The following is a 57,671-nucleotide window of genomic DNA, read 5'->3' as shown; positions in this document are numbered from 1 at the left end:
CGCCCCGCCCCCACTCCGCGCTGGCAGCACAGGCACTCCAACGCACGCGCACAGGTTGATGATGCACATGATCGATCACGTGCCAAAGCTGGCAGACACCGCATACGGTGTTGCACTAGATGCCCTCACCCGCCTCTGACACCTCGGTGGCCATCTGCCACGCAGCAAACTCCTGCGCGAAGTCATCCAGCGTCAGCAGCCCCATGCAGGGATGCGCGCCGATCGGCAGCGGCTGGCCAGCGGCAAGTTTGCGAACCAGCAACACCGCCGCGAAGCACGGAATTTCCGGCCCATGCAGCATGGGCGCGGTGAGGTCCCATTGCAGCTGCAGTGGCCGCGCAGCACCCTGCGCGGCCGTGGCCTGTCCGGTACCGCGCAGCTCCACGCGCATGCCGCCCAGGTCGGTGCCGAAGCGGTCGAACCAGCGCGCGGCGTGCGCGAACACCTCGGCCAGGCGCTGCATCGGCAACGGCAGGCCGCAGCGGCGTAACCATGCGACAACAGCCAGGCAGCGCTGCAGGAACGCCACTTCCAGCGCCGCACGGAATTGCACGGTCTGCACGCCGGGATAACGCTGCGGCAACAGCTCGTGATCGGGCACGTCGCAAGGCGAGGCCAGGCGTGGGGCGAGCTGGGCGAACCGCACCCGCGTGGGCCGTGCCCACCCCACCACCTGCTGCCAGCGACCAGCCTGCCACCAGTGGAAAGGCGTGCCGCAGTACGACAGCACCGCACGCACCGTGGCCAGGCCCAACGGCGTGCCCTGTGCGGGCGCGATGACCATGCGGATCTCCTGCAGCGCCGAAAAGCGCGGCAGCAGTGCGTCGATCACGGCGCTGGACAGTGCCGGCAAGGTGCTGGCCCCGCTGATCGCCACGCGCTGCGCCTGGCGTGCAGTGGCGTCCATCGCGCCGGCGAAGTCACGCACGAACGCACGGCCGTCGGCCAGATCGATGTAATGCATGCCGGCCTGCAGGCAGCTGTGCGCCACCGCGTAGTCCTGGCCCTGGAACGGGCCGGCGGTGTGCACCACCGCATCGGCGCCGGTGGCGGCCAGTTGCGTGGCGAACTCACGTGCATGCGTGTCCAGCCTGCAGGCGGAAATCTGCCCGGGCGCAGCATCGGGCCAGGTCGCATGCACATCGCCCGGATGCCGGCCCGCTGCAATGACGTGAATCTGCGCCGTGGCTGCCAGCGCGCGCACGATGCGCGCACCGAAGTGCCCGAACCCACCCAGCACCACTACCCGATACGTCATTGCCTGCTCGCCGTCTGTGCCTGCGCACAGTATCGGCGAGCGCCGCGTGCGCGCGATACATCCGCACGCAGCCGCGCGGCCTGTGCGGTGCGGCTAACCGGCAATGCGCGTCGCGCGGCCGCTTCGCAAGGCCTCACGCAACACCTTCAAGGCTTGCCGCGTTGCCAGCCTGGATGCGCCGGCCTGCTGGCGTGCCAGCACGGCCTGCTGTTGTGCCAGGGCATGTTGCTGCTGCGCCAGCGCCTGCAGTGCATCGGGCGTTGCCACCTGCTGCTGCGCCGAGGTGGATGCGGCGGCCGATGCGGTGCCCGCCGAAGCCTGCAGCAGGCGCGGTTCCGCGTTGGCAGACAACTGCGCGGCGAGTGCGGCTTGCCGCTCGCTCAAGGCCTGCTGACGTGCGGCCACTCTGGCCTGTGCGTCGGCCAATTGCTGGCTGCGCAGATGCGCCACGCCCAGCTGATGCAGCAGGGTTGGATCGCGGACCAGGTATTGCTTCCCATCGGCACGAAACCACAGCACGCGCGCGCCGTTGCCTGCGTAGCGACGCGCCGTCTGCAGATCATCAAGCGTGCCGTGCATCACTTGGCGATCGCCGTGCACCAGCACGTAGGCGTCGCCTTCGGACGGGATGCTTGCGGTCGCGTTACCGCAAGATCTGTTCACGCTTGCAGGCAGGCGTGCGGGTGCTGCTGGTGCAACCGGTGCCGGGGGTGCAATCGGCGTTGTCGGCGCAGGTGCAGCTGGCAACGCGCGTACTGCACTAACCGCAGGCCGTGCTGATGCAGCTGCACGTGCAGGCAACACGGATGCGACCGGCGCGACCGGAGACATCGCCGGCGCGCGCAATGCAGAAACACCAGGCGAGGCCTGCGCGAAGGTCATATCAGGTGCTGCCGGTACAGTCGTTGCGCTGCCCACAGGCGAAACACGCGCGATGGAGGCAACCGGCATCATCGAAGCACTGGCGGGAGCCGCCAGCAACGGCGCAGTAAGGGAGGTGTGCACCAGGGCAAGCGCAGGCGCCGCAGAGGCGGTTGCGATCGCGGCGGGGCCGGTAACTGCAGCAAGCGCCAGCAGCAACGCCGAACGCAGGCACAGCACTGGAACAGTGGTCTGAATCATGTGAGATCTCCACGAAAGGCACAGGTCGATTGGTGCCGCCTGCGCAAGACACGCCGGCGGATGGAAACAGCGATCACGCGGCCACGGCGTAGCCGACGCTGCAGGCGTCGTCGCGCGGGAGTGCGGGCTGTGGCGGGCCCATGGTGGTGCGGTTGCTGCCTTGCCCGACGCGATGTCGGCGCATTGCACCGGCCGGTGCTGGCGTCAGGACGTGCTGACTGCGGCCGCCTGTCTACCGGCCGTGCACGGCCGGAACTGGAGCGAGGCTGCACGCCACGCGTTACCGCTGTGTAGCTACCAGAGACCAGTGCTGAGGTGACGCGCCATCTGCAGCGACCTCACAACAGTTGGCTCTCTAAGTTCGGCCGCTGCATCCCTTCGCTACCTGCAGCGGCCGGCAAGACGCTGCGAGCGGCCGTCAGCCGATGCGGATGGTTCGCTCAGCAGAGCGCTACGCCCGGAGCCGGAGCGGGCACGTGATCCATGCCGACGCCAGGCACCGGCCACACCTGCCTGACGGTGAGCGCGGTGGCCTGGTTCATGACTCCTGGTTGTCCTGCGCCTGTTCTGCCTCTGCTTGCGCTTGTTCGGCGTCTGCCTGCGCTTGCGCCATCTCGCGTTGCGCTTGCGCGGCTTCCCGTTGCCCGCGCGCAGCCTCGGCGCGGGCCTGACGTGCGGCCTGTTTGCCCATCTCGGCCTGCTGCCGGGACACCTCAGCCGCCTGTCGCACCGCAGCGGCGTACGCGTATTGCGCCTGGCGATGCTGTTGCGCCATGTCGCGGATCTGCTGCTCGGCTTCGCGCGCCTGCTGTTGCGCGTCCTGTTTGGCCTGCGCCAGTTCCGGGCCCAACGCCGCCAGTTGCTCGCGCGCTTCCTGCAGGGCGTCCTGTGCTTCCTGCATCCGGTCCTGCTGCAGTTCAAGGTCGTGGTCGTTGGCAGCGAGCGCATCGTGCACGGCGGCTTGCGCGTCACGGGTGGCATCGCGGCGGATCCGGTCCAGATCGAGATTCCAGCCGCTCTGGGTTGGGTCTGCGTCCTCGTCGTGGAGCGGCTCGGCGCCCAGCACATCGGCAATCACACCATGCGCAGCGGGGGCGGCGGCTTCCGCAGGCAGTGCCAACGCGGGCAATGTATCCATGGGCGCGGCTGCGCCTGCGGCACTGCTGGCAGGGGCGCTTGCCGCGGTGGGCGCTACCGGGGCAGTCACCACCACCGGCCGCATGCGTGGGGACGTCGCCGGCACCGGCATGGCCACCAGACGCAATGGCAGCACTCCGCAGACGGCCACTGCGGCCAGGATCATCGCAGCAGCCAGCCGCGGAAACGCGCGGGTGTCCTGCAACATCGACAACCTGCGTTTCAAACTGAGGAACGATGGCGAAGCGCTCGCAACGCCACCGCGTGGACGCGCCGCAACGCCCAGTTGCAGCAACAGGCGACCGTAGTCATGGCGGCAATGGCGGTGCCCGGCGACCACGGCCGCATCGCAGGCGGCTTCGCGGGCAATGGCATATTCGCGCGCGGCCAGATGCACCAGCGGGTGGAAGAAGAACAGGTGCTGTGCCAACGCCGGCAGCAGGCCCCACCACAGGTCGCGGCGGCGCAGATGGATCAACTCGTGTGTCAACGCCATGTCCAGATCGTCGTCGGCCATGTGCGGCAGGCGTGCCGCAGGCAACAGCAACACCGGTCGCCACGGGCCGATCAACTGCGGCGAATCGATCTGCGACGACAGCCGCAGGGCCGGCGGGTGCGACAAGCCATGCGCCTCAGAAGCCATCTGCAACGCCTGCACCAAGGCGCGGTCGGTGCACGGTTGCGCCGCACGCACCAAGGCACGGCTGCGCAGATACGCGCGCGCCGTGCCGGCGGCCAGCACCAGCACCCCCGCCGCCCACAGCGCCAGCACCACCACAGCGAATGGCGACCAGGCGCCAACCTGCATTGCCTGCGCGGTGGCGCCGGCATGCGCGGCCGTGGATGCCGCGGCGGCGGCGTTTGCCATCGGCGCCAGGCTGCCGGACGAGCCCAGCGCAGTGGTCACGCCATGCGCCGGCAGCACCGGCAGCTGCACCGGGTTGCTCCACACCAGGCCGACCACCGCCTGCACGCCCACCAACCACCACAGCCAGGTTTGCGTGGCCGCCGGCAACCGGCGCACGCCGCGGCACAACGCCCATACCACCAGCACCAGCACCGCGGTCTGCACGCTGGTGGCGCCAAGCTTCCATAACACCGCTTCGATCAGGGGCGACATGACTCAATCCTCCTTGCGCTGCGATTGCAGCTTGGCGACCAATGCTTCGAGTTCGGCCAGCTCGCTATCGCTGACTTCGGCGCGCTGCGACATCCACGCCACGAACGGCGACACCGAGCCCTGCAGGGTCTTTTCCACAAACTGACCCACCGCCGAGCGCACCACCGCGTCCTGCCCGCTGGTGGCGCTGTAGCGATACATGCCGTCCACCTGCTCGCGGCGCAGAAAGCCCTTGGCGCGCAAGCGCTCCATCATGGTCAGCACGGTCGAGCGCGCCAGCCCACGCGGCTCACCGAACGCGGCCGCCACTTCACCGACACTGGCCTGCCGTTGTTCTTCGATGTGTTGCAGCAGGGCCAGCTCCTGGTCCCCGATGGTCTTGCCACGCATGCCGCTCTCCATGACTACATTTGTCGCTACCGTAAGCGTGACGACAACTGTAGTCAATAGGTCGGATGGCAGGGGGCGGTACAGATGAAGAATCAGACGGAAGCCATTGAAGGAAAGGTTCGCCAAGATTGGCGCCTCCGACAGACAGTTCCCCGCTGCAAGATTTACCAACTTGACGGAGCCAACCGAGGCATCAGGGCCGCGTCAGTTATCGACCCTCAGCGGAAAGCCGACTCGAACTTGCTGCTGCGCATGCATGTATCTGAAGGTTGGCGATGGAGTCAAAGGTTGCTACCTGCTTCAGGCATCGTTTTCTGGGCTTCGTCGCGCACCAGCTCGTTTCGTTAGATTGCGTGCCCTATCTTGCGCCTGCTCAATTATCTTGCGCCGGGATCTGCAAGCACATTGCAGATAGGGCTCAGATCAATACCTACAAGGAGTGCGGACACATGAAACGCTGGCTGTTTGTTGTTTTTCTCACCTTTTCATTCGCGGCGAAAGGCGTTGTCATTCGTGCCGATGTTGACGACTCAAATTATCGAGTCGATCAATCAGCGTTTCCAGCTCTGGTGGACATGCCTGGCGAAGGGCATGGCGTCCTTATCGCACGGAAGTGGGTCCTCACCGCCGCACACGCGGCTCCCATGGACGGCATGGATGCGGAGGTGGTCATCAACGGGAGTGCCTACAAAGTTGCTCGGGTATTGGTCCATCCTGGCTACAAGCGCATGCCCGACGCACTGGGCCAAGAAGCGTTGAAGTCCGGCAATCCGTCCAGAATTCATGCCTTTCTGGCAGGTTCGGATGACATTGCTTTGATCGAGTTGGGTGCGCCTGTTGAGCAGGTTGCACCAGTCGCTCTTTATCGAGGCAGCGATGAAGTCACAAAAGTCGCCATGTTTGTAGGAAAGGGGGCAACCGGCAATGGCATCGAGGGGCAGATTCCCGGCTCTCCACATCGCGGCGCGTTGAGGCGGGCCTACAACGCCATTACGGGAGCGAACGACCGCTATCTCTGGTATCGCTTCGATCCCCCTGCACAGGGGCTGCCCCTCGAAGGTGTATTGGGAAGCGGTGACAGCGGCGGCCCGCTCGTGGTGCAAGGTCAGGGCGCCTGGCAACTCATTGGACTGGGATCTTGGATCACGGCAATTCCAGAACACGCCCTAGAAGCTGGGTTCTATGGGCAAATGGTCTACAACGTCCGTATCTCACGCTATGTCACCTGGATCGATGGCGTCATCTGCGCGGCAGAGGGAGCTTCCTGTGCAGGGACTGGCGAGCACCCCAGCCACTAGCGCGTGCTGGGGAAAGAACATGGCGATGACTGCTTCTGGCCGAAAGTAGATCGATGCGTGCGCGGTTGCTGCATCAACGCAGCGCTATCTCGCACTGTTTGCATGTGCTGATTCCATGAAACGGGCGTGTGCTGCGCTTTATCAGATCCACGCAGCACATTCGATGCATCCCGACGACAAGGCGGCAGCACATCTGCATCGCCTACGATGCCTACACGCGCCTTCCAGCAACGCGCTATTTTGCGTGTGTCGGCACCAGATCCACGATCTGCTCGGTCGCCGCGTCGACCGCAGCGCGCGTGGACAGCGGGAAATACGTGCTCTGCAGCCACATTGGTGCGAGGTCGCGGTAATGCGGGCCGGCCGGGTCGCCGGATTGCCCTGGGTCGTCCATCGCGCACGCGTTATCCCGGTTGCCGAGGTCGATGATCAGCCGTGCGGACAGGCCGGATGAGCGGAAATGCCCGCATTTACCTGAAGACCGGGATCGTTCCGGAAGCCGTGGTTCTGTCGCCTGCATCCTTTATTTTCTTTCCGAGCGTCCGGATGCGCTCTTCACCGATGGCCAATGCCCGTGCGTTGGTGTGCACCGAGTAATAGCCAAGGTGCAAGGCGTGCGGATGCGGAATCGCCGAGCCAAGCACGAAGACGGCACTAGCCGTGCCACGTGCTTCAAGCACGATGGGTGCGCCGTCGTCGGCAAACACCACCAGGTCGCCGCGCTGCAGCGGTGTGCCGGCATCGAGCGTGCCGCTGGCAACGGCCAACCACCCCACCAGGTGACCGGCGGGCGGTTTATAGGTCCAGCGCTCGCCGGGCTTCAGTGTCACCAATAAGTAATTGATGCCGTCGGGAGCATCGACCGGACTTTGTGCGCCCTCGTAGTGACCGATCACCACATGCGCTGGCCCAACCTTGGCCATGTGCTGCGCTTGGATGTAGTGGCTCTGCGGCTCCGCCAGTTCCAATGCTGCCGGCAGTGCTAGCCATAGTTGGAAGCCCTGGATGCAGGAAGCATCGGCTGGTAGGGCCATCTCTTTGCCATGCCACACGCCACGGCCGGCGCGCATCCATTCCACGCCGCCATAGCCGATGGTGCCGCGACCACGTGCGGGGTCGTGGTAATGCATGCGACCTTCGGTAAACACCGTGACGGTAGCGATCCCCGAATGCGGGTGCAGCGGCATGTCGGACATCGTATGGATGATGGGCCCTTGCGCATCGAAGATATCGAGGAAGACGAACGGTTTCAGGGCTTGCCCAAGGTCGGAGGGGCTCATGAGTCGCGTGATGGGCCCACCGGCGCCATTGCCGCGCGTCCGGTGGGTGATTGCACGGAGCGGCGGCGACACAAGAGAAACCAGCGGGGAAGAGATCGGCAGCGAAAGCGTCTTCATGGCGCGCTCCTGATCAAGCCGAGCGCGCTGTGCGCAGCGCGGCCGTGATGCGTGCGCGATTCAACCAGGCGATCGTCGCGGTCACCACCATCAGAAAGATGGCCGGCACCGGGCTACCGCCGATGACGAACAGGTGCACGCCGGTCGCGACGAACATCATGGCCGCAAGCACTCCAGCGCTGAAAGCGAATGTCGTCGGCAACAGCAACGCGATGGCGCCGATGATTTCGATCGCACCGGTGACGATGCGAAACCACTGGCCCAGACCGATGTGGTCGAACACTTCGACCATCATCGGAACACCTGCCAGCTTGGCAGCACCGGCAGCGAAGAACGCCACGGCGGCGAAGAGGCGCAAGGTCCAGGACAGACCGTGAATGACACGCCCGGATATGGCTTGCTTGGATAAGGAGGATGTAGGCATGAGATGTTGCTCCAGAAAAGATGGGCTGCGCTTGGTGATTGGCCGGCGTGTGCCGGACGAAGTGAGATCAGAGCGTTCCGCTCGGTGAAACGCTGGCCGTGCGTTCGCCCCTGAGCAAACTGTGGCGTCCCCATTGCCGCTAAGCTAGCCGCGTCACGCGACATGCCGTGTCGCATAAATCGGGACGCAAAATGGAATTCGAGGACCTGCGAACGTTCGTCGAGGTAGCCGACGCAGGCGGAGTGTCGCCAGCGGCCAGGCGCCTGGGCCTTGCCAAATCCATTGTCAGCCGTCGTCTGATCCGGCTCGAGCGAGAACTGGGGATACAGCTGCTCGCACGCACCACCCGCGGCGCTGCCGTCACCGAGGCAGGCGCGACATTTCGAGAGCACGCCGCGCGCATGTGCGCCGAGATGGATGCCGCACGCGAGACCATCCTGCCTGCCGGCGATCTGCGTGGCCGCCTGCGGATTGCGGCGCCGCTGACGTTCGGCCCCACGCATTTGGCCCCCGTGCTCGCCGAACTGGCCAGTCGGCATCCAGCGCTGCAGGTGCATGCCTGCTACAGCGATCGCTTTATCGACATCGTCGCCGAAGGCTTCGATTGCGCAATCCGGCTCGGATATCTCGCCGATTCAAACCTGGTTGCACGTCGCGTGGCGCCAATGCGTGGCAGCCTGGTGGCCACACCCGACTACCTGCGCAGACACGGGGAACCCGACACACCCGCGGCACTGCTGACGCATGAGGCACTGTTGCAGGGTACGGAAAGCTGGCGGTTGATGGACGGCGACAAGATGGTGACGCTGCATCCGCGCGGTCGCTTCAAGGCCGGCAACGGCACCGCGATTGCCTCCGCTGCGCTTGCCGGCCTCGGTATTGCGGCACTGCCGGACTTTCTCATCGCCGATCACCTTGCCTCCGGTGCACTTGTCCGTGTCATGACCAGATATCCACCTCCGGAGGCCGGCCTGTATGTCGTTCGAGCGCCAGCCGCTCACCCTGCGCGCAAGATCCGTGTCTTGACCTATCTGTTGATGGAGCGCTTTGGCGGCGCTGTCTGAAGTTCAGTGGCGGCAACGCTTCAGCAATTTTCGTCCAGCGCCGCCACTGCAGAGGTGCGCGTTCCTGCGAGCGATGGCGCCATCGCTACCCCTTCAACACAAGCGATACGTCCGGATATCTGTCGCACATGAAATCCACGAAGGCGCGAACCTTGGGTGCAGCAAGACGCCTGGAGGTGTGCAACACCCACAGCGCCGGTTCCACGCCGGAGATCGTGCCCCATTGCACCAGTTCGCCGCGCGCAAGTTGGTTCCATGCAATCGACTGCGGAATCAACGCCACACCACCAGCTGCAATTGCCGCGTCGCGGATCATCAGGAATGAGGAAAACCGCAGCCTTGGAATGGGCTCCAGGACCAGGCGCCCGTCATCGAGGGCCCATGTAGTCGGCTGGAAGCTCGACATCACGACAGCGGCAACGGGTGTGATCGTGCTGCTGGTAGGCATGGCGATGCCGGGCGCGGCCACGACCACCAGGCGATCCTTGGCAAAGCAGCGGCCAACCAGGCTGCTGTCCGGGCTTGGGTTGATCCGGATGGCCACATCGTACTGTTCTTCCACCAGATCGACGGTTCGATCTTCCGCCACTACCTCAAGCACGATCTCCGGATAGGCCGCGCAGAACTCCGCGCCGATACGGCCCATCGCCAGCTGCGAGAACAGCGCCGGTGCTGCCACGCGCAGACGCCCGCGCGGCACAGAAAGGCCCTCGCGCGCGGCGGCCATGGCCTCGGCCACCTCGCTCAGCGGCACTTCGGTACGGTCCATCAGCAGTTGCCCCGCTTCGGTGAGCTTGAGGCCGCGTGGGCTGCGCTCCACCAGCCGCACGCCCAGGTGCTCTTCCAGCTCGGCAATGCGTCGCGACAACGTCGCCTTGGAGCGGCCACTGGCGCGACTGGCCTTGCCCAGGCCCTGGTTGGCAGCGACCAGCGCGAAATCGATCAGGGCATTGAGATCCATGGTGTTCCACATTTGAGACGGGTCGTCTACATCTTGGCGTCTTCGTACTGTCGGTGCAACGGCATATGGTTTCCCTACCGCGACGCACCGGCCACACCGCAACGCGCACCACTCCTCCCGCCGGCTAGTCGCGCTGACCCCGTCATTCCTCACATCACACCAGGAGATTCACCATGAGCATTCTCGTCACCGGTGCCACCGGCACTGTCGGTTCCCTCGTCACCCAAGGCCTGGCCGATGCCGGCGCACAGGTCACAGCGCTGGTTCGCCAACGGGGCAAGCGCCCCTTCCCGGCAGGTGTCACCGAAGTGGTGGCAGACCTCACCGACGTCGCGTCGATGCGCGCGGCACTGGCATCGGCGCGCACCCTGTTCCTGTTGAATGCGGTCACCCCCGACGAAGTGACGCAGGCACTGATCGCCTTGAACCTGGCCAAGGAAGCCGGCATCGAACGCATCGTCTATCTGTCGGTGATCCATGCCGATACCTACACCAACGTGCCGCACTTCACCGGCAAGCACAGCGTTGAACGCATGATCGAACGCCTGGACATCCCCGCAACCATCCTGCGTCCGGCGTACTTCATGCAAAACGAAGGCATGGTGCAGCAGACGATCACCGACTACGGCGTTTACCCGATGCCGATCGGCGCGAAGGGCATCGCCATGATCGATGCACGCGACATCGCCGAGATCGCCGTGATCGAACTGCTGCGCCGCGACCGCGCAGACGGCCCGCTGCCGCGTGTGACGCTCGAACTGGTTGGCCCGCAGGCGCTGACCGGCGCGGATGCTGCCAGGGTGTGGAGCGCAGCGCTCGGCCGTGAGATCGCCTACGCCGGCGATGACGTAGCGGCCTTCGAAGCGCAATTGGCTAGCTACGGTCCGTCCTGGCTGGCCTATGACATGCGCCTGATGATGGCCGGCATCCAGCGCTTTGGCATGCACGCGGCCGAGGGCACGGTTGAAACATTGCAGGCCATGTTGGGACGCCCGCTGCGCAGCTATGCAGACTTCGTGCGCGAAGCGACGGCGCGGGCGTGATCGCTAATGCACAGCACGCGCGCACGTTGCGCGCTTGCTGTGCACCGTGCGCAAGAGGCCGCGCTGCATGCCATGACGCTGCAGTACGGCAGCGTTGCTTCACAGCGCAGTCCGGTTTTCACCACGCGTGTTGCGAAACATCCGCCGATCGATACCGTCAACGCGCCTGCGCCGGCACCAGATCGAAGACCTGTTCGGTTGCCGCATCCACCGCAGCGCGCGTGTACAGCAGCGGAAAGTAGCGGCCCTGAAGCCACAGCGGTGCGAGGTCGCGGTAATGCGGGCTGGCCGGGTCGCCGGACTGGCCGGGGTAGTTCATGGCTCTTGAGTTGTCCCAGTTGCCCAGGTCGATGATCAGGCGTGCAGAAGGGCCGATGGTCTGGCGGAAATCGGCCGGGTCGTAGCTGGATTGATTGGGCGTATACGGGCTGCCGCCCTTGGCGAACGGGCCGACATCGAGCAGCGTACGGTCGGCGCCGGCCACCGCGCTCATCGCATGTGAAACCTTGTTGGTGTGCAATGTTCCCCATTGCCATTGGCTGGGATCGGGGCCCTGCAGTGCGACCAATGCCTGGTACGCGCTGCGCAACGACTCCAGCAGCAGCTGGTCGCGGCGCGCTGCAGGCGTGGCACCGAACGCGGCGCCGGGATGCTCCAGCGCATCCAGCATGGCCGCGGCATCGGGCGCGCCGAAGCTGGCGGCCTCTGACGGGCGTAGTCGCAGCGCCTTGTAGGCATCGCCGAGGTAGCGGCTGAACCAGACCTCTTCCAGCGCTGCGGCAGCAGACGCTGCGCCGACCTCGCCATTCCATGGGCGCAGCAACGCGAGTGCGGCGCTTGTTGCAGGGTCCTGCGACTGCAGCGGCTTCAGCAGCGCGACCAGGCGCTGCGCCGGCAACGAGACCTGGTCGTTCTGCAATTTTTCCGAATCCTCCAAGGTCACCTTGGGCAGCTGCGAGAGCACCTGGGTGATGCGCGCATGACGTGCGTCGTTGGCCCACTCGAAGCCGAGTTTGCGCTGCGCAATAGGGTAGTCCTTAGGCAGGTTCATCTCGTTGGAGGTGGTGATGAAGCCGGTTTTGGGATTTTGTGACGAGGGCAGCGCGTCGTTGTTCCAGAAACCGTTCCACTCATACCGCCCATCGCCGGGCACCGGCAGCAAGCCATCGCCGTGATCGCGGCGCGGCGTCATGCCCGCAGTGGCCCAACCGATGTTTCCTTCGACATCTGCGTAGACCTGATTGACCGACGGCGCGCCCCAGTGCGCGAGCGCGGCCTTGAATTGCGCAAACGAGGCGCTGCGCAGATAACGCAGCGAACCCAGGTACGGCGCGGCGCCGGGCTGGCTCCATACCGACCGCAGCGCGTACGCCAGATGTCTTTCGGCATCGGTATAGATCACCGGCCCATGCCGGGTGAATTGCAGCGCCACCGTCACCGGGGCTGCGCCACGCACGGCAATCCGTTCGTGCTCGGTACGCAGCGGCTCCCACTGGCCCTGGTACCAGTACGCCGCGTTGTCGTCGCGCAACCGATAGACGTACAGATCCTCCTGGTCGATGTTGAAGATGGTCAGGCCGAACGCGCTGGTGCGGTTATGCCCGATCGCAATGCCGGGCGCGGTGGGCTCGCCGGCACCGATGATGTCCAGGCCGGGGCTGGATAGATGCACGAAGTAGCGCAGGCTGGGCACGCTGTAGGCCCGATGCGGGTCGTCCGCCAGCACCGCATGGCCGGTGGCGGATTTTTGCGGCGCGATGACCCAGTTGTTGCTGCCTTCGGCGGAAGCTTCTTCACCAATGGTCGAAGGCCTTGCGGCAATTGCCGCAAGCGGCGTGTCGGCGCTCAGCTTCGGGCTTTGCGTTGCGAGCTCGTAGACCTTCAGCACGTCTTTCGGCAGGCAGGGGTGCAGGCCATCCGGCAACGCGGTGGTCCAGGCCGGCTGCAATGTCAGGCGCACCGCATCGACCGCCAGTGAGGCCTTGCAGGCCACATTGGCGCGCGCAACTTCGCTCTTGACGTTACGGCTCAGGCCGGTGGTGCGGATGCGCAGCACATCCTCCGGCGCCCAGCGTTGCGGGCGGTACCCCAGCTTGCCGAATTCGTAGGGCAGCGCCTGCGGGTGGCCGTCCAGCCACGCGATATAGGCGTTGATGCCGGCCACGAAGCGGCCGACATCGCGCCGGGCGTCGGGCCCGTAGCTGTCCCATTCGCGCGCCATGTCGCCGCGGTAGAAGAACAGCCGCGCGGCGCGATCCTGTTCGACGTACGCCGGCCCGAAGGCATCGGACAGCCGACCCAGGCCCTTGCGACGCAGCAGATCCAGCTGGAACAGCCGGTCGCGCGCCACGTTGAAGCCCTGTACGAAGAACGCGTCGTTGTCGGTCTTCGCATACAGATGCGCCACGCCCCAGCGATCAACGCGAATCTGCGCCGGCTGTTCGAGACCGGCAACTGTCATGGTGGTCTGGCGGGGCAAGGGCGCTGCGCGCGCGACGACCGGCGCCAGCGCGCTGCAGGCCAGGCACAGTGCACACAGCAACGCGTTGATGGTCATGCTACCGATCCCCTTTGGTGACGCATCGCAGCCTGCACCTGTCGCAGCATGGTGCGGCGCGTTACACCGGAAGCGCTAGCGTCGCAAGCGAATCGCCGTGGGCGATCATTGGCCCACCTATCTCAATGCACTGATGACAGCTGGCAAGCCTGGGCAGCCTATCTGAAAGGAAGGTGGCGCAGCGTCTTCATGCCACACCAACAACGGGTTCTTCACGCTTGCGCCATTCTTCCGCTGGAGACGCCCGATGATTCGCACCCTCGCCCCGCTTGCCGCCGTGCTGCTGCTCTCGGCCTGTGCCTCCAACCAGGTCGCGCAGGTGCAGCCCATCGATGGCGTCATCTCCGGCCAATGCCATATCGAAAAGGTCCGCGGCATCGTGGGCCTGGCCGCAGCCGCGCAGACCATCGAGCGCGCGCGCGTGGACAGCGACAGCCTGCAGGTGAGCGTGCGCCGCGGCGAACGCACCACCGGCGGCACCACCGCCAGCGGCCTGGCCGACCCGGCGCAGGGTGCCAGCGAAAGCGGCGGCGACCACCTGAGCATCGAAACCGGCCCCACCAACAACATCACCGCGGTGTATTGCGGCTAAGGAATCGGGAATCGGGAATCGGGAATCGGGAATCGAAAATCGAAAATCGAAAATCGAAAATCGAAAATCGAAAATCGAAAATCGAAAATCGAAAAGCATCGCCGCTTTTCGGTCCCGGGTCGCTCCCGCTCACTTGCGCTTGGAAGCGCCCTTTGTCGCCGTCTTGAGCTTGGCGCGTGAGGCGGTGAGGAACTTCAGCGTGGCCGCCTCCCATTGCCGCTCGCCACGCACGCCATTGGCCATGGCCTGCAGCTCGCCGGCGCGCCAGCCTTCGAACACGCAGGGGTCGATGTAGGCCTTGCGGCACACCGACGGCGTATTGCCCAGCGCGTCGGCCACCTCGCGGATGACATCGTTCTGCACCTGCTTGAGCGCGCGCTCGCTGCTGCGCTCGGGCAACGGCAGCCGCGCCAGGCGCTGCAGCGCCGCCAGCGTGCCGCCCCAGGTGCGGAAATCCTTGGCGGTGAAGTCCTCGCCCATCGCCTCGCGCAGGTAGTCGTTGACCTCGCCCGAGTCCACCGGCTGCAGCTGGCCATCGTCGTCGCGGTACTGGAAGAGCGACTGCCCCGGCAGCTGCTGGCACTCGCGGATCAATTTGACCAGGTGCTTGTCGTCCACCTCGATCTCGTGATCCTGCCCGCTCTTGCCGCGGAACTTGAGCCGCGCACGCCCGCCCTTGAGAAACTCCATGTGCCGGTTGCGCAGCGTGGTGAGCCCGTAGGAGCGGTTGCTGCGCGCATATTCGGCATTGCCCACGCGCACCAGGGTGTCGGCCAGCAAGGCCACCACGATCGCCAGCACCTTCTCGCGCGGGAAGCCCGGCAGCGCCAGATCGCGTCGCAGGCGCCGCCGCAGTTTGGGCAATGCAGTGCCAAAAGCGATCACGCGCTCGAACTTGCCTTCGCCACGCACCTGCGCCCAATCGGCGTGATAGCGGTATTGCTTGCGCCGCCGCGCATCGCGGCCGGTGGCCTGCAGATGCCCGTTGGGCTTGGCGCAGATCCACACCTCGGTGTACGCCGGCGGGATGGCCAGCGAGCGGATGCGCTGCAAGGTGTCCGCATCGGCGATGCGATCGCCGTCGGCGCTGCGGTAGCTGAAACTCTTGCCTGCCTTGCGCCGGCTGATGCCGGGCTGCTGGTCGTTGACATAGATCAGCCCGGCCGCGCGTGCGGTGGCCTTGGCCTGCGCGACGGCGGCCACGGTGGCGACGGCAGCGCTGGCCACCGCCGCACCGGTGGCGACGCTGGCGAGCTTGCCGACGGTGCTGGCCGTGGTGGCGGCATTGCGAAGAACACGTTTGGCTTTCATTGCGCACACGTCGAGGGACTGGCGCCGATTGTTGGGCCGGGCAGGACTAGGCCGCGTCAACGCAACGACAACGCCGTGTGGGCATGCGATGCCCGTCGCGCGACTTTGTGCTTATGCTTGGGGCATCCCCCTTTGCTGGAGTCATCGATGCGCGCTGTCCTGCCTATTGCCCGCCTGGCCTGCACCCTGGTCGTGCTGACTGCATTGACCGCCTGCAACAAGCCGCAACCCGATGAGCAGGAAGCGGTCACCGCCACTGCCCAGCACGCGGCCGAACAAGCCTCTGCGCCTGCGCCGGATGCCGCGCCGGACGCCCCGCCGATCGGCAGTTGCGATGCCACCCAGGTGCAATCGCTGGTGGGTCAGGCGTTGACCGATGCGGTGAGCGAACAGGCGCGCAGCGATGCGGGCGCCAAATCGGTGCGCGTGCTCAAGCCCGGTCAGATGACCACCATGGAATTCAACGGCGAGCGGCTCAATCTGGAAGTGGACGCCAAGAACGCCATCGCTTCGGTGCGCTGCGGCTGAGCACGCCCTGGCGCCTGTCGCCGGACAGGCGCCAAGCCAGCTGGCACAAGGGCTTTCAGCCGGCCTCGTTGCAGCTGTAACGGTGTATTGCGGCACCGCATCAACTGTGGTCTAGTCGATCATCCGGTGACCTCTTCGAAACGCTCCACGGATCGAGCGCTGCAACGTCGTCGCCGCTCTCCTAGATCGCAACGAGGCACACATGGCCCCCCGCACTCGCCAAGGGCTCCACGACGACGGTCTCTACAACAGCGTGCGCGATGAGCGCGACGCCTGTGGTTTTGGCATGGTCGCCCAGCTGGACGACCAACCTTCCCGCTCGCTGGTGGACACCGCGATTGCGGCGCTCTCGCGCATGACGCACCGCGGCGGTGTGGCCGCCGACGGGCTCACCGGCGACGGCTGCGGCTTGCTGATCCGCAAACCCGATGCGTTCTTGCGCGGGCTGGCACGCGATGCCGGTATCACCCTGGGCACGCGCTATGCGGCCGGTGTGGTGTTCCTGCCGCTGGACGAGGCCGAGGCCGCGCGATGTCGCGCCGAACTGGAAACGCAGTTGCACAGCGCCGGCGTGCAGTTCCGTGGCTGGCGCGTGGTGCCCACCGACGACAGCGTGTGCGGCCAGCTGGCGCGCGACACCTTGCCGCGCATCGAACAGGTGTTTGTCGATGCCGGCGCCGAGCAGACCGAAGACGGCTTCACCCTGGCGCTGTTTCTGGCGCGCCGTCGCGCCGAGCAGGCGCTGCATGCGGTCGACAACTTCTACGTCACCACCCTCTCGCCCAATGGCATCAGCTACAAGGGCATGGTGCTGCCGGACAAGCTGAGCACGTTCTACCCCGACCTGCAGCGCAGCGACCTGTCCTCCAGCGCGATCGTGTTTCACCAACGCTTTTCCACCAACACGCTGCCGCGCTGGCCGCTGGCGCATCCATTCCGCCTGCTCGCGCACAACGGCGAAATCAACACCATCGAAGGCAACCGGCGCTGGGCGCAGGCGCGCAGCAAGGTGTGGCAGACCCCGCGCTTCGATATCGCCGAATTCGACCCGGTGATCTCCATGCACGGCTCCGATTCGCAGAGCCTGGACAACATGCTGGAGCTGCTGATCGCCGGTGGCATGGACCTGCTGCAGGCGCTGCGCATCCTGGTGCCGCCGGCGACCCAGTCGCTGGAGTTCAAGGACGCCGATCTGGCCGCGTTCTATGAGTTCTATGGCCTCAACACCGAGCCGTGGGATGGCCCGGCCGGCATCGTGGCCTGCGACAGCCGCTATGCGGCCTGCATGCTGGACCGCAACGGCCTGCGCCCGGCCCGCTGGATGCTGACCTCCGACCGCCACTTCCTGGTGGCCTCCGAAGCCGGCGTGTGGGAGCTGCCCGCCGAGCGCATCACCCGCAAGGGCAAGCTGGGCCCGGGCGAGATGATGGCGATCGATCTCAAGCGCGGCGACCTGCTCGATTCGGACGCCATCGACCGCATCAACCGTGCGCGCGCGCCGTACAAGCAATGGCTGCAGCAGGGCGTGACCTACCTGCAGACCGAATTGATCGACCCCTCGCTGGTGGAAGAACCCTTCAGCGAGCAGACCCTGCGCAGCTACCACAAGCTGTTCCAGCTCAGCACCGAGGAAGTGGAGCAGGTGCTGCGCCCACTGGCCGAAACCGAGCAGGAAGCCACCGGCTCGATGGGCGACGACACCCCGATGGCGGTGCTCAGCCGCCAGACCCGGCCGTTGTACGACTACTTCCGCCAGGCCTTCGCGCAGGTCACCAACCCGCCGATCGACCCGCTGCGCGAAGGCATCGCCATGTCGCTCACCACCCAGCTCGGCAAGGAGACCAACATCTTCCATGCCGGCGCGGAGACGGTGAACCACGTCATCCTCAACTCGCCGGTGCTCAGCCAGCGCAAGCTGCGCCAGCTGCTGAAGATGGAGCAGTACGTCGAGCGCAACCGCCTGATCGACCTGTCCTACAGCGTGGAGGAAGGCCTCAAGGCCGGCTTGGAACGCATCTGCCAGGAAGTGGAAGCCGCAGCGCGCGCCGGTGCGGTGATGCTGCTGCTCTCGGACCGTTACCCGGTGCCGGACCGGCCGATGGCGCATGCGCTACTGGCCACCGGTGCGGTGCATCACCACCTGTGCAAGGTGGGCCTGCGCTGCGACGTCAACCTGATCATCGAAACCGGCACCGCGCGCGATGCGCATCACATGGCCTGCCTGCTCGGCTTCGGCGCCACCGCGGTGTACCCGTACCTGGCCTACCAGACCCTGTTCGACCTGGGCCGGCGCGGCATCCTGCAGCTGAGCAAGGGCGGCGAGCAATCGCAGATCGGCCGCCGCTACCGCAAGGGCATCTACAAGGGCCTGTCCAAGATCATCTCCAAGATGGGCATCTGCACCATCGCCAGTTATCGCGGCGCGCAGTTGTTCGAGATCGTCGGGCTGGACCCGGACGTGGTGGAGCTGTGCTTTGCCGAAACCCCCGCACGCATCGGCGGTGTGGGCCTGGCGCGGCTGGACACCGAGGCGCGCGAGCTCACCGCACGCGCCTGGAACGACCAGCTCAAGCCGGAAGTGGGCGGCCTGCTCAAGTACGTGCACGGCGGCGAGTACCACATGTACAACCCGGACGTGGTCATGACGCTGCAGCGCGCCACCCGCACCGGCGACGCCGGCGACTGGCAAAAGTACGTGGACGCGGTGCATTCGCGCCCGGCCTCCACGCTGCGTGACCTGGTCCAGCTCAAGCGCGCCGACACCCCGACCCCGCTGGACGAGGTGGCCCCGGCCGAAGACGTCCTGCGCCGTTTCGACACCGCCGCGATCAGCCTGGGCGCCTTGTCGCCCGAGGCACATGAAGCGCTGGCCATTGCGATGAACCGCCTGGGCGGGCGCAGTAACTCGGGCGAAGGCGGCGAAGACCCGGCCCGCTACGGCACCGAGAAGCGCTCCAAGATCAAGCAGGTGGCCTCCGGCCGCTTCGGCGTGACGCCGGAATACCTGGTCAACGCCGAAGTGCTGCAGATCAAGGTCGCCCAGGGCGCCAAGCCCGGCGAAGGCGGCCAGCTGCCCGGCCACAAGGTCAACGAATTGATCGCCCGGCTGCGTTACGCCAAGCCCGGCATCGGCCTGATCTCGCCGCCGCCGCACCACGATATCTATTCCATCGAAGACCTGGCCCAGCTGATCTACGACCTCAAGCAGGTCAACCCCACCGCGCTGGTGTCGGTGAAGCTGGTGGCGCATGCCGGCGTCGGCACCATCGCCGCCGGTGTGGTGAAGGCCGGCGCCGACCTGATCACCGTGTCCGGCCATGACGGCGGCACCGGCGCCAGCCCAGTCAGCTCGATCCGCTATGCCGGCGTGCCGTGGGAACTGGGCGTGGCCGAGTCGCACCAGGCGCTGGTGGCCAACGACCTGCGCGACCGCACCATCCTGCAGACCGACGGCGGCCTGAAGACCGGCCTGGACGTGGTCAAGGCCGCGTTGCTGGGCGCCGACAGCTTCGGCTTCGGCACCGCGCCGATGATCGTGCTGGGCTGCAAGTACCTGCGCATCTGCCACCTCAACAACTGCGCCACCGGCGTGGCCACCCAGGACGAGCGCCTGCGTGCCGGCTACTTCACCGGCCTGCCGGAGCGGGTGGAGCACTTCTTCCGCCTGCTGGCCGAGGAAGTGCGGCAGTGGCTGTCGTACCTGGGTGTGCGCTCGCTGGACGACATCGTCGGCCGCACCGACCTGCTCGAACAGCTGGAGGTCTCGCCACGTGCCGGGGTCAAGGTCGATCTGTCGCGCCTGCTCACCCATGCGCGCTACGACGGCAGCCACTGCGCCGCCCAGCGCCTGTACGAATCGCCGGACAGCCTGGCCACGCAGATGGACGGCCTGCTGGCCGATGCGATCGCCAACAAGCGCGGCGGCGACCATCGCTTCCTGATCCACAACACTGACCGTTCGATCGGTGCGCGCCTGTCCGGCGCCATCGCACGCGTGCACGGCAACCACGGCATGAGCGATGCGCCGTTGAACCTGCGCTTCCGCGGCACTGCCGGGCAGAGCTTCGGCGCGTTCAATGCCGGTGGCCTGCAGCTGGAGCTGGAAGGCGAAGCCAACGACTACGTCGGCAAGGGCATGGCCGGCGGCCGGCTGGTGGTGCGTCCGCCGCGCGGGGCGCGCTTCGAGGCGCGCAGCACGCCGATCGTGGGCAACACCTGCCTGTACGGCGCCACCGGCGGCGAGCTGTTCGCGGCCGGGCGCGCGGGCGAGCGCTTTGCGGTGCGCAACTCCGGCGCGCTGGCGGTGGTGGAAGGCGCAGGCGACCACTGCTGCGAATACATGACCGACGGCGTGGTGCTGGTGCTGGGCAAGGTGGGCCTGAACTTCGGCGCCGGCTTCACCGGCGGCCTGGCCTATGTGCTGGATATCGAGCGCGACTTCGTGGACCGCTACAACCACGAGCTGATCGACATCCACCGTGTCTCCGCCGAAGGCTTCGAGAACCATCGCCAGCACCTGCATACCCTGATCAGCCGCCACCGCGAGCTCACCGGCAGCATATGGGCGCAACAGATTCTGGACGAGTTCCGCGACTACATCGGCAAGTTCTGGCTGGTCAAACCCAAGGCCGCCAGCATCGAGTCGCTGACGGAGTCACTGCGGCGCGCCGCCTGAGTTGTGCTCTCCTCTCCCGCCTGCGGGAGAGGGGTCGGGGGTGAGGGCGTGTGCCCGCCCACCCTTATCCGCCCCCTTCGGGGCACCTTCTCCCGCAGGCGGGAGAAGGACCGCAGTCGCAATGCTGGCAGCAGATCGTCAGAGTCGTCGCAGTGCTCCCCTCTCCTGCCTGCGGGAGAGGGGTTGGGAGTGAGGGCGCAGGCCCGCCACCCCTCATCCGCCCCTTCGGGGCACTTTCTCCCGCGTGCGGGAGAAGGACCGCAGTCGCAATGCTGGCAGCACATCGTCAGAGTCGTCGCAGTGCTCCCCTCTCCCGCCTGCGGGAGAGGGGTTGGGGGTGAGGGCGCAGGCCCGCCACCCCTCATCCGCCCCTTCGGGGCACCTTCTCCCGCACGCGGGAGAAGGACTGCAGTCGCAATGCTGGCAGCACATCGTCAGAGTCGTCGCAGTGCTCCCCTCTCCCGCTGGCGGGAGAGGGGTTGGGGGTGAGGGCGCAGGCCCCGCCGCCCCTTTTTCCGCCCCTTCGGGGCACCTTCTCCCGCACGCGGGAGAAGGGAATCAGCCACGGATTTTCTTATGAGCCGCAAGCAAGCCTTCCAATTCCTCGACCTGCCCCGGACCATGCCCACGCGCATCCCGGTGGAGCTGCGTACCTCCGGCGACTGGGGCGAGTTGTACGGCAAGTTCGACAAGGCCGACGCGCAGTACCAGTCCGGCCGCTGCCTGGACTGCGGCAACCCGTATTGCAGCTGGAAATGCCCGGTGCACAACGCCATTCCGCAGTGGCTGCAGCTGGTGCAGGAGAACCGCATCGAAGAAGCCGCCGCGCTATGCCATTCCACCAACCCGCTGCCGGAAGTGTGCGGACGCGTGTGCCCGCAGGACCGCCTGTGCGAAGGCAGCTGCACGCTGGAGGAATTCGGCGCGGTCACCATCGGCGCGGTGGAAAAGTACATCGTCGATACCGCCTTCAAGATGGGCTGGCGCCCGGACCTGGGCAACGTGCAGCCCAGCGGTCACCGCGTGGCGGTGATCGGCGCCGGCCCGGCCGGGCTGGCGTGTGCAGACCGGCTGGTACGTGCCGGCATCGAGGCGGTGGTATACGACCGCTATGAGCAGATCGGCGGCCTGCTGCAGTTCGGCATTCCCAGCTTCAAGCTGGACAAGTCGGTGATCGGCAAGCGCCGCGAGATTCTCGAAGGCATGGGCGTGCAGTTCCGCCTGGGCGTGGAGATCGGCCGCGACATCAGCATCGAGCAGTTGCTGGGCGAATACGACGCGGTGTTCCTGGGTACCGGTGCGTACCGCTACACCGACGGCGGCCTGCCCGGGCAGGACCTGAAGAACGTGCTGCCGGCGCTGCCGTTTCTGGTGCAGAACAGCCGCATCGTCGGCGGCAACGACCCGCATGGCAGGCCGATCGCCGGTTGGGAAGACCAGCTCGCCCTGCCCGACCTCAACGGCAAGCGCGTGGTGGTGCTGGGCGGCGGCGACACCGGCATGGACTGCGTGCGCAGCGCCATTCGCCTGGGCGCGGCCAAGGTCACCTGCGCGTATCGCCGCGACGAGGCCAGCATGCCCGGCTCGGCGCGCGAGGTGGCCAACGCGCGCGAAGAAGGCGTGCGCTTTTTGTTCAATCGTCAGCCGCTCTCGATCGAATCCGGCGCCGACGACGAAGCCATCGGCGTGACCGTGGTGGAAACCAAACTCGGCGACCCCGACGCCAGCGGCCGCCGCAATGCGGTACCGGTGGAAGGCAGCGAATCGCTGCTGGAAGCGGACGTGGTGATCATTGCCTTCGGCTTCTCGCCCACCCTGCCCGACTGGCTGGCATCGCAAGGCGTGGAGGCCGGCAGCAACGGGCGCATCGTCGCCCCATCCGATGGCCATGGCCGCCTGCCCTACCAGACCAGCAACCCGCGCCTGTTCGCCGGCGGCGACTGCGTGCGCGGTGCCGATCTGGTGGTCACTGCTGTGGCCGAAGGCCGCGACGCGGCAGGAAGCATCGTGCAGATGCTCGGAGTGAAGGCGCAGGTCAAGGAGCCGGCAGCGGCCTGAGATTCGGGGCCCGCTCTCAGTTGCTCGTAGCCTGTCTGCTGATCTCGACTACCGGCACCGAGGCTTCTGCACAGGCCTCAGCGTGTCCGGGATCGAACAAGTTGCGACTGATGGCGTGCCCCTCTCCGTTGCAGAGGGAACAGACTGGCATCGAGTTCGCTGCGGCAGTGCAAGGGCACTGCAAGAGTGCCGTCTGCGCATGGTCATGCAGTCGTAGCAGATGGAAAATCCAGGGGCTTCGAGATGCCGGAGCAGTGCGCTGCGTGGCTGCGCTCCCCCACTGGCGCAATGCCACCATCTGCGTTGTATTGCAGTGCAGATGGTGGCATCACCTCCTGCCGCAATCGCGAATCAGGCCGCCTTGTCCAGCGAGGCCATGTCGATCACGAAGCGGTATTTCACGTCGCCCTTGAGCATGCGCTCGTAGGCCTCGTTGATTTCGTCGGCACGGATCGTTTCGATGTCCGAGACGATGTTGTGCTTGGCGCAGAAATCCAGCATTTCCTGGGTCTGACGGATGCCGCCGATCAACGAGCCGGCCAGGGTGCGGCGCTTCATCACCAGGTTGAACACGCTCGGTGACGGATGCGACTGCTCGGGCACGCCCACCAGCACCATCGCGCCATCACGCTTGAGCGCGTTGAGGAACGGGTCCAGGTTGTGCGGCGCGGCCACGGTGTTGAGGATGAAATCCAGGGTGTTGTACTGCGCGGCCATCTGCGCCTCGTCCTTGGAGATCACGACCTCGCTGGCGCCCAGGCGCAGCGCGTCGGCGCGCTTGCCCTCGGAAGTGGTGAACAGCACCACGGTGGCGCCCATCGCCTTGGCGATCTTCACCGCCATGTGGCCCAGGCCGCCCAGGCCGACCACGCCCACCTTCTGCCCGGGGCCCACCCTCCAGTGCGCCAGCGGCGAATAGGTGGTGATGCCGGCGCACAGCAGCGGTGCCACCGCAGCCAGGTTGTCCGAATGGGAGATGCGCAGCACGTACTTCTGGTCGACCACGATATGGTCGGAGTAACCGCCGTAGGTGTTCTCGCCGCCGCCGAACATCGGGCCGTTATAGGTGCCGGTAAAGCCGGCTTCGCAATATTGCTCTTCGCCCTCCTGGCAGGAGGCGCAGCTGCGGCAGCTGTCGACCATGCAGCCGACGCCGGCCAGGTCGCCAACCTTGAAGTCGGTCACGGCATCACCCACCGCAGTCACACGGCCAACGATCTCGTGACCGGGAACGGACGGGTACAGGGTGTTGTGCCATTCATTGCGTGCGGTGTGCAGGTCCGAGTGACAGACGCCGCAGTAGGCAATGTCGATCTGCACATCATGCGGGCCGGGCGCGCGCCGTTCGAACACGAACGGGGCAAGCGGCTGGTCGGCGGCTTGGGCGGCAAAGGCGTGGGCTTGGCTCATGGAATACTCCGGGACGTTGCGTCACCCGCAACAGATGCGGGCGACAGGAAAACAGTGGCGGTAGCTTAAGACAGCGTCCCGTCGCGCTCATGCGACAGTGCGTCTTGTGTGTCCTCTTGCGAACGCTACCGCCGGCGCATCATGCGCTGCGCCGGGTTTTTGCGCGATCAAATCCAGGGTGCGCGCGTGAATGGCACGCTAACGTGCAAGCTTCTAGGCTCATCGGGCAGCCGATCGCCCTGCACCATCTCCTGCTGGCCGTGCCCTCCCCCCGCGGCCACCCACGTCGATGCCGAAGGAGGCTTCCATGTTCCGCGCTCCCCCGCTGCTCCCATTCTTGCGCAATGCCGCGCTTGCACTGACCTTGCTGGCGGCCCTGCCGCTGGCGCAGGCCAAGGAACCTGGCCGTCCCGGCAAAGAGTCCACCGGCCTGAAATATGTCGGGGTCAATCTGTCCGGTGCCGAGTTCAACTCGCGCAAGAAGCCCGGCACCTTGTTCAAGGACTACACCTACCCGTCCGCGTCGGACTTCAGCTACTTCGCCGGCAAGGGCATGAATACGATGCGCCTGCCCTTTTTGTGGGAGCGCCTGCAGCCCGAACTCAACGGCAACCTGGATGCGGCGCAGCTCGGACTGATCAAAAAATCGCTCGAAGCCGCCAAGGCCAACAAGCAGTCCTTGATTCTGGACCTGCACAACTACGCCAAGTACGGCGGCCAGCGCATCGGCACCAACGAGGTTCCCGCTGCCGCACTGGCCGATCTGTGGCGCCGGCTGGCGCTGGAGTTCAAGGACGACAAGGCGGTGATCTTCGGGCTGATGAACGAGCCCAACGGCATTTCAGCACCGGACTGGGCCAACGCCGCGCAGGGCGCGATCAACGCGATCCGCAAGACCGGCGCCAAGAATCTGATCCTGGTGCCGGGCACCGCGTACACCGGCGCGCACAGCTGGCGCAGCACCAGCTACGGCGTCTCCAACGCCAAGGCGCTGGAAATCCTCAAGGACCCCGGCAACAACCTGGCCTTCGAAGCGCATCAGTATCTGGACAAGGACTACAGCGGCACCAAGCCGGTGTGCACCAGCGATTCGGTGGGCGAAGAAAAGCTGCGCGGCTTCACCGCGTGGCTGCGCGAGAACAAGCAGAAAGGTTTCCTGGGCGAATTCGGCACGGCCAACAACCCCGTCTGCGACAAGGCACTGGAAGGCATGCTGACCTATATGGAGCAGAACAGCGACGTGTGGCTGGGCTGGACCTGGTGGGCTGCCGGCGCGTGGTGGAAGCCGGATTACCCGTTCACCGTGCAGCCGGGCAAGGACGGCAGCGACAAGCCGCAGATGCGCATCCTGAGCAAGTACGCGCGCCGCGCCGGCAAGTAACCGGCCTCGCTTGCACGGGATGGTGGCCGCAGCGCGCAGCTGCGGCCATTTCTTTTGCGCCAACGTTGCACTGCGAGGACCTTGCCGCGATGGCGATGTTCGTGGCTGCGGCAGCGCCACACCGATCACCTCGACCAGTGCAGGTGACTTTTCCCGCGCCACCACGCAAACACCACAGCGCTCGCTGGCGCCGGATCGATCGCCGCATTGCGCCGCCATGAGACGATCAAGGCGCACATCTGAATCCATGCGATGCATCGACCGGATCGACGCGCCGACAGCCGCGTAACTGCGATTGACTGCACAGCTTCGCAGCCTGATACCTCGCATCCGTAGTTTGCGCAGGCGCATACGCCTACTGTTGTGACGGATGCGTCGTCGTCGCGCACGCGCGTCCAAAACGGCGCGACGCATCGCCCTCTGTCGGTCTCAGGAGTTCCCCCATGCTGTCCCTCACTTCCCACACGCATGCGCTGCGTCGCTGCGTGCTGCCCATGCTATTGCTCGCTGCCATGCCGTTTGCGCATGCACAAGGCACGACCGGCCTGAAGTATGCCGGCGTCAATCTCTCCGGCGCGGAAATCAAGTCCTCGCAAAAACCCGGCGTGCTCAACGTCGACTACCTGTACCCGGCTGTTGGCGATTACAGCTATTTCGCCGGCAAAGGGATGAACACCATTCGCCTGCCCATCCTGTGGGAGCGTCTGCAACCCAAGGCCGGCGGCGAACTGGATCCGGCGCAGCTGGCGTTGCTCCGGCAGGCCGTCGCCAACGCCAAGGCGGCGAAGATGTACCTGATCGTGGATGTGCATAACTACGCCAAGTACTACGGCAACAAGGTCGGCACGCAGAAGGTGCCCATCGCCACGCTGACCGATCTATGGCGACGCCTGGCCATTGCATTCAAAAGCGACAATGCGGTGATCTTCGGGCTGATGAACGAGCCCTACGACATCAACCCGCAGTCCTGGGCTGCCGCCGCGCAGGCATCCATCGACACCATCCGCAAGACCGGCGCCAATAACCTGATCCTGGTCCCAGGCGCGCTATGGAGCGGCGCGCATAGCTGGTACTCCACAGTGGCCGGGCAATCCAACGCGGTGGCGCTCGCCACTCTGCGCGACCCGCTCAACCGCTATGCGATCGAAGTGCACCAGTACCTGGATACGGACTCCAGCGGCACCGTTGGCGGATGCGTCAGCAAGGAGATCGGCGTCAAACGCCTGGAAAGTTTCACCCAGTGGCTGCGGATGAACAAAAAACGCGGTTTTCTCGGCGAATTCGGCACCGGCAACAATGTCACCTGCAATGCCGCGCTGGAAGGCATGTTGAAGTACATGGAAACCAACAACGATGTATGGACCGGCTGGACCTTCTGGGCTGCGGGTAAATGGTGGAACGGCAAATACCCCTTCAACGTGCACCCGGACGCGCAGGGACGTGACAAGCCACAGATGTCGATCCTGAGCCCGCATGCCAGGCGGGTGACCAAGACCCCTTAGTCCCACGCAGAGGTGCGAGATACCGCCGTGATCTGCAGCACCTCGCCTCCACCGTGCGCCAGCCACGCGGCAGCGTCATGGCGCCAGTGCACTGGCGCCATGCGATCGGCAGCAAGCGCGTCCGTACGACGTTATTTCGACAATTCGCGCCGTCACCGCAGCGGCGAAGGCGCTAGACCGCCTTGCAACAGAGGCGGGCGTATCAGCGCGCTATCACGCACAGGCCATTCGCGATCTGCGAATGCGATCCAGTGCACATATTTACTTCACATTTAATTCACATTTACTCGGCTAGGCATTTGGGCACAGCAGATGCATTGGAAGGGACAGATGCGGCGCACCTCGCGCAGATCGTCCACAGCGGGTCGCACGCATCGCCCCCCGCCGTCGAAGGAGTTGTTCCATGTCTGCTGTGCCTCTTGCGCTGCGCAATTTGATCCGTGGCGCGCTGTTGTTCTCCATGCTGTGCATTCTGCCGCTGGCCAACGCGCAAACGCGCGTGCTCACGTATGCCGGCGTCAACCTGTCAGGCGCCGAATTCGCATCGTCGAAAAAACCCGGCGTGCTCAACAAGGACTATATGTACGCCGCTGCCAGCGATTACACGTATTTCGCTGGTGTCGGCATGAATACGATCCGCCTGCCCATCCTGTGGGAACGCCTGCAACCCAGCGCGCGCGGCGAGCTGGACCCGGCACAGCTGGCGCTGGTGCAGCAGGCCGTGGCGCGTGCCAAGGCCTCGGGCATGTATCTGGTGATCGATATCCATAACTACGCCAAGTATTACGGCTACAAGATCGGCGGGCCGGAAGTTCCGGTGGCCACGTTCACCGATCTGTGGCGGCGCCTGGCGCTGGCATTCAACGGCGACAACGCGGTGATTTTCGGGCTGATGAACGAGCCGAACAATATCTCCGCCAGCGAGTGGGCGGGTGCGGCGCAGGCTGCCATCGATACCATCCGCAGGACCGGCGCCACCAATCTGATCCTGGTGCCCGGCGCGTTGTGGACCGGTGCCCACAGCTGGTATTCGCCAACCAACGATGGGTATTCCAACGCTACCGCACTGGTCTCCATCTACGATCCGCTCAACCGGTATGCGTTCGAAGTGCATCAATACCTGGATATCGATTCCAGCGGCACCTCCAGCGTCTGCGTCAGTTCCACCATCGGCGCCGAGCGCCTGCGCAACTTTACCGAATGGTTGCGCATCAATCGCAAGCGCGGCTTCCTCGGCGAATTCGGCACTGCCAACAACGCGGTCTGCAACGAGGCGCTACGCGGCATGCTCGGGTATATGGAAAGCAATGCGGACGTGTGGCTGGGCTGGACCTGGTGGGCCGCCGGCTCGTGGTGGAACCTGTCGTATGCCTACAACGTGCATCCGAACAAGGACGGCACCGACAAACCGCAGATGACCATCCTCTCGCCGCAGGCGACACGCGCCACGCGCGCATCGGTTGCTGCTGCCCGCGTACCGGTTGCGGGCAAAACACGCTGACCAGACCAGTGTCATCAAGCCGCCGCAAGGCGGCTTTTTTGGGCACGCTGAGTGACGGAAACCAGCTCGGCAAATCCGCCAGGCGCAAAATGTAAATCGACAGTGCAGGGCAGGTGAAACAGCCCATGGTGATGTCAGTTAACTGAATTTCCCGCATGGAAGAGGCCGGGTTTTCACCTTGTCACGATCTGCACGCGGCGAGCATGGCGGCACTTCACAGCAGGAGCCTCTCATGGCACATCGCATGATGACCACCGCACTGATCGGCGCGCTGGCGCTCGTTTCGCAAGGCGCCGTCGCACAGGAGGCCGCCAAGCCGGCCAAGGCACTGACCTCCAACGAAGTCACCAGCATGCTGGCCGCCAAGGGTTACACCAAGGTGCACGACGTCAAGTTCGAGCACGGTGTCTGGACGGCCGATGCCCGTAGCGGCGACGGCAAGGATGTGGACGTCCACATCGATCCGGTCACTGGCCGTGTCTATGGCGACCAGACCACCTCGCGCCTGAGCGAAGCCGATGTCCGCGCCGCGCTGTCCACCGGCGGCTATGCCGATGTGCACGACCTGAAATTCAAGGACGGCTTGTGGAAGGCCGACGCCAAGCGCAATGGGCAGAAGGTCGAGCTGCACGTCGACCCCGACGATGGGCATGTGGTCAGCGTGGATAACGACTGAGCACGCTCAACGTGCATCGACGCGTAGGCGTTTGAGCGGGTAGGGCGGTGCGCTGTTGCAAGGTGCAGCGTGCACGAGGCGACAGCCATGCCGCCTAGCCGCTTTGTTAGCGGCGACTGAGCCGCCGGCCTGCGAACGGTTGCGACGAACGCGCACGCAGTCGCTGTAAAAGAGGGCCTCCCGATCGGGAGGCCCTTTGCGTTGGCGGCACCCACTGGTCATCTACCGCACAGATACTTGCCACCCATGCGCCACCGTGGGGCCGGCAGCGCATCCGCATGACTCAGCGGGTAGGCGCGGTGTCCTTCGATTTCGCGCCTGGCGTGTTCGCGCGCGCTGCGTCCGCGTCGCCATCGGCCTGCTCGGCCGCCGCCGCCGTGCCTGCGGCTGGCTTGTCGGCCATCATGCGGTCGCGGGCGGCCTTGAACGGGTTGCCGGGATACCAGTTGGGCCAGCGCTCGCCGGCGGCGACCTCCTTGCCGACGCCGTAGACCGCCTGGAGATCTTCGATGGTGCCATCGAGTTTCCAGGTGGCTGCGTCGTATTCGTCGCCGGGGGCATGATAGCGGTGGCGTCCGTAGTCCTCGGCCGCGGCACGTCCGGCAGCGGTGCCGCCCTCGCGCATGTCTTCGCCGCCATCGGCATACAGCGCCGGCACGCCGGCCTTAGCGAAGTTGAAGTGGTCCGAGCGGAAGTACGAGCCGCTTTCCGGGGTGGCCTCGGCGTGCAGGGTGCGGCCCTGCATCGCGGCGATCGGCTTGAGGATGTCTTCCAGCTCCGAGCTGCCCATGCCCACCACGGTGACATCGCGCGCGCGCCCGGCCACCGACATCGCATCCAGGTTGATCACCGCGGCAATCTTGTCCAGCGGGAAGCTCGGGTTGGCCACGTAGTACTTGGAACCGAGCAGACCGGATTCTTCCAGCGTCACCGCCACGAACACCACCGAGCGCGCCGGCTTGGGGTCCTGGTGCGCAAAGGCATCTGCAATTTCCAGGATGCCGGCCACGCCGGTGGCGTTGTCCACCGCGCCGTTGTAGATGTTGTCGCCGCTTTCGCCCGGATGCTTGCCCAGGTGGTCCCAGTGCGCCATGTACAGCACCGCCTCGTCGGCATGGCTGCTGCCGGGCAGCACGCCGACCACGTTGCGCGAGGTCTTCTGCGCGATGGTGCTCTTCAGGTCCACCGACCAGCTGGCCTTCAACGGCACCGGCTTGAAGCCGCGCTTGCTGGCGTCCTTGTAGGCCTGCGCCAGATCCAGACCGGCATTGGCGAATACCTGCTTGGCGGTGTCGGCGCTGATCCAGCCCTGCACCGGCAGGCGCGGGTCCGGGTCGTCCTTGGCCGGCAGGTCGTATTGCGGGCCGGACCAGGAATTTTTCACCACGTCCCAGCCGTAACTTGCGCCGGGCGTGTCATGCACGATCAACGCGGCGGCCGCGCCCTTGCGCGCGGCTTCCTCGAACTTGTAGGTCCAGCGCCCGTAGTAGGTCATGCGCTTGCCGTCGAACAGCTTGGTATCGCCGGTGTGGAAGCCGGGGTCGTTGACGAACATCACCACCGTCTTGCCCTTCCAGTCCTGGCCGGCGTAATCGTTCCACTGCTGCTCGGGCGCATCCACGCCGTAGCCGACGAACACCAGCTCGCTGTTGTCCAGCTTGACCTCCGGCTGGCCGGTGCGCGTGCCGACCACGATGTCGGTGCCGAAGGCGAGGGTGCGGCTCTGCTCGCCGCTGCGCAGGCTCGGTGCGGTGGCCGCATCGGCGGTGGTTTCCACCATCGGTACATCCTGGAACCAGCTGTCGCCATTGCCCGGCTGCAGGCCGATGCGCTGCATCTGGTCGCGGATGTAGGTCACGGTCTTTTCTTCGCCGGGCGTGCCCGGGCCGCGGCCTTCGAAGTCGTCCGAGGCCAGCGTCTTGACCAGCTCGGCAAAGTCGCCGGCGGTCAGCTCCGGCGAGAACGCGTGCCGGCTGACCGGTGCGCTGGGTGCGGTGTCCACCGGCGTTTGCGTGGCCGGTGTGGCCGGCGTGTCGGCGGCGTCGCGCTTGCAACCGGCCAGGGCCAGGGTTGCGGCCAGGCACAACAGGATCTTGCGGGGCATCGGAACTCCTCGTGCGACGGAGGTCCGATCTTAGAGCGTGCGCGTGGTGAGCGCGTCAGTCCTTGGGCGCCACGTCCGAATCGAAGCTGCGCGCGGTGGTGCCGGTGACCGCGCCGACCTTGGCGGTGCGATGCACGTACAGGTCGACCTCGCGCTCGAACTCCAGCGGTCCGTCGACCACGGCCTTGGGGCCGATCACCACCCGCGGCTTGCGCGCCGGCTTGAAGGAAAAGCCGAAGTTCGGCTTGGTCACCTTGATGCCGCCGCGTACATGCGAATCCACCCCGACGGTGATGTCGCCGTTGACCGTCTCGATCCCCTTGCCGAGTTCGGTTGCCACCAGGCCGATGCTGCCGTTGACGGTTTCCACACCAGCGCTGATCTGGCTGCCGCGCTCGGTGAGGATGCTGCCGTTGACTGTTTCCAGACCGCCGGACACGGTCACTTTCTGGCCCACGGTGATCGAGCCGTTGACTGTTTCCACGCCGCCGGTGCGCGCGTTCTCGCCGATGCGGATGCCGCCGTTGACGGTCTCCACGTCCCTGGTCTGCGCACCGGCGCCCACCTCGATGGAACCGTTGACCGTTTCCAGATCGCCGTAGCTGCGGCCAGGCTCGGCGCTGATGCGGCCATTGACCTTGCTGATGTCCTCGTCGGCCCAGGCGCTCGTGCTGAGCAGGGACAACGCCAGGAGAAGAGATTGGGGCTTCATGCTGAACCTCGCGCGGTGGCGGCTGTCTGGGGCGTGGCGGTGATCACACCATGGGTGGCTACAATCGCGCACCTGCCTGAAGTCACTGGAACTTTCGTTGCCCCCGTCGCCCATCCCGCTGCCGCGCCCATTGCTTGCCCCAACCATTGGCTGCGCGCGCCATTGGCTGGCAGCCGCGCTGGTGGCGTGCACGCTGCTGGGCAGCGGCGCAGTGGCGGCGCAAAGCCAGCGCGAGACCGAGCGCAAGCTGCAACAGCTGCGCGATGAACTCAAGACCATCAGCGCCGATCGGCGCGCGCTGGAAGGCAAGCGCGGCACCGCGGCCCAGCAACTGCGCCAGGCCGACGAAAAGGTGGCAAAGACCGCGCGCGCCCTGAGCGACACCGAAGCGGCAATGCGCGCACAGGAGCAGCGCCTGTCCACGCTGCAGCAGGACCGCGCGCAATTGCAGCGTGGCCTGCAGACGCAGCGTGCCCAACTGGCGGCGCTGCTGCGCGCAGCCGACCAGGTCGGCCGCAACGCGCCGCTGAAGGTGTTGCTGTCGCAGGACACGGTGGGCGATGCCAACCGCATGCTGACCGATCACCGCTACGTGCAGAACGCCCGCGCGCAGCGCATCCAGGCGCTGGCCACGCAGCTGGATGCCCTGGCCAGGGTGGAACAGGACATCGCCTCCCGGCGCCAGGCACTGGATGCCGCGCGCGCGCAACAAAAGGCCCAGGCCGCCACCTTGCAGAAGGACCGCTCGCAGCAGGCGGCCACGGTCGCGCAGCTGGACGATCGCTACAAACAGCGCGCCGAACGCGAAAAGGCACTGGGCCAGGACGCCAAATCGCTGGAACAGCTGCTGGCCAACCTGCGCGCGGCTGCCGCCAAGGCCGAGGCCGAACGTCGCGCCGCCGCCAAACGCGCCGCTGCCGACGCCGCCGCGCAGGCCAAGCGTGGCAAATCCGATCGCCCCGAGCGCCCCGGCAAGACACCGCCCAAGGTCGTCGCCACCGCACCGGCCCCCAAGGTCGGAGGACTGAGCTGGCCGGTGGCGGGCAACCTGCTGGCACGCTTCAATGCCACCTTGCCCGACGGCCACACCAGCAAGGGCGTGCTGATCGGCGCGCCCAAGGGCACCACGGTGACCGCAGTGGCCGACGGCACCGTGGTGTTTTCCGACTGGATGACCGGCTACGGCATGATCCTGATCGTGGACCACGGCAACGGCTACATGAGCCTGTATGCGCATAACGACACCTTGTTGCGCGACGCCGGCGCAGCGATCAAGCGCGGCGAGGCGGTGGCCAAGGTCGGCAGCTCGGGCGGGCAGGGCGTGCCGGCGCTGTACTTCGAATTGCGGCGCAATGGCCAGCCGGTCGATCCTTCTAGCTGGTTGCAACGGCGGTAGTGCTTGCGCGTGCAGCAGCACGCGACGCACGACGATGGCCAGGCGTTCGCCGGGACATCGCTTACCGACACATTGCTGTTGCGGGCAACGTTCCTGGCGTGTCGGCGTGTCGGCAGCATGCAGGTTCGCCACGCCAGTCGGATGGTCTCCACGATGGTGCCGACGTCCTCCGATGCTGCGCTGCCTTGCCCGCTGGCGGCTGTCGACTGCCGGCGTGGCCGGCGCGCGATTCAACGTGGATTTACCGCTGCTTCGCGCATAATCCGGTCAGCTCCGTCGTGCGGGGCGTCTTATTTCTTTGTCGGAGTGCTTCATGCGCGTAGCCGTCCTGTCCGTTGCCTTGTCGCTGGCCTTGTTCGCGTCGCCTGGTTGGGCGCAGACCGCCCGTCCCGCCGCCGCTGCCCAGGCCACTGCGGACGACCCGGAAGCCAATGAAGCCGCCGTTTCCAAGGTGCCGCTGGACGAGATCCGGCGCTTTGTGGCGGTGTACAACGCGGTCAAGCAGGCCTACGTGGACCCGGTCGAAGACAAGAAGCTGATGCACGCCGCCGTGCGTGGCCTGCTGTCGGATCTGGACCCGCACAGCACCTACTTCGACAAGGAAGACGCCGAGGCCTTCGACGAGCAGGCCAGCGGCGCCTACGACGGTATCGGCGTGGAGCTGCTGCAGCAGCAGGACAACACGCTCAAGGTGATCGCACCGATCGATGACACCCCGGCCGCGCGTGCCGGCATCCGCGCCGGCGATGTCATCGTGGCCATCGACGGCAAGCCGATCGATGCCAGCAAGGCCATGGAGCCGCTGCGCGGCGAATCCGGCAGCAAGGTCACCCTGACCATCGTGCGCGACAAGGCGCCCAAGCCCTTCGATGTGACCCTGCAGCGCCAGACCATCCGCGTGGCCAGCGTGCGCAGCAAGCTGCTGGAGCCCGGCTATGGCTACATCCGCATCAGCACCTTCCAGGCCGATACGGGTGCCGATTTCCAGAAGAACCTCAAGCAGCTGCAGGCCGGCGGCAAGTTGCGCGGGCTGGTGCTGGACCTGCGCAGCAACCCGGGCGGCCTGCTGACCTCGGCGGTGCAGGTGGCCGACGATCTGCTCGACAAGGGCAACATCGTCAGCACCCGCGGGCGGATCTCCATCAGCGATGCCAAGTTCGACGCCACCCCGGGCGATCTGCTCGGCGGCGCACCCGTGGTGGTGCTGGTGGACGCCGGCTCGGCCAGCGCCTCGGAAGTGTTGGCCGGCGCGCTGCGCGACAACCAGCGCGCGCGCATCATCGGCAGCCGCACCTTCGGCAAGGGCTCGGTGCAGACCGTGCTGCCGCTGGATAACGGCGATTCGGTCAAGCTCACCACCGCGCGTTATTACACGCCCAGTGGCAAGTCGATCCAGGCCAGCGGCATCGTGCCGGAAGTGCTCCTGACCCCCGAACCGCAGCCGGGCGACGCCGATGTGCCGGCCAGCCTGACCGACTACAGCGAAGCCACCTTGCCCGGCCATTTGCGTGGCGACGACGAGGGCGAAGAAGGCTACAGCGCCGGCGATGTGTTGCCGGGCGACGGCCCGATCACCGCGGCGCTGGCCGAACTCAAGCAGCCCGGTTCGGCGGCCAAGGCGCAAGCGGCCCGCAAGGCCAAGGCCCAGGCCGCCCAGAAGGCCAGGGCAGCGACCAAGCCCGCTTCCGAGGCAAAGCCGGCAGCGCCGCGCCCGGCGGCGACCGACAAGGCCAAGCCGGCAGAACCCGCCGAGAAAGCCAAGCCCGCTCCCTCCGCAGACCCGGTACCGCCGGCAGACACGCCGGCTCCGGCCGAACCGGCCAAGTAAGCGGCGAGCTGGTGCAAGCGCAGGTCGGCTGATGCCCGCCCGCGCCTGGAATCTGCAATGCGCATGTGTTCATGCTTCGTCACCTGCCCGGACATGCACGCAACTTGCGCGATCACTCCGGTTCGTAGCGTGCGCAATGGTGCGCGGATGACCAGCGGCATGGGTACGGCGCCGCCTCAACGTCATGCGCGCTCAACGTTCGCGTAGACCCGCTGCGCTGTCTGCGCCGCCCGATCTCATCGGACTGTGGCATCGGACCGGTGTCATCGGCCGAAGTGAGCCCACTCGCCACGCATGAACCGCATCAGCGCACGATGGCCAGCGCGTCCGGATTGACCAGATTGCGCGGCGTGCCGGCCGCAAACGCCAGCACGTTGTCGAATGCCGCTTCGAAATACAGCGCGTAGCTGTCGCGTTCCACATAGCCCAGGTGCGGGGTGGCCAGCACCCGCGGGTGTCGCAGCAGCGCATCGCGCGGATCGAGCACCGGCTCGTGCTCGAACACATCCACCGCCGCCTGCCCGGGCCGGCCAGCATCCAGCGCGGCCAGCAAGGCGCCGGGGGCGATCAGTTCGGCGCGGCTGGTGTTGACCAGCAGCGCATCGCCACGCATGTGCGCCAGATCCTGCGCAGTGACGTCGTGACGCGTTTGCGCCGTCAGGCGCCGATGCAGCGACAGCACATCGCTACGTTCAAACAATTCCTGGCGGCTGCCCGCGATCGCAAAGCCGTCGCGCGCAGCCTGCGCGCAGGACGCATCGCCGCCCCACACCAGCACCTGCATGCCGAATGCGCGTCCGAACCCGGCCACGCGTTGGCCGATGCGGCCGTAACTCCAGAGACCAAGGGTGCGGCCGTGCAGCACACGGCCCAAGCCAGGGTCGCCCAGCGCCTGCCAGCGGCCCTGATGCAGGGCACGCTGGTACTCGCCCAATCGGCGGCTGGCCGCAAGGATCAAGGCCCAGGTCAGCTCGGCCGGCGCCACCGGCGAGCCGACACCTTCGGCCACCGCGACGCCAATCTGCGTGCATGCAGCCACATCCACGTGCGCGCCCACGCGCCCGGTCTGGCTGATCAGCTTCAATCGCGGCAGCCGTTGCAGCAGCGCTGCATCCACCCGCGTGCGCTCGCGGATCAACACCAGCACATCGGCGTCGGCCAGTTGCTCGGCGCGCTCGTCGGGATCGGTGGCCAGCGCCCCCAGCACCTGCACGTCATGGCCCTGCATCCGCTGCAGGCAGGGCAGTTGGCACACGGCGCCCTGATAGTCGTCGGGCACCAGAATGCGCATCAGCGCGGTTTGCCCGGCAGCGGGAACGGAGTGACCACCTTGTCGCCGGTGGCCGCGTCGCGGATCACCGACTGGCCCTTCTTCTCCACTTCTTCGATCCGCACGATGCTCTGCATCGGCAGGTGCAGCGTCTTGGTGTTGCCGAACTCTTCGCGCAGGCGTTCTTCGGTGGGGTCCACCACCAGCCCGTCGTGCACGTCGAACACCAGCTCGCCGATCTGGTTGAAGCCCCACAGATGGCTGCCGGTGACCTCACGCGCGTAGAGCTCGTACACCTTGCCGTGATTGAGGAAGGTGACTTTGTACAGGGGCTTGGACATGCGCCCGATTATAGGCGCGCCATTGCAGTGCATGCAGCGCCAGGTGGTCGGCAACCGTGCGCTGAGCGCGCCGACACGCACCTATGTGCGCGTTGCGCTAGAACCCGTGGCGCTTGCGCAGGCGCCGTGCGATCGCCGCGCGCACGTACAAGCCGTAGACGATGCCGAACACGAAGCCGGCGATGTGCGCCGACCACGCCACCATGCCGAAGGCCGGGCCGATGTAGGCAAACACCACCTGCAGCAGCGCCCACGCCCCGATCAACAGCGGTGCCGGCACGCGGATGAATTCCAGGAACACGCCCAGCGGCAGCACCACGCCGAGCTTGGCGCCGGGAAACAGCGCCAGGTAGGTGCCGATCAGCGCCGACACTGCGCCTGAGGCGCCGATGATCACCCGGTCCGGCGTGCCGATCGCAAAGATCGCCGCCAGGTTGGATGCGGCCCCGCCGAGCAGGAACAGCAGCAGCAATCGCCACGGCCCCAGGATGCGCTCGGCCGGCAGCCCGAAGATCAACAGGAACACCAGGTTGCCGAGCAGATGCGACCAGTCCGCATGCAGGAACAGCGCCGTGAACAACCGCAGCACGCTGCCGTCGCGCAGGGTCGCCCACCAGTCACCCAAGTTGGAGACGCCACTGGACAATGCGCCCCAGTCCAGCCACAGCGTATTGCGCGCCTCGCCGGGGCGGCTGATCGACCACAGATAGGCCAGCCATACCGCGGCGAACAGCAGAGGCACCGCCCAGCGTGGGGTGGGTTTCTTGCGGGAGGGGAGGGAGACGAACATCGGAGACGCACAATAGCCGGTCCACCGTCCTGAACCCAGCCCTAACCCACCGGCGCGTTCAGCGTGCCGGTCGTTATTGTTCGGTTAATCGTCGTGGGTATACTGCGTACGGCGTCGTATGTCGGGGGGGGGTCTCCGGCGCGCTCCAGGCACTGGATTGGTGCTGGGCGCGGGCGCTGAACCGACCATTGCAGTCCTTATCCGGAGAGCTACAACTTATGTCTACCGCTTCCACTCTTAGCCGCGCCACCCTGCTGGCCGTTGGGATTGCCGGTGTGCTGGCCGTTGGCCAGGCGCACGGCGCCGCATTTCAGCTGAAGGAAAACAGCGCCAAGGGCCTGGGCCGCGCGTTTGCAGGCTCGGGCAGCGCCCCGGACGATGCCTCGATCATCGTCAACAACCCGGCCGGCATGCGCCAGCTCGACGGCCGCCTGTTCCAGGCCGACGTCAGCGCCATCCAGTTCTCGGCCAAGTTCCAGCCCGACACCGCCACCTACGCCAACGGCGCCCCGGTGTCCGGCGGCAACGGCGGCGACGCCGGCATGATCGCGCCGGTCCCGGCGATGTACTTCCACGTGCCGTTCGGCGAGAACGACAACATGCACCTGGGCACTTCGCTTACCGTGCCGTTCGGCTTCAAGACCGACTACGACCGTGACTGGGTCGGCCGCTACCACGGCACCAAGACCGAGCTGCAGGCAATCGACTTCAACGTGGCGTTCTCCTACGACGTTAACCCGTACGTGTCCTTCGGTGCGTCGGTGTTCGCCGAGCGCCTGGATATCGAACTGGGCAACGCAGTGGATGCCGGCTCGATCCTGGCGCGTTCGCGCGTTCCGGGCTTTGCACCGGGCAACGCCGACGGCTCGCTGAAGATGAAGGGCCACAGCACCGAAGTGGGCTTCACCCTCGGTGGCCTGTTCAGCATCGACGAGGACACCCACCTCGGTTTCAGCTACCGCTCGCAGGTAGAGCACAAGATCACCGGCGCGGATGTCGACTTCACCATCCCGCCGAATGCGTCGGCCGTGTTCGCACGTGCCGCCCCAGGCACCTTCATCGACACCAGTGGCCGCGCCACCGTCAAGCTGCCGGCCAGCGCCACCGCCAGCTTCACGCACAACGTGAATGAGCAGTGGTCGATCATGGCCGACGTCACCCGCACCGCCTGGAGCAAGTTCGACCAGGTGACGCTGGACTTCGCCTCCAACCAGCCCAACACCGTGCTGGACTTCTCGTACCGCGACACCACCTTTGCCTCGATCGGTGCCGATTACCGCATGAGCGAGACGCTGACCCTGCGTGGCGGCGTGGCGTTCGACCAGACCCCGACCACTGCCGAGCACCGCGACGTGCGCGTACCCGACAACAGCCGCAAGTGGCTGTCGGTGGGTCTGAGCTGGCGTCCGTCGCAACAGGCCGAGTACAACTTCGGCTACACCCACCTGTTCGTCAGCGACCCAACCAGCGACACGGTCAGCGCCACCGGCGACCGTCTGGCCGGTACCTATGATGTGCAGGGCAACATCCTGGCTGCATCGGTCAACTACAAGTTCTGATCGTCGCAACCCGCGTTGGATGCTGAAAAACCCCGCTTCGGCGGGGTTTTTTGTCGCGATGCGCGCATACGCGGCGCCAGGCCGTGCGCCGGTGTCACTCGTCCACGAATGCAAAGCGACACACGTAGCGGGAGCGCAGGGGGGGACAGGCGCGCTGTGCAGGGGTGCTGCAGATTGCTATGGTCGTGCGCATGAGCCAACCCGACTTCATCCAGGTCACCGACAACGCCGTCTCGCGCGCCGATTGCGCGGCCATCGTGCACCGCATGCGCGACAGCCAGCAGCTGCATCCCGGGCGCATCGGTGGCGGCGTGTTTCCAGACCTCAAGCACAGCCGCGACCTGCGCATCAGCGGCATCGCCGAATGGGCAGACGTCGAAGCGCGCCTTCAACAGGCGGTCTTCGACGGGGTGCTGAGCTATCTGCGGCACTATCCACAGGCCTTGATCTCGCCGTTGATGCTGCAGGTCACCACCGCCGACGGCACCCCGCATCGATTAGTGGCTGAAGACATCGCCCAAATGAGCGACCAGGCACTGGGCGACCTGGCACGCACCTGCCTGCGTCCGGGTGCGATCAATCTGCAGTGGTATGCCGCCGATCAGGGCGGCTACCCGTACTGGCATTGCGAGCTGTATCCACGCGATGCCAGTGCCGACACATTGCACCGGCACCTGCTGTGGACGCTGTACCTCAACGACGAATTCGAGCAGGGCGAAACCGAATTTCTGTTCCAGCAACGCAAGGCGCGCCCGCGCACCGGCAGCCTGTTGATCGCTCCCACCGCCTTTACCCATACCCACCGCGGCAACCGCCCGGTCGGCGGCGACAAGTTCATCGCCACCAGCTGGATCCTGTTCCAGTCGGCGGGGGCCTTGTACGGCGGGGAATAGGGAATCGGGAGTAGGGAATCGCAACGGCAACGGCAGTTCGCAGCAGCGCCGCTCTTGCTGTTCCGATTCTCGATTCCCCAATCCCGATTCCCCGCCCCCTAGAACAGACTGCCTTGCGGCGATTGCGGCACCGGCTTGGCCGGTGGAGCGGGGCGGCGGAAGGCGCTGCAGTCCAGCGCCGGCATCTCACGCGTATCGAAGCCGGCGCGGCGGTGGGCCAGCGCAAAACGGCGCGCCAGCAGGTCCGCATACACGCCCTGCCCACGCAGGCGGGTGCCGAAGCTGCTGTCGTAGTCCTTGCCGCCGCGCAGCTGCTGGATGGTGCTCATCACATGCGCCGCGCGCTGCGGGTGATGGGTCTGCAGCCAGTCGCGAAACAACGGCGCCACTTCGTGTGGCAGCCGCAGCAGCACGTAGCCGGCACTGCTGGCGCCGGCCTCGGCAGCGGCCTGCAGAATCGCTTCCAGCTCATGATCGTTGATCCACGGGATCACCGGCGCTGCCATCACTCCCACCGGCACGCCCGCCTCGTGCAACGTGCGCATCGCACGCAGACGTGCATGCGGCGCGGACGCACGCGGTTCGAGCTTGGCCGACAGATGCGGGTCCAGCGTGGTCACGGAAAAATGCACGTTGACCAGGTTCTCGCGCGCCAACGGGGCCAGCAGGTCCAGGTCGCGGGTGACCAATGCGTTCTTGGTGATCAGCGTGAACGGATGCCGCGTCTCCCACAGCACCTCGATCAACCGGCGCGTCAACGCGCGTTTGCGTTCGATCGGCTGGTAGGCATCGGTGTTGATGCCCAGCGCGATCGGGCTGGGCACATAACTCGGTCGCGACAACTCGCGCCGCAGCAGATCCGGCGCGTTGGTCTTGGCGAACAGCCTGGTCTCGAAATCCAGCCCGGGCGACAGGTTGAGGTACGCGTGCGAGGGTCGCGCAAAGCAGTAACTGCAGCCGTGCTCGCACCCTCGATACGGATTGACCGATTGCGAGAACCCGATGTCCGGCGACTGGTTGCGGCTGATGATGCTGCGCGCGGTTTCCTCGGTGACCTGCGTGCGCAACACACCGGCAGCGAACTCTTCGCTGTCGTCCACGTGCCAGCCGTCGTCCACGGCCTGCGGTGTGGTGACCTCGAACCGTCCGGGCAGGTGGCCGGTCGCACCGCGGCCCTTGATTGCGCTTGCCATCGCGTCATCGTAGGGCGGTCGTGTCTCATCCGCCGCGACCGGGCGTTCAACACGATGAAGCTTTCAGACCGTCGCCTGCGCGATGCGTTGCCGCCGCGGTCAGCGCAGCGCCGCGTACGCCCCGTAGAATCCGCACATGCTCGCACTGGTCCAGGGCGCGTGGGATTGGCTGGCCACCATTCCCCACCTCGAAGCGCTCCTCCTCGCCGCCTACGTGCTCTACCTGCTGTGGATCGCCGGCTGGATCGTGCTGCAAAAGCGTGAGCCGGTGGCCACGCTAAGCTGGGTATTGTCGCTGGCTGCGCTGCCGTACCTGGGGCTGCTGATCTATTACTGGCTCGGCCCGCAGAAGGTGAAGCGGCAACGCCTGCGTCGCGGCCGCTCGCGCTCGGGCATGGAAAGCTACAGCAGCGTCTGCCCGCCGGATGCCGACTGCACCGAGCTGGCCAAGATCGCCCAGTCCACCACCGGGCTTGCGCCAAGCAGCGCCACCGAAGTGCACTGGCTGGTGGATGGCGCGGCCACCTATGCCGCCATCATCGAGGCGATCCGCAGCGCCCGCGACCACATCCACCTGGAGTACTACATCTTCCAGCCCGACCACAGCGGCACCGCGATCTGCGCTGCGCTGATGGAGCGTGCACGCGCCGGGGTCAAGGTCCGCCTGCTGCTGGATGCGATCGGCTCGTCGGCCATGACGCGCCGGGCGCTGCGCACCCTGCGCGAGGCCGGCGTGGAAACCGCCTGGTTCCATCCCTCGCAATTTCTCAAGCCGTTCAAACGGCCGTGGCTGAATCTGCGCACCCATCGCAAGGTGATCGTCATCGATGGCCGGGTCGGTTTCACCGGCGGCATCAATGTCACCGACGAAGAGAACGAGCAGGTGCGCGGCGATGCCTATCGCGACCTGCATGTGCGGCTGCAGGGCCACGTGGTGCGCAGCCTGCAACTGGTGTTTCTGGAAGACTGGCTCTATGCCACCCGGCAGGGGCGCGCCGCCTTCCAGGGCCAGCAGTTGTGGCCGGAGGACATGCCCACGCGCGCCCAGGGCACGGTCGATGCGCAGGTGCTGGTGTCCGGCCCGGATTCCTCCTGGGAATCCATCCACCGGCTGATGGTCGCCGCCATCCACGAGGCCAGGCATCGGGTCTGGCTGGTGACGCCGTACTTCGTTCCGGGCGAAGCCGCGCGCATGGCGCTGACCTCGGCTGCGCTGGGCGGTCTGGATGTGCGCCTGCTGGTGCCGCGGGTCAGCGACTCGCGCCTGGTGACCTATGCGGCGCGCTCGTATTTCGATGAGCTGCTCGAAGCCGGCGTGCGCATCTACGAGTACGGCCCGCGCATGCTGCACACCAAGGCACTGCTGGCCGACGACGATGTCAGCATCGTCGGCAGCGCCAATTTCGACAGCCGCAGCTTCCGCCTCAACTTCGAACTGTCGATGCTGTTCCGCGACCAGGCAGTGGCCGCCGAGCTGGCCGGCCTGATCGGCACCGACCTGCAACATGCCCAGGAGGTGCGCTTTGCGCGCCACCGCCCGCTGCTGCGTTCGCGCCTGCCCGAAGCCTTTGCGCGGCTGCTGTCGCCACTGCTCTGAAACGCCCCGGCTCACGTGGAACCGAACCGGGCGCAGCGCTACACTGCCGCCACTCATCGGGGAGCTCGTCATGCACTGGCTGTTTCTGCTCATGGCACTAGGTGCGCTGGTGCTGGCGTTCAGCACGCCGCACGTGTGGTTGCTGGTGGTGTCGCTGTTGGTGGCACTGGTGCTGTTGCTGTCGTGGACACGTGGCTGGTTCGCCTCGCGCATGGACGACACCCAGCGCGACACCAGCAGCATGATCGACCCGGCCGAACTGCGCCGGCTGCGCGAGGTGGCCGAGGCCCGCAAGGCTGCGGCACTGGCCGCCGCCCGCGATGGCGAGCCGCAGGCCTGAGCGCACGACCGTGACCACCCAGCTCAGCGTCAACGTCAACAAGATCGCGGTGCTGCGCAATTCGCGCGGCGGCACCGACCCGGACGTAGTGCAGGCCGCCCGCACCTGCCTGGGAGCCGGCGCACACGGCATTACCGTGCATCCACGCCCAGATCAACGCCACATCCGCTCCGACGATGTCCTGGCGTTGAGCGCACTCACGCGCGAGCACGGCGTGGAATTCAATATCGAAGGCAACCCGTTCGCCCCTCCGCGCACCGGCTATCCGGGGCTGCTGGAACTGTGCCGTGCCACGCGTCCGCAACAGGTCACGCTGGTGCCCGATGGCGACGGGCAGCTGACCTCCGACCATGGCTTCGATTTCGCGCAGGACACCACCCAACTTGCCGCGTTGATCGCCGCGTTCAAGGATCTCGGTAGCCGCGTCAGCCTGTTCGTCGACGCGGGCAACCCGGACATCGCACGCGCCGCCATGCTCGGTGCAGACCGCATCGAGTTGTATACCGGCCCGTACGCGTACGCGCATGCGGGCGGGCAGGCGGATGCAGCGCTCGCACTGTTCGCCGGTGCCGCGCAGCGCGCCAGCGCCGCCGGGCTGGGCATCAATGCCGGGCATGACTTGTCGCAAGCCAACCTTGGCGATTTTCTCGCCGCTGTCCCGGGCGTGCTGGAAGTGTCCATCGGCCACGCCCTGATCAGCGAAGCGCTGTATCAAGGATTGGATGCGACCGTGCGCGCCTACGTCGGGCTACTGGATACCGCCCGCGCTAGCGCCTGAGTTTGGCCGGGTGATGCCGGCGTTCGATCCTCGCCCGGATCGATCAGTGAGCAATCTGCCGGATGGGCGGCAAGCACGTCGAGTCACGCAGCAGGCATAAAAAAAACGCCACCGTTTCCGGTGGCGTTGCAGTCGCGTCATGACTGTTGTGTTGCGGTCTTGCAGATGCGTTTACTGCTGCATGAAGCCGATTTTCTTCATCTGCGAGTTCTTCGCAGCGGCCAGCACCTTCGCCATCACCTCGTACTCCGCATCCTGATTTGCATCGATGCGCAGTTCCGGCTGATTGGTCGGATCGGCCTGCACCACTTCTTCCATCTTCTGCTGCAGCTGATCCACCGGCGTCGGGCTGTTATTCCAGAACACCTGGTTGCTGGCATCGATACGCAGCTCGATCGGCGGCGGCGGTTCGGTCGTCTGCGGTGGCGGGTTCAGAACCCGCTGCGGCAGATCCACGGCGATCGGATACGTCATGATCGGCGCGGTCACGATGAAGATGATCAGCAGCACCAGCATCACGTCCACCAGGGGCGTGACGTTGATGTCGGCCATCGGCCCACGGCTTCCACCAGTACTAAATGCCATGGCTTACTGCCCCTTCACTTTGGTTGCAACGAAACCGACGTCCAGCATGCCCTGACCCTGCGCGATCTTGGTGATCTCGTTGATCGTACGCATCTTGGTCGTGCGGTCGCCGCGCAGGTTGAGCGGCGGTTGCGGGGTCTGCTGTGCGGCGGTGGACAGGCGCGACTCCAGGGCTTCCTTGGAGATCGGCTCGTCGTTCCAGTACAGCGACCCGTCTTCCTTGACGGCCAGGGTGATCGGCGCGGGGCGTTTCTCCGCATCTTCCTTCTGGATCAAGTTGGCCTCTGGCAGCTCCACCTTGACCTTGTGGGACATCAGCGGTGCCGTAATGATGAAGATGATCAGCAGCACCAACATCACGTCCACGAGGGGCGTCACATTGATGTCGGCCATCGGGCCGCCGCTGTTTCCACTACTGAAGGCCATAACGGGCTCCGTCTAAATCGTTGCGAAGGCGTTCTTTACAACCGGATTAGCGAACGCGCGAACCGGTGGCAAAGAAGTCGTGCAGGTCATGGGCAAAGGTGTCGAACTTGGCGATCACCGAGCTGTTGACCTTGGAGAAGAAGTTGAACGCGAACACGGCCGGGATGGCGACGAACAGACCGATCGCGGTCATGATCAGCGCTTCACCCACCGGGCCGGCCACGGCGTCGATGGAGGCCGAACCGGTTGCACCGATCTTGATCAGCGCGCCGTAAATGCCCCACACGGTACCGAGCAGACCGACGAACGGCGCGGTCGCACCGACGGTGGCCAGCAGGGTCATGCCCGACTGCAGCTTGGTGCTTTCGCGGGTCACGGCCTGACGCAGGGCGCGGTCGACGAACTCCGAACGGCTCAGGCTCTCGCCCAGGCCACCGGTGCTGCCTTCGGCGCGCTGGTGGTGGGCAGCAGCCTGGGCTGCGTCCAGTGCGATCTTCGAGAACGGCTCGGAAGCCGGCTGTTCTTCCATCGCACGGATGGCGTCCTGTGCATTCGGGGCATCCCAGAACGCGGTGGTGACGCGGTCAGCCGCGCTCTTCAGGCGGGTGGCGCGGAAGATGTTGATGACAGTCCAGTACCAGGAAGCGGCGGACATGGCGATCAGGGTGATCAACACGACCCACGACACGGCGAAGTCGCCGGGGCTGGAGGTCATTTCGGTGATCAAGTGCTCGAAGCCCATCTGCGACAGAGCGGCCGACGGATTGGAGCCCCCTGCAGCGGCGGCGATAAAGAATTCCTGCAGCATGACGCTTACCTTTGTTGTGTGTGGTGATGAAGGGTGGAGCGAAAGGAAGACAGGATCCTGGGCCGGCCGTGACCGGCCCGTGGGATCAGTTCAGAGCAAAGTTGACCGGGACGCGGACACGTCCGGCGGCTTTCTGCCCGTTGACAGTGGAGGCGTTGAACTTCCACTTGCGTGCTGCGTCCATCGCGGCACGGTCAAGGTCGCGGTTGCGGCTGGACTTTTCGACCGACACGTTGGTCACGTTGCCGCTGGCATCCACATCCACGATCAGGATGACCTCACCTTGGACGCCGGCACGGAATGCAGCCGGTGGGTACTTCGGCGGGTTCATGTTCTTGGACGAGATATCGACACTGGCGCCGATGTCACTCGGCGGTTGCGGCGGAGCCGGCGGGCTCGGCGGCGTAACGATATCGCTCGGACGCGGTTCGGGAACGTCGACCACCGGAGCTTCCGGCGGCGGCGGAACCGGTGACGGCTTCGGCGGCGACAGATTCTTGACCGGCGGTGGCGGCTTGTCTTCCGGCGGCGGCGGCGGCGGCGGCGGCGGGGGAGGAGGCGGTGCATCCACCAGGGTGACCATGGTGGTGCGCTCCTTCTCTGCCGGAGCCTTCGGCGCCACTGCAGGGATCAGCAACATCATCAGTGCAGTGAGGTGCAGGGCAATTACAAAAGCAATACCGATAATGCGGGCCCAGCTCAGACCCTGGTTCCCGGCATCATAGTCATGCCTGTGGATAACGAGTTGTTCCGTCATGCGCCAATGGCTCTTTCAGTGGGGGCCCGGATCACTGTGATGATCCCCAGGTTTTCGGACGGCTTTGACACCGCAGGAACTCCCAAGCTTATACCAATCCCGAGTCCTGTAACCACTAAAAACACAGGGATTTCGGGGGTTTATTTTCTTTTTTACTTCAGGTTGATGATCTTCTTCGCGTCTTCTGGTTTTTTAACGCCCTTGGCGATCGCCTGCTGTGCGGCCTGCTTGGCCTCCGGGATGCGACCTTCCGAATGCAGCACCTTGGCCAGATTCAGATAGGTCTCGCCATCCTTGGAAAGCGGTGCGGCCTTTTGCCAGTTCTCGATCGCCTTCGGCACGTCCTCGCTGTAGTAATAGGACTGGGCCAGCGCAAGGTATGTCTGATAATCAGGCTTGAGGATGCCTTTTTGCATACCTTCATTGATCACCGCGATGACGTCTTTTTCCTTGTTCTCGGTGTTGGCGTAGATCGAATACAACTGCTTGTATTCCTTCTCTTCGGTCAACTGCCCGGAAGCGCGCAGCTTGTCCATCACGCCTGCGGCCTTGTCCATCTGGTCGGCCTGCATATACATGCTGGCCAGATTGAGCTGGGCCTTCTTGTCGTTGGGTGTCTTGGCGGCAAGCGCCTCGGCGGCAGCGACGGCTTCGCCGGTCTGGCCGGCTTCGGCGTAGGACGCCATCAGCAGCTGGTTCCAGGTGTCCTTCGGCTCGGGCGAGGCGGCGATGGCCTGCTTGAGCACCGGAATCGCTTCCTTATAGCGCTCTGCCTGGTACAGCGCCTGGCCCTTGAGAATCAGGTCTTCCGGACGCTGCGACTTGCTCTCGTCCAGATACTTGTCCAGCGTGGCCAGGCCTTCGGCCTGCTGGTCGTCCTGCATCTGCAGCTGCGCCAGCATCAGCATCGACTGGAACTGGCCGTTATTGTCCAGCGCGTTCAGGCCGATTGCCTGCTGCAGGTAGGTCTTGGCGGCCGCGGTGTCGTCCAGGTTGTAGGCGGCCTGCGCGGCGAGCTGCGCAGCCAGCGCCTTATCGGCCTCGTTGGCGGCGCTGTTGGCCAGGATCTCGTCGGCCTGGGTGCGCACGCCCGGATAGTCTTCGCCCTTGTTGAAGGTTTCGATCAGCTTCTGCAGCTTGCTGCTCAACTTGGACGAAGGCTTGATGGTCGGCGCCTGACGGGTCGACTGCGGGTACAGCTCTTCGGCCTTGCCGCTGCCCTTGGACTTACGCGCGGCACGCTCGGACGAGCGGTCCGACTGCGCGACCGCATCGGTGACGACAGCCCCGCCCAGGGACGCTGCGATGAACAGGGACAACAGGGCTTGCTTGCGGTTGAGCAGTTTCATGTTTCACCTCGGACGAGCCGCCGTTGGGCGGTGCGAAAAGCGGAATGGACGCTGTACGGAAAATCTGAGCCGGCAAACTTAGCAGAAAGTCCCAGTTCCCGAAAACGGTTTCCATGTTGTGGTGCGGCAATCGGGAGTTACGAGAAAAAGTCTTAGCACTGCTAACAGCAAGTGACCGCTCGCTGCTCCCGCGGCCGCAGTGTAGTGGGCGGCGCGTTGATGCCAGGTCAGTGCCTGCACGAGTCAACAAGGGCCGAGCAGTTGCCGTTAGTCACTCTAGCCACAGCGCGGCACGCGCCCGTTCTGCTTGGCCTGCTGATACACCGGTTCGAGCTGGTTGACGTCGGCCTGGAGCTCGCGGATGCGGTTGGTTGGGTCCGGATGGGTCGAAAGCCATTGCGGTTGACGATTGCCGCTGGCGGCCATCATGTTCTGCCACAGGGTCACCGCCTGGGCCGGGTCGAAGCCGGCCTGGGCCATCAGGCGCTGCCCGACCACATCGGCCTCGCTTTCCTGCGTGCGCGAGCCGGGCAGCAGGAACACTGTCTGGGCGGTCATACCGCCAACCTGATTGACCGCGCTGGCCGCGCCGTCGCCATAGGCGGCCCCGGCGAGCGCGCCGATGATGCCCAGACCGGTCTGGGCGCCCAGCTGGCGGGTGATGCGTTCTTCGTGGTGGCGCGAAATCACGTGCCCGATCTCGTGCCCAAGCACGGCCGCGAGCTGGTCCTGGGTCTTGGCGACGGTGAAGATGCCGGTGTTTACGCCGACCTTGCCGCCGGGCAGGGCGAAGGCGTTGGGCTCGTCATCGACGAACAGTGCGGTTTCCCAGCGGGTTTCGCGCCACTGCGGCGGCAACTGCGCCACCAGCGCATTGACCACGCATTGCACGTAGGCGTTCTGCTTGCCGTCGGTGCTGACTTTTTCCTTTGCCTTGGTCTGCGCGAACGACTGCGCGCCAAGCTGGTCGAGCTGCTGTTGCGATACACCCCCCACCACCTGTCGGCGGCCGGTCGGCGAAGTTGTGGTGGCACACGCCGTCAGTGCAAGGACGGCAACAACGATCAACAGCCTGGCTTTCATTCTATCCCCCTAGAACCCTGGGGACATTTTGGCAGGCTCGTCTTAACTTTTCGTCAAGCGGCCCGGAACGACCAGGAAAACGCAGCGAATCGTGCCTGGTTCGGCTCCGCTGGCACATGCGGAGGGCAGGGGTATGCGCAAACCGCTATGCGGTCTACCCGCATGACAAGGACCTGGCCGTGCCCGTCCGTACTACCCGATGCCGAAAAAATACAACGCGGCCAGCGCGGTGGCGTTGTTGATGCCGTGTGCGGCGATGGGCGCCCACAGCGTACCGGTGCGCCAATACAGCCAGGCAAAGGCGGCCCCCATGCTGCCGTAGACCAGCCAGAGTTGGGCGATGGCCGCCGGGCCGTTTCCGCTGATGCCGGGCACTTCGTGCACCAGGGCGAACAGTGCGCCGCTGAGTACGATCCCCAACCAGGGGCGGCCAGCGGCCAGCAGGCGGCCGAACAAGACGCGACGGAACAGCAGTTCCTCGTAGGCCGGAGCGATCACCACCGCAAACAGCGCCAGGGCCAGCGGCCACTGCTTGATGGCTTCTTCCATCAGCGGCAGATTGGTCGGCACCGGTTTGATCCCCAGTGCCGAGGCAGCGACGCTGACCAGATTGCTGAGCAGGAACACGCTTGCGGCAATCAACGCTGTCCAGCCCCAGGTGGACGAACGGCGCACGGCGGCGCGCGAGGCGGCCTGTTCACCGGCGGTGGCACGGCGGCGCCAGAAATACAGCAGGACAGCGGGCGTCGCGGTGCTGACCAATGCAGTGAGCAACTGCACCACCACTCCCGGCTGACCGACTGCCGCCATCACCTCGGCCGAAGAGGGCGACAGGCCCTGCGCCTTGGCCGCCTGCACGTAGCCGATACCACGGATGGCGCCCCAGACCGCAAAACCTGCCACGCTCAGAGTCAGCAACAGGCCAACGGCGATCAACACGTCGATCCCGAAGCCGGTCAGCACGGACAGCAAGGGCGGCCGGCCGGCAGCACGGCGCGCTGCCGGAGGAGGGGGGAGGGCTGTGCTCATCATCATCCTGCGACTGCCGGGTCGCCGGCACAGCGCCGTGACGCTGTGCCGGTACGCAGGCGGCTCAGATATCCAGGTTGGACACCTTCAGCGCGTTGTCTTCGATGAAATCGCGGCGCGGCTCCACCACATCGCCCATCAGGGTGCTGAAGATCTGGTCGGCGGCCACTGCGTCCTCGATGCGCACCTGCAACAGACGGCGCGTATCGGGATTGACCGTGGTTTCCCACAGCTGCTCGGCGTTCATTTCGCCCAGGCCCTTGAAGCGCTGCACCTGGCGGCCCTTCTTTGCTTCGTCCAGCAGCCAGGCGTGTGCCTGTGCGAAGCTGGTGATCGGGTGGCTCTTGTTGCCGCGCACGATCTGGGCGCCTTCGCGCACCAGGTCGTGCAGGGCCAGCGAGACTTCACGCAATGGACGCAGTTCGCCGCTTTCGAACGCGCCCATCGGCAGCACCTGGGTGAATTCCTCACCCATGTGGCGACGGACAGCCACCAGCGTTGCCGGGGCGTTCTCGGTGGCCGGATCGAAACGCAACTGGTAACGGGCAGTGCCCAGCGTGCCGCGGTTGAGCACGGCCTGCAGCGCATCCAGGGTGGGATGCTGGTCGCCTTCGGCCTGCAGCTTCTCCACATCCAGTGGCGGCAGATCGATCAGGGCGGTAAGCAGCGCCGGGTCGTAGCGATGCGCGTTACGGGCAATCGCTTCATGGGCGCTGGTGAACAGCATCAGCAGTTTTTCCAGCGCCTCGCCGGTAATCGGCGGCTCGTCGGTCGCCGGAATCAACGCCGCGCCTTCGACCGCATTGCTGGCCAGGTAGGCATTGAGCGCCGCGTCGTCCTTCAGGTACAGCTCGCTCTTGCCCTGCTTGAGCTTGTACAGCGGCGGCAGGCCGATGTAGATGTAGCCGCGCTCGATCAGCTCCGGCATCTGCCGGTAGAAGAACGTTAGCAGCAGGGTGCGGATGTGCGAGCCGTCCACGTCGGCGTCGGTCATCAGGATGATGCGGTGGTAGCGCAGCTTGTCCGGGTTGTACTCGTCGCGGCCGATACCGGTTCCCAGCGCGGTGATCAGCGTGCCGACCTGGTCGGACGCCAGCATGCGGTCGAAGCGCGCGCGTTCGACGTTGAGGATCTTGCCGCGCAACGGCAGCACCGCCTGGTTCTTGCGGTTGCGGCCCTGCTTGGCCGAACCACCGGCCGAGTCACCCTCGACGATGAACAGCTCCGACAGTGCCGGGTCCTTTTCCTGGCAGTCGGCCAGCTTGCCGGGCAGGCCGGCGATGTCCAGCGCGCCCTTGCGGCGGGTCAGGTCACGCGCCTTGCGGGCGGCCTCGCGCGCGCGCGCGGCATCGACGATCTTGCCGGTGATGGCCTTGGCTTCGTTCGGGTTCTCCTGCAGGAACTCCTGCAGCCGCGCTCCGAAGGCGTTTTCCACCGCCGGGCGCACGTCCGAGCTGACCAGCTTCTCCTTGGTCTGCGAGGAAAAGCTGGGGTCGGGCACCTTGACCGACAGCACCGCGATCATGCCTTCGCGCATGTCGTCGCCGGTCAGCGAGACCTTGGCCTGCTTGGCGATACCGTTCTGCTCGATGTAGGTGCTGAGCACGCGGGTGAGGGCGCCGCGGAAGCCGGCCAGGTGCGTGCCGCCATCCTTCTGCGGAATGTTGTTGGTGAAGCAGTACATCGTCTCCTGGTAGGCGTCGGTCCATTGCAGGGCCACGTCCACCACGATGCCGTTGTGCTCGCCGGTCACCGAAATCACGTTCGGGTGCAGCGGGGTCTTGAGCTGGGCCAGATGCTCCACGAAGCTGCGAATGCCGCCCTCGTAATGGAAGTCATCGCGCCGGCCTTCGCCACGTTCGTCGATCAGGGTGATCTTGACGCCGGAGTTGAGGAAGGAAAGCTCGCGCAGGCGTCGGGCCAGGATGTCGTAATGGAATTCGACATCGCTGAAGATCTCGACCGCCGGCTTGAAGCGCAGGGTGGTGCCGCGCTTGGTGGAGGCTTCCAGCTGCTTGAGCGGGTACTGCGGCTCGCCCAGCGAATATTCCTGCTGGTAGTGAAAGCCGTCGCGCCAGATGTCCAGCCACAGATGCTCGGACAGCGCATTGACCACCGAGACGCCCACGCCGTGCAGGCCGCCGGACACCTTGTAGCTGTTGTCGTCGAACTTTCCGCCGGCGTGCAGCACGGTCAGGATGACCTCGGCTGCGGAAACGCCCTCTTCCTTGTGAATGTCGACCGGGACGCCGCGCCCGTTGTCGGACACCGAGACCGAGCCATCGACAAGAATCTTCACCACGATGTCGTCGGCATGGCCGGCGAGCGCTTCGTCGACCGAGTTGTCCACCACCTCGAACACCATGTGGTGCAGGCCGGTGCCGTCATGGACGTCGCCGATGTACATGCCGGGCCGCTTGCGGACGGCTTCCAGGCCTCGCAGCACGGTGATCTTGCTGGAGTCGTAGGTGCCGTTGGGTGTCGTCGGGATGTTTTGTTCGTCGGTCATGCGCGTGCCGTTGGCTCCACAACACGGGCGCCAGCGGCACCGAGCCGCTTCGCACCGTGGAAAAAGGGGGATAGCGGGGCAAATTATACCAGTCGGCCCGCGTCGGCCGTGGTCTTAGCCTGACGCCGGTTGGCGGGAAACAGCTCCGTGTTCCACGTGGAACAACGTGAGCAGGTCGCCTGTGCTGGCGAGGCCTGGCGGTACTTCTGTGGCGGTGATCATCACCTGCGCCGGCGCGGCCGCCAGGCGCTGCAGCACGCTCGCCTGGTGGCGCCGATCGAGCTCTGAGCCCAGGTCATCCAATGCAATGACCGGCCACTCGCCACGTTCATGGGCAAAATCTTCTGCCTGGGCCAGCAGGCACGCCAAGGCGGTCAATTTTGCCTGGCCGCGCGACAAGGTGTCCTTGCCGGGCAGCGCCTCGAAGCTGGGCGCCCAGTCGGCGCGGTGCGGACCTTGCGAGGTGTAGCCATTCTGGCGGTCCCGCTCGCGTGCCAACAACAATGCGTCTGCGAGGGAGACCTCGTGACGTCGCCATCCGGGTGCAAAAGTCAGGGCAGACAGGCCCAGCGACGGGGCGATGGCAGCGGCCACGGGAATCAAGCGGTCCTGCAGGCGCTCGAGGTAGCGCAGGCGTCTGGACGTGAGCGTTTCACCCGACTCGGCGAGTTCATGATCCCAAGCGTCCAGCAGTCGTGGCTGCGCGCCCTGCTTCAGCAACGCGTTGCGCTGCTTCAACGCCCGGGCGTAGCGACGCCACAGCGCCAGGAAGTCTGGTTCCACGTGGAACAAACCCCAATCGAGGAAGCGCCGGCGCGGTTCGCCACCGCCGCTGATCAGAACGTGGCTACCCGGCTCGAAGGTGACGACCGCCAGCGCTGCACACAACGAACCCAGTTGGGCGACATCCTCGCCGTCGAGCCGCCCGGTCCACTCCTGCCCACTGTGTCGCAGACCTGCGCGGCGGGTGCGTTCGGACGCTTCGCCGTTGCGCTCGCGCCACTCCACAAAGACTTCCAGATCGTTGCAGCCTTGGCGGATCAGGCCGTCTCGCACCCGCCCGCGGAAACTGCGCCCATAGGCCATCAGGTGCAGCGCTTCGAGCACGCTGGTCTTGCCGGCGCCGTTGTCACCGGTCAACAGGTTCAGCGCGCTGGCAGGGTGCAGCTCGACCGTCTCGAACCGACGCAGTCGATGGATGGACAATCGCACTACGTGCATCGCTGAGTGTGCTCCGGGCTGTGATCCGGAGCGTCCGGTCTGTGCGCAGGATACGTGATTGACCCGACGTCCGCGCGGCGACAGGGGATCGATCGTTGAGGACTGCCTGGGGATAACTTGGGGACAAAAACGACAGCGACCGGTCCGCTGGCCCTTGTCCACAGGTTACACATCACCAAAAACCGGTTAAACCACAGGGTTTCGACCCCATAAATTCGTTTAGAAACAAGTGGTTGGTATACTTTTCGGCGAAATCTGGCCCTACCATCACCACAAAGCTCTTAAGTTATTTATAGATTTAAAAGCAGAGCAGGGTGTGCATAACTAAATCGAGGACTTCCTTGCGCCGGAAGAAGGCTCCAATCCTCCCGAGCGGTTCGCGGAAATATGAACAGGTTTATGCTCCTTGGATTGTTCATAGCTCCCCGACAGCGCGACCGGTTCTGCCAAAACACGATTCGAGATGAGTCTGCTCTGGCTGGACCAGTCACGCCCTTCTGACTAGCAGACGCAGCGGGCGGTAATCCCTCGCTTGAGGACTGCGCCAACGGTGCGGGACAGACGGATTGCAAACCCGCCGTCGCTGGAGCAGCCGGAGGGACAAGGCTTCCCCTGCTATGCGCATCACTCGGGCTCTCTGTCATCGGCGCATACCCGATACCTGGCACGTGATGCTTGGAGTGAAGGCACCTGTTGGGAGTAGGCCTGTGACCAGCGGGTTCGGCGGCAAAAGCTGGCACCTCAAGAGCGCGGCTCTGCCCGTAGAAGCTGATGTACTCAACTAACCTGCGCTGTCTGCGTGGACCAGGCGACTGTCGGGAGACGCGCATGCCCAGAGCTACTACTCCCAGGCATGACCGTGGAATTGTAGCTACCTAGATCCCCGCATGGCGGCTTTTAGCCATAGCACTACGGCATTTCGCGTTGTCCGCACTCGGGCATAAAAAAGCCCGGCTTTCGCCGGGCATTTGTGTTCCACGTGGAACGCTAATTCAGAGACGCAGCGGCATCACGACGTGACGGGACTTCTCGCTGCTGGCTTCGCGCACCAAAGCTGAGGAATTTGCATCACGCAACTGGATGACAACGTGCTCATCGCGCAGCGCTGAAAGCGCGTCGAGCAGATAGTTGACGTTGAAGCCGATCGCCAGGTCATCCACTTTGGTATCCGCCTCGATCTCTTCCTGCGCCTCTTCCTGCTCGGGGTTGTGCGCGCTGATCTTCAGCTGCCCCGGCGATACCTCGACGCGGACGCCACGGTATTTCTCATTGGACAGAATTGCCGCACGCTGCAGCGACGCACGCAGGGCCTCACGATCGACCTTGACCTCGCGGTCGGCACCGATCGGGATCACTGCCTCGTAGTCAGGGAAGCGGCCGTCGATCAATTTCGAGGTGAAGGTGACATCCCCGCGCTTGACGCGGATATGGCTACGGCCGACTTCCAGCTCGACCTCACGGTCTGCTGCCTCCAGCAGGCGCAGCAGCTCGGTCACGCCCTTGCGCGGCACGATGATCTGACGCTTGGCACCGCCGGCCTTTTCCAGCTCGGTCTCGCACAGCGCCAGGCGATGGCCATCGGTGGCCACGCATCGCAACAGCCCTTCGCGCAGGTCGAACAGCAAGCCGTTGAGATAATACCGCACGTCCTGCTGCGCCATCGCAAACGCCGTGCGCTCGATCAGCTCTTTCAGCGCTGCCTCCGGCACGCCCACGCGCTCGGTAGCTTCGACTTCGTCAACAGACGGGAAATCGTTGGCCGGCAGCGTCGCCAGGGTGAAGCGGCTGCGCCCGGCCTGCACTGTGACCTTGTCGCCAGTCTGCGAGATGGTGACGCGGCTGCCGTCGGGCAGGGCACGCAGGATATCGAACAGCTTGCGCGCCGGGATCGTGGTTTCACCATCCTGCGCATCTTCCACCATCGTGCGCGAGATCATTTCCACTTCCAGGTCCGTGCCGGTCAGCGAGACCTGCCCGTCCTTGACCTGCACCAGCAGGTTGGCAAGAACCGGCAAGGTCTGGCGGCGTTCGACCACGTTGACGACCTGGGCCAACGGCTTGAGGAAAGCTTCGCGCTGCAGTGTAAAACGCATGTGGTTCCGTGCCCCTATGCTTTAAAAAATAATGGATAAATCAAAAGCTTGGTGGTGATGGTAGGGCCGTTTTCAGCGGATAACCACCATAACTCTTTGTTCCCAAAGGAATTTCAGCACCCGAAAGCCGTTGGACTAATGCCCCTGGTCTGGTGGGAAAACCTGTGGATAGTTTTCCGCCCGGATTGCAGGGCAACGTTATCCACAGATTCTCCCGCATTTGACCCCAACTCATCCACGCTTTTTTCCACGTGGACCGCGATCGGCGTCAGTGCCTCATTCGCTGAGCTTGCGAATCAGCTTTTCCCAGTCCTCGCGGAGCTTGCCGTCGGCCTCCATCAAGGTGCGGATCTGCCGGCAGGCATGCAGCACGGTGGTGTGGTCACGGCCGGCAAACGCATCGCCGATCTCCGGCAAGCTGTGTTCGGTGAGTTCCTTGGCCAGCGCCATGGCGACCTGACGCGGGCGCGCCAGCGACCGCGTGCGGCGCTTGGAGAGCAGGTCCTTCATCTGCAGGCCGTAGTAGTCCGCCACGGTCTTCTGGATGTTGGGAATGCCGATGGCCTGCTGCTGGGCACGCAGCAGGTCGCGCAGCGTTTCCTGGGCGAACTCCACCGTGATCGAGCGGCCGGTGAAATTGGCGCGTGCCACCAGGGTGTTGAGTGCGCCTTCCAGGTCGCGCACGTTCGAGCGCATCTTCTTGGCGATCAGGAACGCCACGTCGTCGGGAATGTCGGCGCCGCGCTCGCGTGCCTTGGCCAGCACGATGGCCGCGCGGGTCTCGAAATCCGGCGGATCGATCGCCACCGACAGGCCCCAGGCCAGGCGCGACTTCAGCCGCGGCTCAAGACCCTCGACTTCGCGCGGGTAGCGGTCGCAGGTCAGGATGATCTGCTGGCGACCGTCGAACAGCGCGTTGAAGGTGTGGAAGAACTCTTCCTGCGTGCGGTCCTTGCCGGCGAAGAACTGGATGTCGTCGATCAGCAGTGCATCGATCTGCTGGAACTGGCGCTTGAACTGGTCCATCGCCTTGTCCTGCAGTGCGCGGATCATCGCGCTGAAGAACTGTTCCGAGCGCAGGTACATCACCTTGGCGCCCGGGTTGGCTTCACGCAGCGCGTTGCCGGCGGCAAACATCAGATGGGTCTTGCCCAGGCCGGTGCTGCCGTACAGCAGCAATGGGTTGTGCGCACGGTCGCCGGGTTTCTGCGCCGCCTGGATCGCCGCCGCCAGGCCAAGCTGGTTGCTGCGACCCTCCACGAAGTTGGCGAAGGTGTAGTGCGAATCCAGGTTGCCGGCAAACGGCACCATCGGCGCAACGCTCGGCGCACTGGGCGCGGCTACCGGTGCGGGAGCCGGCTCGGGCGCACGCGGGCGCGAACCCACCGCCAGCGCCACCTCGCCATTGCCGGCGAAGTAGGCCAGCAGTTCGCGAATGCGCGGCAGGTACCGTTCGCGCACCTGGTCGACGATGAAGGCATTCGGGGCGTACAGCACGATGCTGTCGCCGCGGTCTTCGGCTTGCAGGGGTTTCAACCAGGTGTGGACATCCTCGGGCGGGAATTCGGCTTCGAGACGTTCCAGACAGCGGGGCCAAGCATCCAT

Annotated in this window: 45 protein-coding genes and 1 pseudogene; 18 read left to right on the top strand and 28 right to left on the bottom strand. The window is 65.5% G+C overall.

The annotated features are described in order from the left end of the window. Positions 1–115 precede the first annotated feature (115 nt). From ACCQ10_RS00230 to ACCQ10_RS00215, 4 genes are all read right to left on the bottom strand, one after another. Positions 116–1,258 carry a saccharopine dehydrogenase family protein gene (locus ACCQ10_RS00230; RefSeq protein ID WP_372361801.1) on the bottom strand — a complete coding sequence of 381 codons (1,143 nt, stop codon included), beginning with the start codon at positions 1,256–1,258 and terminating at the stop codon, positions 116–118. A 93-nt stretch (positions 1,259–1,351) separates the two neighbouring features. Further along, complete coding sequence (locus tag ACCQ10_RS00225) at positions 1,352–1,921, bottom strand: hypothetical protein (protein WP_372363192.1); 570 nt, start codon at positions 1,919–1,921, stop codon at positions 1,352–1,354. A gap of 997 nt (positions 1,922–2,918) precedes the next feature. Beyond that, on the bottom strand, positions 2,919–4,637 hold the full coding sequence (locus ACCQ10_RS00220) for a M56 family metallopeptidase (RefSeq protein ID WP_372361800.1): 1,719 nt from the start codon (positions 4,635–4,637) through the stop codon (positions 2,919–2,921). A gap of 3 nt (positions 4,638–4,640) precedes the next feature. Continuing rightward, positions 4,641–5,039, bottom strand: a complete 399-nt coding sequence (locus tag ACCQ10_RS00215; RefSeq protein WP_024940429.1) for a BlaI/MecI/CopY family transcriptional regulator — start codon at positions 5,037–5,039, stop codon at positions 4,641–4,643. Positions 5,040–5,476: 437 nt separating this feature from the next. Between ACCQ10_RS00215 and ACCQ10_RS00210 the strand changes: the two genes are divergently transcribed. Next, positions 5,477–6,325: a S1 family peptidase gene (locus ACCQ10_RS00210; protein ID WP_372361799.1), complete on the top strand. Its 849-nt coding sequence runs from the start codon at positions 5,477–5,479 to the stop codon at positions 6,323–6,325. A 235-nt stretch (positions 6,326–6,560) separates the two neighbouring features. On the opposite strand, the pseudogene ACCQ10_RS00205 reads toward ACCQ10_RS00210, so the two are convergent. The 3 genes and pseudogenes from ACCQ10_RS00205 to ACCQ10_RS00195 all read right to left on the bottom strand — a co-directional run. Next, a pseudogene (locus ACCQ10_RS00205) lies at positions 6,561–6,785 on the bottom strand (penicillin acylase family protein); the annotation flags it as partial. A gap of 10 nt (positions 6,786–6,795) precedes the next feature. After that, on the bottom strand, positions 6,796–7,722 hold the full coding sequence (locus ACCQ10_RS00200; RefSeq protein WP_372361798.1) for a pirin family protein: 927 nt from the start codon (positions 7,720–7,722) through the stop codon (positions 6,796–6,798). A 13-nt stretch (positions 7,723–7,735) separates the two neighbouring features. Next, complete coding sequence (locus tag ACCQ10_RS00195; protein ID WP_372361797.1) at positions 7,736–8,146, bottom strand: DoxX family protein; 411 nt, start codon at positions 8,144–8,146, stop codon at positions 7,736–7,738. A 191-nt stretch (positions 8,147–8,337) separates the two neighbouring features. Between ACCQ10_RS00195 and ACCQ10_RS00190 the strand changes: the two genes are divergently transcribed. Further along, positions 8,338–9,210, top strand: coding sequence for a LysR family transcriptional regulator (locus ACCQ10_RS00190; RefSeq protein ID WP_372361796.1), 873 nt, complete (start codon positions 8,338–8,340; stop codon positions 9,208–9,210). An 85-nt stretch (positions 9,211–9,295) separates the two neighbouring features. Here ACCQ10_RS00190 and ACCQ10_RS00185 read toward each other — a convergent pair whose 3' ends face one another. Further along, positions 9,296–10,171 (bottom strand): LysR family transcriptional regulator, encoded by an 876-nt coding sequence (locus tag ACCQ10_RS00185; protein WP_039564152.1) that lies wholly within the window; start codon positions 10,169–10,171, stop codon positions 9,296–9,298. A 173-nt stretch (positions 10,172–10,344) separates the two neighbouring features. Here ACCQ10_RS00185 and ACCQ10_RS00180 point away from each other — a divergent pair, with 173 nt between their 5' ends. Beyond that, positions 10,345–11,214 carry an NmrA/HSCARG family protein gene (locus tag ACCQ10_RS00180; RefSeq protein WP_372361795.1) on the top strand — a complete coding sequence of 290 codons (870 nt, stop codon included), beginning with the start codon at positions 10,345–10,347 and terminating at the stop codon, positions 11,212–11,214. Between the two features lie 157 nt (positions 11,215–11,371). Here the strand turns inward: ACCQ10_RS00180 and ACCQ10_RS00175 are convergent, their stop codons facing one another. Beyond that, the gene (locus ACCQ10_RS00175; RefSeq protein WP_372361794.1) at positions 11,372–13,771 is read right to left on the bottom strand and encodes a penicillin acylase family protein; all 2,400 of its coding nucleotides are present in this window, start codon (positions 13,769–13,771) and stop codon (positions 11,372–11,374) included. A 247-nt stretch (positions 13,772–14,018) separates the two neighbouring features. On the opposite strand from ACCQ10_RS00175, the gene ACCQ10_RS00170 reads away from it, so the two are divergent. Next, positions 14,019–14,363: a hypothetical protein gene (locus ACCQ10_RS00170; protein WP_047697028.1), complete on the top strand. Its 345-nt coding sequence runs from the start codon at positions 14,019–14,021 to the stop codon at positions 14,361–14,363. A gap of 129 nt (positions 14,364–14,492) precedes the next feature. Here the strand turns inward: ACCQ10_RS00170 and ACCQ10_RS00165 are convergent, their stop codons facing one another. Continuing rightward, positions 14,493–15,764 (bottom strand): DNA topoisomerase IB, encoded by a 1,272-nt coding sequence (locus ACCQ10_RS00165; RefSeq protein WP_372363191.1) that lies wholly within the window; start codon positions 15,762–15,764, stop codon positions 14,493–14,495. Positions 15,765–15,821: 57 nt separating this feature from the next. Here ACCQ10_RS00165 and ACCQ10_RS00160 point away from each other — a divergent pair, with 57 nt between their 5' ends. The 3 genes from ACCQ10_RS00160 (at position 15,822) to ACCQ10_RS00150 (ending at position 22,935) form a co-directional block, all read left to right on the top strand. After that, positions 15,822–16,202 (top strand): I78 family peptidase inhibitor, encoded by a 381-nt coding sequence (locus ACCQ10_RS00160; protein ID WP_047697031.1) that lies wholly within the window; start codon positions 15,822–15,824, stop codon positions 16,200–16,202. A gap of 202 nt (positions 16,203–16,404) precedes the next feature. Next, on the top strand, positions 16,405–20,877 hold the full coding sequence (gene gltB, locus ACCQ10_RS00155) for a glutamate synthase large subunit (RefSeq protein ID WP_372361793.1): 4,473 nt from the start codon (positions 16,405–16,407) through the stop codon (positions 20,875–20,877). A gap of 576 nt (positions 20,878–21,453) precedes the next feature. Further along, the gene (locus ACCQ10_RS00150; protein WP_372361792.1) at positions 21,454–22,935 is read left to right on the top strand and encodes a glutamate synthase small subunit GltD family protein; all 1,482 of its coding nucleotides are present in this window, start codon (positions 21,454–21,456) and stop codon (positions 22,933–22,935) included. 351 nt (positions 22,936–23,286) lie between these two features. On the opposite strand, the gene ACCQ10_RS00145 is transcribed toward ACCQ10_RS00150, so the two are convergent. Continuing rightward, positions 23,287–24,345, bottom strand: coding sequence for an NAD(P)-dependent alcohol dehydrogenase (locus ACCQ10_RS00145; protein WP_372361791.1), 1,059 nt, complete (start codon positions 24,343–24,345; stop codon positions 23,287–23,289). Between the two features lie 307 nt (positions 24,346–24,652). On the opposite strand from ACCQ10_RS00145, the gene ACCQ10_RS00140 reads away from it, so the two are divergent. The 4 genes from ACCQ10_RS00140 (at position 24,653) to ACCQ10_RS00125 (ending at position 29,405) form a co-directional block, all read left to right on the top strand. After that, positions 24,653–25,726, top strand: coding sequence for a glycoside hydrolase family 5 protein (locus ACCQ10_RS00140; RefSeq protein WP_372361790.1), 1,074 nt, complete (start codon positions 24,653–24,655; stop codon positions 25,724–25,726). 443 nt (positions 25,727–26,169) lie between these two features. Then, complete coding sequence (locus tag ACCQ10_RS00135; protein WP_372361789.1) at positions 26,170–27,228, top strand: glycoside hydrolase family 5 protein; 1,059 nt, start codon at positions 26,170–26,172, stop codon at positions 27,226–27,228. Between the two features lie 403 nt (positions 27,229–27,631). Further along, positions 27,632–28,729, top strand: coding sequence for a glycoside hydrolase family 5 protein (locus ACCQ10_RS00130; RefSeq protein WP_372361788.1), 1,098 nt, complete (start codon positions 27,632–27,634; stop codon positions 28,727–28,729). A 232-nt stretch (positions 28,730–28,961) separates the two neighbouring features. Further along, a complete protein-coding gene (locus ACCQ10_RS00125) occupies positions 28,962–29,405 on the top strand; it encodes a PepSY domain-containing protein (protein WP_047697046.1) in 444 nt (147 codons plus the stop codon). A gap of 283 nt (positions 29,406–29,688) precedes the next feature. Here ACCQ10_RS00125 and ACCQ10_RS00120 read toward each other — a convergent pair whose 3' ends face one another. Further along, on the bottom strand, positions 29,689–31,509 hold the full coding sequence (locus tag ACCQ10_RS00120) for a M28 family metallopeptidase (protein WP_372361787.1): 1,821 nt from the start codon (positions 31,507–31,509) through the stop codon (positions 29,689–29,691). Between the two features lie 55 nt (positions 31,510–31,564). Then, positions 31,565–32,221, bottom strand: coding sequence for a DUF4097 family beta strand repeat-containing protein (locus tag ACCQ10_RS00115; RefSeq protein ID WP_372361786.1), 657 nt, complete (start codon positions 32,219–32,221; stop codon positions 31,565–31,567). A gap of 97 nt (positions 32,222–32,318) precedes the next feature. Between ACCQ10_RS00115 and ACCQ10_RS00110 the strand changes: the two genes are divergently transcribed. Together ACCQ10_RS00110 and ACCQ10_RS00105 are read left to right on the top strand one after the other, a co-directional pair. Then, positions 32,319–33,617, top strand: a complete 1,299-nt coding sequence (locus ACCQ10_RS00110; protein WP_372361785.1) for a murein hydrolase activator EnvC family protein — start codon at positions 32,319–32,321, stop codon at positions 33,615–33,617. A gap of 313 nt (positions 33,618–33,930) precedes the next feature. Beyond that, positions 33,931–35,445, top strand: coding sequence for a S41 family peptidase (locus tag ACCQ10_RS00105; RefSeq protein ID WP_104580359.1), 1,515 nt, complete (start codon positions 33,931–33,933; stop codon positions 35,443–35,445). A 304-nt stretch (positions 35,446–35,749) separates the two neighbouring features. On the opposite strand, the gene ACCQ10_RS00100 is transcribed toward ACCQ10_RS00105, so the two are convergent. The 3 genes from ACCQ10_RS00100 to ACCQ10_RS00090 form a co-directional block, all read right to left on the bottom strand. Continuing rightward, on the bottom strand, positions 35,750–36,736 hold the full coding sequence (locus ACCQ10_RS00100) for a D-2-hydroxyacid dehydrogenase family protein (RefSeq protein WP_372361784.1): 987 nt from the start codon (positions 36,734–36,736) through the stop codon (positions 35,750–35,752). Next, positions 36,736–37,056: a DUF1820 family protein gene (locus ACCQ10_RS00095; RefSeq protein ID WP_047697057.1), complete on the bottom strand. Its 321-nt coding sequence runs from the start codon at positions 37,054–37,056 to the stop codon at positions 36,736–36,738. Before ACCQ10_RS00095 ends, ACCQ10_RS00100 begins: the two co-directional genes overlap by 1 nt. 97 nt (positions 37,057–37,153) lie before the next feature. Beyond that, on the bottom strand, positions 37,154–37,846 hold the full coding sequence (locus ACCQ10_RS00090; protein WP_039411667.1) for a rhomboid family intramembrane serine protease: 693 nt from the start codon (positions 37,844–37,846) through the stop codon (positions 37,154–37,156). Positions 37,847–38,064: 218 nt separating this feature from the next. On the opposite strand from ACCQ10_RS00090, the gene ACCQ10_RS00085 reads away from it, so the two are divergent. Both ACCQ10_RS00085 and ACCQ10_RS00080 read left to right on the top strand, forming a co-directional pair. Beyond that, positions 38,065–39,405 (top strand): outer membrane protein transport protein, encoded by a 1,341-nt coding sequence (locus ACCQ10_RS00085; protein WP_372361783.1) that lies wholly within the window; start codon positions 38,065–38,067, stop codon positions 39,403–39,405. A gap of 191 nt (positions 39,406–39,596) precedes the next feature. Beyond that, positions 39,597–40,298: a 2OG-Fe(II) oxygenase gene (locus ACCQ10_RS00080; RefSeq protein WP_039411715.1), complete on the top strand. Its 702-nt coding sequence runs from the start codon at positions 39,597–39,599 to the stop codon at positions 40,296–40,298. Positions 40,299–40,396: 98 nt separating this feature from the next. On the opposite strand, the gene ACCQ10_RS00075 is transcribed toward ACCQ10_RS00080, so the two are convergent. Further along, positions 40,397–41,491: a PA0069 family radical SAM protein gene (locus tag ACCQ10_RS00075; RefSeq protein ID WP_039564133.1), complete on the bottom strand. Its 1,095-nt coding sequence runs from the start codon at positions 41,489–41,491 to the stop codon at positions 40,397–40,399. Between the two features lie 136 nt (positions 41,492–41,627). Between ACCQ10_RS00075 and cls the strand changes: the two genes are divergently transcribed. From cls to ACCQ10_RS00060, 3 genes are all read left to right on the top strand, one after another. Further along, a complete protein-coding gene (gene cls, locus ACCQ10_RS00070) occupies positions 41,628–43,088 on the top strand; it encodes a cardiolipin synthase (protein ID WP_104580363.1) in 1,461 nt (486 codons plus the stop codon). Positions 43,089–43,158: 70 nt separating this feature from the next. Next, complete coding sequence (locus ACCQ10_RS00065; protein ID WP_372361782.1) at positions 43,159–43,428, top strand: hypothetical protein; 270 nt, start codon at positions 43,159–43,161, stop codon at positions 43,426–43,428. A gap of 10 nt (positions 43,429–43,438) precedes the next feature. Beyond that, positions 43,439–44,206, top strand: a complete 768-nt coding sequence (locus ACCQ10_RS00060; RefSeq protein WP_372361781.1) for a pyridoxine 5'-phosphate synthase — start codon at positions 43,439–43,441, stop codon at positions 44,204–44,206. Positions 44,207–44,377: 171 nt separating this feature from the next. On the opposite strand, the gene ACCQ10_RS00055 is transcribed toward ACCQ10_RS00060, so the two are convergent. From ACCQ10_RS00055 to dnaA, 11 genes are all read right to left on the bottom strand, one after another. Continuing rightward, the gene (locus ACCQ10_RS00055) at positions 44,378–44,791 is read right to left on the bottom strand and encodes an ExbD/TolR family protein (protein ID WP_039411682.1); all 414 of its coding nucleotides are present in this window, start codon (positions 44,789–44,791) and stop codon (positions 44,378–44,380) included. Between the two features lie 3 nt (positions 44,792–44,794). Beyond that, complete coding sequence (locus ACCQ10_RS00050) at positions 44,795–45,217, bottom strand: ExbD/TolR family protein (RefSeq protein WP_104620803.1); 423 nt, start codon at positions 45,215–45,217, stop codon at positions 44,795–44,797. A 46-nt stretch (positions 45,218–45,263) separates the two neighbouring features. After that, positions 45,264–46,025, bottom strand: coding sequence for a TonB-system energizer ExbB (gene exbB, locus ACCQ10_RS00045; protein ID WP_005912445.1), 762 nt, complete (start codon positions 46,023–46,025; stop codon positions 45,264–45,266). A gap of 85 nt (positions 46,026–46,110) precedes the next feature. Beyond that, entirely contained in the window at positions 46,111–46,782 is a 672-nt protein-coding gene (locus ACCQ10_RS00040; RefSeq protein WP_039518127.1) for an energy transducer TonB, read from the bottom strand. A 152-nt stretch (positions 46,783–46,934) separates the two neighbouring features. Beyond that, positions 46,935–48,131: a tetratricopeptide repeat protein gene (locus tag ACCQ10_RS00035; protein WP_039413841.1), complete on the bottom strand. Its 1,197-nt coding sequence runs from the start codon at positions 48,129–48,131 to the stop codon at positions 46,935–46,937. Positions 48,132–48,407: 276 nt separating this feature from the next. After that, complete coding sequence (locus ACCQ10_RS00030; RefSeq protein WP_039413838.1) at positions 48,408–49,214, bottom strand: M48 family metallopeptidase; 807 nt, start codon at positions 49,212–49,214, stop codon at positions 48,408–48,410. 192 nt (positions 49,215–49,406) lie between these two features. Beyond that, positions 49,407–50,243: a CPBP family intramembrane glutamic endopeptidase gene (locus ACCQ10_RS00025; protein ID WP_372361780.1), complete on the bottom strand. Its 837-nt coding sequence runs from the start codon at positions 50,241–50,243 to the stop codon at positions 49,407–49,409. 64 nt (positions 50,244–50,307) lie between these two features. Next, complete coding sequence (gene gyrB, locus ACCQ10_RS00020; protein ID WP_166752861.1) at positions 50,308–52,752, bottom strand: DNA topoisomerase (ATP-hydrolyzing) subunit B; 2,445 nt, start codon at positions 52,750–52,752, stop codon at positions 50,308–50,310. Positions 52,753–52,866: 114 nt separating this feature from the next. Continuing rightward, positions 52,867–53,973, bottom strand: a complete 1,107-nt coding sequence (recF, locus tag ACCQ10_RS00015; RefSeq protein ID WP_372363190.1) for a DNA replication/repair protein RecF — start codon at positions 53,971–53,973, stop codon at positions 52,867–52,869. A gap of 992 nt (positions 53,974–54,965) precedes the next feature. Beyond that, positions 54,966–56,066, bottom strand: coding sequence for a DNA polymerase III subunit beta (dnaN, locus tag ACCQ10_RS00010; RefSeq protein ID WP_039564807.1), 1,101 nt, complete (start codon positions 56,064–56,066; stop codon positions 54,966–54,968). Between the two features lie 276 nt (positions 56,067–56,342). Continuing rightward, the gene (gene dnaA / locus ACCQ10_RS00005) at positions 56,343–57,671 is read right to left on the bottom strand and encodes a chromosomal replication initiator protein DnaA (RefSeq protein WP_039564809.1); all 1,329 of its coding nucleotides are present in this window, start codon (positions 57,669–57,671) and stop codon (positions 56,343–56,345) included.

Origin of the sequence: Xanthomonas sp. NCPPB 1325 (assembly GCF_041477645.2) — a bacterium.
Classification (GTDB): domain Bacteria; phylum Pseudomonadota; class Gammaproteobacteria; order Xanthomonadales; family Xanthomonadaceae; genus Xanthomonas; species Xanthomonas cannabis.
Note: the sequence above shows the minus strand (reverse complement) of the source record. Positions and strands in the feature narration are given on the sequence as shown.

Coding starts and splice junctions, on each gene's coding strand:
- ACCQ10_RS00040 (WP_039518127.1), bottom strand. CDS start 46,782: ATGACGGAACAACTCGTTATCCACAGGCATGACTATGATGCCGGGAAC.
- ACCQ10_RS00030 (WP_039413838.1), bottom strand. CDS start 49,214: ATGAAAGCCAGGCTGTTGATCGTTGTTGCCGTCCTTGCACTGACGGCG.
- ACCQ10_RS00105 (WP_104580359.1), top strand. CDS start 33,931: ATGCGCGTAGCCGTCCTGTCCGTTGCCTTGTCGCTGGCCTTGTTCGCG.
- ACCQ10_RS00130 (WP_372361788.1), top strand. CDS start 27,632: ATGTCTGCTGTGCCTCTTGCGCTGCGCAATTTGATCCGTGGCGCGCTG.
- ACCQ10_RS00150 (WP_372361792.1), top strand. CDS start 21,454: ATGAGCCGCAAGCAAGCCTTCCAATTCCTCGACCTGCCCCGGACCATG.
- ACCQ10_RS00160 (WP_047697031.1), top strand. CDS start 15,822: ATGCGCGCTGTCCTGCCTATTGCCCGCCTGGCCTGCACCCTGGTCGTG.
- ACCQ10_RS00190 (WP_372361796.1), top strand. CDS start 8,338: ATGGAATTCGAGGACCTGCGAACGTTCGTCGAGGTAGCCGACGCAGGC.
- gltB (WP_372361793.1), top strand. CDS start 16,405: ATGGCCCCCCGCACTCGCCAAGGGCTCCACGACGACGGTCTCTACAAC.
- ACCQ10_RS00210 (WP_372361799.1), top strand. CDS start 5,477: ATGAAACGCTGGCTGTTTGTTGTTTTTCTCACCTTTTCATTCGCGGCG.
- ACCQ10_RS00090 (WP_039411667.1), bottom strand. CDS start 37,846: ATGTTCGTCTCCCTCCCCTCCCGCAAGAAACCCACCCCACGCTGGGCG.
- ACCQ10_RS00180 (WP_372361795.1), top strand. CDS start 10,345: ATGAGCATTCTCGTCACCGGTGCCACCGGCACTGTCGGTTCCCTCGTC.
- ACCQ10_RS00200 (WP_372361798.1), bottom strand. CDS start 7,722: ATGAAGACGCTTTCGCTGCCGATCTCTTCCCCGCTGGTTTCTCTTGTG.
- ACCQ10_RS00095 (WP_047697057.1), bottom strand. CDS start 37,056: ATGTCCAAGCCCCTGTACAAAGTCACCTTCCTCAATCACGGCAAGGTG.
- ACCQ10_RS00055 (WP_039411682.1), bottom strand. CDS start 44,791: ATGGCATTTAGTACTGGTGGAAGCCGTGGGCCGATGGCCGACATCAAC.
- ACCQ10_RS00140 (WP_372361790.1), top strand. CDS start 24,653: ATGTTCCGCGCTCCCCCGCTGCTCCCATTCTTGCGCAATGCCGCGCTT.
- ACCQ10_RS00175 (WP_372361794.1), bottom strand. CDS start 13,771: ATGACCATCAACGCGTTGCTGTGTGCACTGTGCCTGGCCTGCAGCGCG.
- dnaA (WP_039564809.1), bottom strand. CDS start 57,671: ATGGATGCTTGGCCCCGCTGTCTGGAACGTCTCGAAGCCGAATTCCCG.
- ACCQ10_RS00100 (WP_372361784.1), bottom strand. CDS start 36,736: ATGCGCATTCTGGTGCCCGACGACTATCAGGGCGCCGTGTGCCAACTG.
- dnaN (WP_039564807.1), bottom strand. CDS start 56,066: ATGCGTTTTACACTGCAGCGCGAAGCTTTCCTCAAGCCGTTGGCCCAG.
- ACCQ10_RS00135 (WP_372361789.1), top strand. CDS start 26,170: ATGCTGTCCCTCACTTCCCACACGCATGCGCTGCGTCGCTGCGTGCTG.
- ACCQ10_RS00170 (WP_047697028.1), top strand. CDS start 14,019: ATGATTCGCACCCTCGCCCCGCTTGCCGCCGTGCTGCTGCTCTCGGCC.
- ACCQ10_RS00065 (WP_372361782.1), top strand. CDS start 43,159: ATGCACTGGCTGTTTCTGCTCATGGCACTAGGTGCGCTGGTGCTGGCG.
- ACCQ10_RS00115 (WP_372361786.1), bottom strand. CDS start 32,221: ATGAAGCCCCAATCTCTTCTCCTGGCGTTGTCCCTGCTCAGCACGAGC.
- ACCQ10_RS00215 (WP_024940429.1), bottom strand. CDS start 5,039: ATGGAGAGCGGCATGCGTGGCAAGACCATCGGGGACCAGGAGCTGGCC.
- ACCQ10_RS00075 (WP_039564133.1), bottom strand. CDS start 41,491: ATGGCAAGCGCAATCAAGGGCCGCGGTGCGACCGGCCACCTGCCCGGA.
- ACCQ10_RS00220 (WP_372361800.1), bottom strand. CDS start 4,637: ATGTCGCCCCTGATCGAAGCGGTGTTATGGAAGCTTGGCGCCACCAGC.
- ACCQ10_RS00125 (WP_047697046.1), top strand. CDS start 28,962: ATGGCACATCGCATGATGACCACCGCACTGATCGGCGCGCTGGCGCTC.
- gyrB (WP_166752861.1), bottom strand. CDS start 52,752: ATGACCGACGAACAAAACATCCCGACGACACCCAACGGCACCTACGAC.
- recF (WP_372363190.1), bottom strand. CDS start 53,973: ATGCACGTAGTGCGATTGTCCATCCATCGACTGCGTCGGTTCGAGACG.
- ACCQ10_RS00080 (WP_039411715.1), top strand. CDS start 39,597: ATGAGCCAACCCGACTTCATCCAGGTCACCGACAACGCCGTCTCGCGC.
- ACCQ10_RS00230 (WP_372361801.1), bottom strand. CDS start 1,258: ATGACGTATCGGGTAGTGGTGCTGGGTGGGTTCGGGCACTTCGGTGCG.
- ACCQ10_RS00195 (WP_372361797.1), bottom strand. CDS start 8,146: ATGCCTACATCCTCCTTATCCAAGCAAGCCATATCCGGGCGTGTCATT.
- ACCQ10_RS00120 (WP_372361787.1), bottom strand. CDS start 31,509: ATGCCCCGCAAGATCCTGTTGTGCCTGGCCGCAACCCTGGCCCTGGCC.
- ACCQ10_RS00025 (WP_372361780.1), bottom strand. CDS start 50,243: ATGAGCACAGCCCTCCCCCCTCCTCCGGCAGCGCGCCGTGCTGCCGGC.
- ACCQ10_RS00145 (WP_372361791.1), bottom strand. CDS start 24,345: ATGAGCCAAGCCCACGCCTTTGCCGCCCAAGCCGCCGACCAGCCGCTT.
- ACCQ10_RS00185 (WP_039564152.1), bottom strand. CDS start 10,171: ATGGATCTCAATGCCCTGATCGATTTCGCGCTGGTCGCTGCCAACCAG.
- exbB (WP_005912445.1), bottom strand. CDS start 46,025: ATGCTGCAGGAATTCTTTATCGCCGCCGCTGCAGGGGGCTCCAATCCG.
- ACCQ10_RS00035 (WP_039413841.1), bottom strand. CDS start 48,131: ATGAAACTGCTCAACCGCAAGCAAGCCCTGTTGTCCCTGTTCATCGCA.
- cls (WP_104580363.1), top strand. CDS start 41,628: ATGCTCGCACTGGTCCAGGGCGCGTGGGATTGGCTGGCCACCATTCCC.
- ACCQ10_RS00050 (WP_104620803.1), bottom strand. CDS start 45,217: ATGGCCTTCAGTAGTGGAAACAGCGGCGGCCCGATGGCCGACATCAAT.
- ACCQ10_RS00085 (WP_372361783.1), top strand. CDS start 38,065: ATGTCTACCGCTTCCACTCTTAGCCGCGCCACCCTGCTGGCCGTTGGG.